This is a genomic window from Actibacterium ureilyticum (genome assembly GCF_002285435.1).
GTDB classification, from domain to species: domain Bacteria; phylum Pseudomonadota; class Alphaproteobacteria; order Rhodobacterales; family Rhodobacteraceae; genus Actibacterium_C; species Actibacterium_C ureilyticum.
Window position 1 is genome coordinate 1 of sequence record NZ_NSBT01000036.1, and the last position, 55,807, is coordinate 55,807.

The window sequence follows — 55,807 nt, forward strand, 5'->3', positions numbered from 1 at the left end:
CGCCCGTCAGTCCAGAAACGCCTTTTCGACCACGTATTCGGCGGGCTTGGAATTGGCGCCCTCGGTCAGGCCATAGCCTTCGAGCAGCTCCTTGATCTCCAGGTTGAAGGCCAGGTTGCCGCAGACCATCGCGCGGTCGGTTTCCGGGCTCAGTGGCGCGACACCCAGGTCGGCGAACACCTCGCCCGCGCGCATCAGGTCGGTGATGCGGCCCATCTTGGGGCTCTGCTCGCGGGTCGTGGTGGGATAGTACCGCAGCTTGTCGGCGAAGCCCTCGCCGATCAGCTCGGCCAGCATCTCATCGCCGCGGATTTCGTCGATCAGCGCCGCGCCATAGGCCAGCTCGCCGACCTCGCGGCAGGTGTGGGTGATGATCACCTCGTCATAATCGGTAAAGGTCTGCGGGTCGCGCAGCAGGCTCGCGAAGGGCGCAAACCCGGTGCCAGTGGCAAAGAGCCACAGCCGCTTGCCCGGCAGCAGCGCGTCATGGACCAGCGTCCCCACGGGCTTGGGCCGCAGGATGATCTGATCGCCCGGCTGGATATGCTGCAACCGGCTGGTCAGCGGGCCGTCTTGCACCTTGATCGAGTAGAATTCCAGCTCCTCATCCCAGGAAGGCGAGGCGATGGAATAGGCCCTGAGCAGCGGTTTCTGCTTGCCGGTCTTGGGGTCGGGATCGCCCATCAGACCGATCATCACGAACTCGCCCGACCGGAACCGCAAGGAAGCGGGCCGCGTCACGCGGAAGGAAAACAGCCGGTCGGTCCAGTGTGTCACCGCCGTCACGGTTTGCGCATCGGGCAGGGTGGGCAGGGCGCGGGCGGCACCCGCGACGGGTCTTTGATCGGTCATGGTCTCTCTCGGATTTATTTTGCTCAGGCGCTGCCGCGCAGGCGGTTCTGATAGCTGTGGCTTTGCCAGTTGGCGCGGGATTCCCACAAGGGCCAGGGCTGGCGCGCGGCCAGATCGTCCGAGATCTCGACCTCGTCAAAGCCCGACCGGCGCGCCATCGCGTATTGCTCGCACAGCACATGGCCGCGCGCGCGCAGCCGCCCCTGATAGCCCAGCAGCCGCAGCCGCTGCGCCAGGGTGAAACCGCGCCCATCGGCCGAGGACGGGAAATCGATCCGGATCATGTCGATCCCGTCGGTCAGCGCGCCCAGCAGCGCCGGATCGGTGTCGGACGGCAGGTCGAGCCCCACCACCGAACGGTCCTTCACTTCGGCCAGCGCATCCAGCGTGGCAAATGCGCCCGGCCATTCGTCGGGCGCGAACCCGGTATCGGTCACGATGATGCTCATGCCGCGTCTCCTTTCGGCAGCGGGCCGCGCACGACCTTGCCGTTGATGAAATGAATCCCGCATTCTTCCTTGTCTTCGTCGCGCCAGCGGCCCGCGCGCGGGTCCTCGCCCGGGGCGACCTTGCTGGTGCAGGGGGCGCAGCCGATCGACGGATAGCCCTGCGCCACCAGCGGATGCCGGGGAAGGCGGTTGTTGATCATGTAATCCTGCACGTCCTGCGGCGCCCAGTGGGCCAGCGGGTTGATCTTGATCCGCCGGTCGCCCTCGTTCTCGAAGAAATCGAGCGCGGCACGGGTCGAGCCCTGAAACCGTTTGCGTCCGGTGATCCAGGCGTCGAACCCCTCCAGCGCGCGCTCCATCGGTTCGACCTTGCGCAGGTTGCAGCAGGCATCGGTGCTTTGGCGGTGCAGCAGCCCGTCGGGGTCATGGGCGGCCAGCGCGGCGGGGCGCGCGCGGATCACCCGCACATCGGTCAGGCCCAGCTTTTCCGACACCTCGGTCTGGTATTGCAGCGTTTCGGGAAACAGCATCTGGGTGTCGATGAACATCACCGGAGCCGACCGGTCCAGCACCGACAGCATGTGCAGCAGCACCACCGATTCCGCGCCAAAGGACGACACCAGCGCGATGCGCCCGACCTGGGGGTCGGTCAGCGCACGTTCCAGCACCGCCTTCGCCGCGTGGTTGCGATAGCGCTCGTTCAGATGCGCGACGCGTTCCGCGACAGGGGCAAGGGGGGCTTCAAGCGGCATCTTGTTCGGCCACCCTGTCGTAAAGCGCCGATTTGAAGGGCGCCATGCCCAGCCGGCGATAGGTTTCCAGGAAGGTTTCGCCCGCATCCGCGCGGTGTTCCAGATAGGCGTCGACCAGCCGTTCGATAGCGGGCACGATTTCATCGGCTGGGAAACCCGGGCCGGTGCGCGTGCCGATCTCGGCAGTTTCGGTGCCGTCGCCACCCAGGGTGATCTGGTAGTTCTCGACGCCCGCGCGATCCAGACCCAGAATGCCGATATGGCCCACATGGTGGTGGCCGCAGGCATTGATGCAGCCCGAGATCTTGATTTTCAATTCGCCAATCTCGTGTTCCAGCTTCAGCTCGTCGAACCGCGTGGCGATCTGCTGCGCGATCGGGATCGACCGGGCGGTCGCCAGCGCGCAATAATCCATGCCGGGGCAGGCGATGATATCCGACACCAGCCCGACATTCGCCGCGCCCAGCCCGGCGGCCTTGAGCCGGGCAAAGACCTGCGGCAGGTGGGATTTGTGCACATGCGGCAGCACGACATTCTGTTCGTGGCTGATGCGCAACTCGTCATGGCCGAATGCCTCGGCCAGATCGGCCAGCACGCGCATCTGCTCGGCGCTGGCATCGCCCGGCGTGGCGCCATGGGCCTTTATCGACACGGTCACGATGGCATAGCCCGGCTGGGCATGCGCGGACAGGTTGGTATCGGCCCAGGACCGGAACACCGGATCGGCGTCATAGGCGGCCTGATAGGCATCGACGGGCGCGTCGATGAAATCGGGACGGCGGAAGCGGCTGTTGATTTCGGCGAACAGCTGCTGGTCGATCCCGTCGAAGGCCGCGCGGCGCTTGACGAATTCGGCCTCGACCAGATCGCGATAGGTGTCCAGCCCGTTTTCATGCACGGTGATCTTGATCCGCGCCTTGTACTTGTTGTCGCGCCGACCCAACAGGTTATAGACGCTGACGATCGATTCCAGATAGGGCAGCAGATCTTCGGGCGGCAGGTGCTCGCGGATGACCTTGCCGATCATCGGGGTGCGGCCCAGGCCACCGCCCACGATCACCTCGAACCCCGGCGCACCGGCATCGTCGCGCACCATGCGCAGCCCGATGTCGTGCGCCTTGGTCACGGCGCGGTCATTCGGCGCGCCGGTGATGGCGATCTTGAACTTGCGCGGCAGGAACTGGAATTCCGGGTGGTCGGTCGACCATTGCCGGATCAGCTCGGCCCAGGGGCGCGGGTCCTCGATTTCGTCCGCGGCGGCACCGGCGAAATGGTCGCTGGTCACGTTGCGGATCGTGTTGCCGCTGGTCTGGATGGCGTGCATTTCCACATCGGCCAGCGCGGCCAGCATGTCGGGCACATCCTTAAGCTTGGGCCAGTTGTACTGGATGTTCTGGCGCGTGGTGAAATGGCCATAACCCTTGTCCCAGCGTTCGGCGATATAGGCCAGCTGGCGCATCTTGGCCGCGTCGAGCGAGCCATAGGGGATCGCCACCCGCAGCATATAGGCGTGCAGCTGCAGATAGAGCCCGTTCATCAGCCGAAGCGGCTTGAATTCATCCTCGGTCAGGGCGCCGTCGATGCGGCGGTCGACCTGATCGCGGAACTGCGCCACACGTTCGCGCAGAAACGCGTCGTCGAATTCGGTATAGTTATACATTGCCTGCCTCCGCCTGCTTGCCATGGGCATAGTTCGAGGGGCCGCGCGTGCGGAACGCCTCGCGGAAATGGGTGGGTTCGGGGCCGTTATCGCCCGCGCGGGCATCGGCCAGATAGGCGCCCACGACGATATCGGGTTGCTGTTCGGCATGCAGAAGGCGCAGTTGCGCGTGGGCCTCGTCCTCGATCAGCTCGGCCTTGTGCATGTGCGGGGTCCACTGGTCGTCGGCGGTCAGCCAGACGGCGTCGCCCTCCAGCAGGTGGTTGGCGGTCACGACCTTGGGGGTGAACTTGCGGCTCATAGCGCCAGCTCCTTCGATGCGAATGTGTTGGTGATGCTGGCCGCCGCGCGCGGGGCCAGCCCGAAAAGGATCACGGCGGGGCCGTTGATGTCGTCCAGCGCGGCGGGCAGTTCCGCCAGGGTGGTGCCCACCACGCGCGTGTCGGGGCGCGAAACGTTTTCCACCACACTGACCGGGGTTGCCGGGTCGGCGCCATGCATCAGCAGCCGCCCCTGGGCGAAGCGCGCGCTGCGTTTGCCCATATAGATCGCGGCAACCTCGCCCGGACGCGCCAGCGCGCGCCAGTCGTGATCGGCGAACCCCTTCATGTCGTGGCCGGTCATGAACCGGACGGCGGTGTTGCGCCCACGGGCCGTCAGCGGCTGGCCAATCTGGGCGGCCCCGGCGGCCGCAGCCGTGATCCCGGGATGGATGGCCCAGGCGATGCCGACCTCTTCCAGCGCGCCGATCTCCTCGTCCAGGCGCGCGAAAACGCCCGGATCGCCCGCTTTCAGGCGCACGACATGGGCACCATTGCCCGCGTGTTCGGCCATCAGCTGGTGAATACGCTCCTGCGGGGTGGACGGGCCGAAGCCTTCCTTGCCGACATCGACCAGCAGCGCCTCACGCCGGGCCAGTTCCAGGATCTGCGGACTGACCAGACGGTCATGCAGCACCACGTCGGCCTTATCCAGCAGCTTGCGCGCCTTCAGCGTCAGCAGTTCCGGGTCGCCCGGCCCCGCGCCCACGAAATCGACACGGCCCGGGCGAGCGGCGGCGGCGTGGTGGTCGAACAACAGCTCGGCCAGGGTGGCGTTCAACGCGGCCTCGCCCTGCTGTTCCAGCGCGCGCGGACCCGCGTCGAAGTAATAGTCGGCCCAGAAATCCCGCCGCTTGCGCCCCATCGGCAGACGGTCGGCCAGCGGGCGGAACAGCTTGCCGATCCGCGCCAGCACACCCAGCTGCTGCGGCAAGCGCGCTTCCAGATCGGCCTTGATCGCGCGGGCCAGCACCGGCGCCGCGCCCTCGGTCCCGATGGCCACGGTCACCGGATCGCGGTCAACGATGGCGGGGGTGATGAAATCGCTGTCGGCCAGGTTATCGACGATATTGGTCAGCACCCCGGCCTCAGCGCCGATGGCCGCGATGCGGGCGTCCTCGACGGTATCCTCGGCCGCGGCATAGATCAGCCGCGCGCCCGCAGCGTCCGACACCTGCAGCCCGCGCGGCAGCCATTCCAGCCGGCCCTGCGCCGCCCAGTCGCGGATCTGCGCGTCGGCGCTGTCGGCAAAGACCCGCAGCCGCGCCGTCGTCTTCAACAACAGGCGCAGCTTCGCGACGGCGGCATCGCCACCGCCAGCCACAAGGATCGTGTGGCCGTCCATCGACAGGTAGATCGGGAAATGCTTCACGTTGGGCTACTCCGGGCTTCAGACCCAGATATAGAACATTCGTCCGTAATTTTGCTATATGGCGGTTTTCATAAGTCCATATGCGCAGATACCACGCAGATATCGGAATAAATTCCCAATCCATCCCAAAACACGGAAACACAGACCCCGGGCAGCGTCCCCTGATGAAACACGGCCTTCGCCCGCGAAATCCCGCATCCGCTGGAACACAGTCACGTTTATGAGAGAATCCCGCCTTAACAACAGGGAAATGCTGGGGCATTCTGCACCGCAGAGAGGCCCCGACACCCAAAAGAGGCGGCTATGCAATATATCGAGAATCGCACCTTCGACGAGCTGCAACCCGGCGACAGCGCCCAGATCGAGCGGGTGCTGACCGCCCGCGACATCGACCTGTTTGCCATCGTTTCGGGCGATGTGAACCCCGCCCATGTCGATCCCGACTATGCCAAGGACGACATGTTCCACAAGGTCATCGCGCATGGCATGTGGGGCGGCGCGCTGATTTCGGCGGTGCTGGGCACCGAATTGCCGGGGCCGGGGACGATCTATCTCGATCAGTCGCTGAAATTCCACCGCCCCGTCGGGATCGGCGACCGCGTGATCACCCGCGTGACCGTGCGCGAGAAACAGGACAAGAACCACGTCATCCTGGATTGCGAATGCACCAATGGCGGCGGGGCGACCGTGATCAGCGGCGAGGCGACGGTGATCGCCCCCACCGAAAAGGTCCGCCGCCCCCGCGCCGAGATGCCCGAGCTGCACATGCACCGCGCGGGCGAAGGCTATGACCGGCTGATCGCCATGACCCGCGCGCTGGACCCGATCCGCACCGCCATCGTGCATCCTTGTGACGAAACATCGCTGGACGGGGCCTGTGCGGCGATGAAAGAGGATCTGATCGTGCCGATCCTGGTCGGCCCCGAAGCCCGCATCCGCGCTGTGGCACAGGAACACGGGATCGACATCTCGGGGCTCGAGATCGTCGATGCCGCCCACAGCCACGATTCCGCGATCAAGGCGGTCGAACTTGTGCGCGCCGCCAAGGCCGAGGCGCTGATGAAGGGTGCGCTGCACACCGACGAGATCATGTCGGCGGTGGTCGACAAGGCGACCGGCCTGCGCACCGAACGCCGGATGAGCCATGTCTTCGCGCTGGACGTGCCGACCTATCCCAAGACGCTGCTGATCACCGACGCGGCGATCAATATCTTCCCCGATCTCGAAACCAAGGCCGACATCGTGCAGAACGCGATCGAGCTGGCCCATGCCCTGGGCACGCCCGACCCCAAGGTGGCGATCCTGTCGGCGGTCGAGACGATCTATCCCAAGATCCCCTCGACGCTCGAGGCCGCGGCGCTGTGCAAGATGGCCGATCGCGGCCAGATCACCGGCGGGACGCTGGACGGGCCGCTGGCCTTTGACAATGCGATTTCCAAGGCCGCGGCCGAAACGAAGGGAATCGTCTCGCCCGTGGCCGGGGACGCCGATATCCTGATCGCACCGGATCTGGAGGCCGGCAACATGATCGCCAAACAGCTGATGTATCTGGCCGGTGCGGAATCCGCCGGCATCGTGATGGGCGCGCGGGTGCCGATCATGCTGACCAGCCGCGCCGACGGGCGGCTGTCGCGCATCGCCTCGGCGGCGCTGGCGCAACTGGTGGTCCGCCACAAGACGGCCGCCGAATGAGCGACGCGATCCTTGTCCTGAACGCCGGGTCGTCGTCGGTCAAATACGCAATCTTCGGCGCCGCGCCCGGCGCCGATGCCCTCACCCACGGCCAGATCGACCGGATCGGCCAGGGCGCCGTCTGGCACCCCGAGGACCACCCGGCCGAGCCGCTGCCGCTGCCCCATGACGCCGGGCACAAGCCGGTGCTGACCTGGCTGACCGACCGGCTGCGCGCCGATGCCAGCGACCTGAACGTGGTGGCCGCGGGCCACCGCGTGGTGCATGGCGGGCGGGATTTCGGCGAACCCTGTGTCGTGACGCCCGCCGTGCTGGACGGCATCCGCGCATTGTCGCCCCTGGCCCCCGGCCACCAGCCTCACAACATCGCGGGGATCGAGGCGTTGCAGACGGTCTGGCCCGACATCCCGCAAGTGGCCTGTTTCGACACCGCCTTTCACCGCACCCAGCCGCGTCTGGCGCAGCTTTTCGCCCTGCCCCGCGCCCTGACGGACGAGGGCGTGCTGCGATACGGGTTCCACGGGCTCAGCTATGACTATATCGCCAGCCAACTGCCCTCGGTGCTGGGCGCACGGGCCGAGGGCCGCGTGATCGTCATGCATCTGGGCAATGGCGCCAGCGCCTGCGCCATGGTGAACCGTCACAGCGTGGCGACGACCATGGGCTTCACCGCGCTGGACGGGCTGATGATGGGCACGCGCTGCGGCGATATCGACCCCGGCGTGCTGATCCACCTGCAACGCACCCACGGCTATGATGCGGACGGGCTCGAGACACTATTGGGCAAACACTCCGGCCTGAAGGGGGTTTCCGAGCTGAGCAGCGACATGCGCGACCTGCTGGCCAGCAAAACGCCCGAAGCCGCCGAGGCGGTGGCACTTTTTGCCTATCGCGCCAGCCTGTCGGTCGGATCGCTGGCCGCTGCGATGGGGGGCCTCGACGCGCTTGTCTTCACCGCCGGGATCGGCGAGCATTCCGCCGAGGTCCGCGCGCTGGTGGCTGACCGCTGCGGCTGGCTGGGCCTGTCGATCGACGCGGACGCCAACGACCGGCATCAAACACTGTTTCACACCGCCGAAAGCGCCGTTGCCGCCGCCGTCATCCCCACGAACGAGGAACTGGTCATCGCCAATCGCACGCGCACGCTGGTCGCGGCTGGTTGAGCACGCGCGCCGCCCGGTCTAAAACACCCCATGCCGATTGCCCTGCCCGACCTGGCCGCCCTGACGGCGCTGGAATTCGACGAGATCATCGATGCCCGATCCCCGGCGGAATACGCCGAGGATCACATCCCCGGCGCTTTGAGCCTGCCGGTCCTCAGCGACGATGAACGCGCGCGGGTTGGCACGATCTATAAACAGCAAAACCCGTTTGCCGCGCGCAAGCTGGGCGCGGCGCTGGTCGCCCGCAACGTGGCGCATCACCTGGACACCGTGCTGGCCGACCGGCCCAAGGGGTATCGCCCTCTGGTCTATTGCTGGCGCGGCGGGCAGCGGTCGGGGTCGTTTGCGCTGATCCTGCGCCAGATCGGCTGGCAGGCCGAAACCATCGACGGCGGCTATCGCAGCTATCGGCGGCTGGTCAATCAGGCGCTCTATGACACACCGTGGCCCAGCCCGGTGATCGTGCTGGACGGCAATACCGGCACCGCCAAGACCGACCTGCTGGCGCTGTTGGCCGCGCGCGGTCAACAGGTGATCGACCTGGAGGGGATGGCGAACCACCGCGGTTCGCTCTTCGGGGCGATGGCGGGCGGCCAGCCCGCGCAAAAGGCGTTCGAAACCCGGCTGGCCATGGCCGCCACCGCGCTCGATCCCACCCGCCCCGTGTTGGTCGAAGCGGAATCGAGCCGCGTGGGCGAACGCAGCCTGCCACCCAGCCTGTGGCAGGCGATGTGCGCCGCCCCCCGGATTATGGTCGACGCGCCCCTGCCCGCCCGCGCAGCGTATCTGGCGCGGCGCTATACGGATGTCACCAATGACCCCGCGCGGCTGGCCGCGACCCTGCAGGCGCTGGCGCCACGGCATTCGGCCGACCGTATCGACCACTGGCGCGCGCTGGCCGAACAGGGCGCCTTTGCGGATCTGGCGGGCGCGTTGATGGGCCACCACTACGACCCCCTCTATGCCAAGCAGCGCGGACGTTATGCCGACCGGGTAAAGGCCACGGTGACATGCGACGGGCTGGCCCCCGACGATCTGGATCGGCTGGCCGACCGGATCGCCGAACAGGTGGCGCGGCTTAGCGGATCGTGATCGTGCCGGTGCCGGGCTGGCACGCCCCGATCTGCACCGCATCGACACCGGCGGCCTGAAGATCCCGAAGCGTTTGCGCCGCCTGATCCGCCGGCACGGCGGCCAGCAACCCGCCCGCCGTCTGCGGATCGCAAATCAGCGCGGCATCCCCCGCGCCTATCTCGCCGATCACATGTTGCAGCGCCTTTTCGTTTTCCGGGGCAAGCGATGAGCGCACGCCATCTTCGGCCAGCGCCCGCGCGCCCGGCAGGACCGGCAGATCAGCCAAAGACAGCTCTGCCGACAGGTGCGAGGCCCGCAGGATCCCCAGCAGATGCCCGGCCAGACCATAGCCCGTGATATCCGTCATCGCATGGGCCACAGGCGCCAGCACCGCCGCCGCCGGGGATTGCGACTGCCCCAGCCGGTCCAGCGTTTCGGCCACGACGCCACCCGTGGCGCGGCCCTGCATCTCGGCCGCGAAAACGATGCCGCTGCCCACGGGCCGGGTCAGGATCAGCGCATCGCCCGCACGCGCGCCGTTCTGGCCGATGGGGGCCGCATCGCGATGGCCGGTAATGGTGAAGCCCACCATCAGCTCGGCCCCCTGTGCGGTGTGGCCACCGATGATATCCACGCCCTCACCCGTGAAGATCTCCGACGCACCCTGCAACAATTCGCGCAGCATGTGCTGTTGCAGGCGCGGGTGCATCCGGGGCAAGGTGACCTGTGCCAGCGCGACCTGCGCCGTGGCCCCCATCGCCCAGATGTCGCCCAGCGCATGCACCGCCGCGATCCGACCCAGCACAAATGGATCGTCCCAGAAGGCGCGGAAATGATCGGTTGTCATCACCTGAAACCCTTCGCCCGTGCGCAGGATCGCCGCATCGTCGCCGGGGCCGGTCAGAACCTCGGCCCGTTTCGGCGCGGGCAGGCTGGCCAGTGCCCCGCGCAGCGCATCGGCGCCGGGCTTGGCCGCGCAGCCACCGCAGACGGGCTGGCCATCGCCCATCGCCTGTGCCACGCCCAGCGCGGCACCCTCCGGCGCAGGCGGCGGCGCCATCGGGCGCATATCGCGGAACTGGTCCATGAACCGCCGGTCGATCCGGTCCTTCCACTTCCACAGCCAGCGCCCTTCGAGCCTGAGGCCGAACTTGTCGGCCACAGCGCGCTGCCGCCCGGTCGAGATCAGCTTCAGGTAATCGCGCTGCGGGTGATAGTCGCGCCGCGTGCCGCCGGTCAGATCGGCGCGCAGGTTGTGCAGCAGAACGGGCGCCTGCCGCACCGCATAGACCCCTGCCTTGGGGCGCGGGGCATGGGCCATATGCGCGCAATCGCCCACCGCATAGATCGCTGGATCGGTGATGCTGGACAGGTCCGCGCCCACGGTGATGAACCCGTCGGTCAGATCCAGCCCGGTTTCGGCCAGCCAGCCCTGCGGCCGCGCACCGGCGGCACCGATGACCAGATCGGCGCGCAATTCGCGCCCATCCTGCAACCGCACGCCATCGGCCAGCACCGCAGCGATGCGCGCATCGGTGTGCAGCGTCACCGCGTGATGGTCGAGCTGCGCCAGCAGCGCCCGGCGCGCCCCCGCCCCGATATCGCGCAGGGCGGTCGGCCCAGCCTCGACCAGATCCACCTGGCCTTTGACGCCCGCCTTGGCCAGCCGATGGGCGGCGGCCAGCGACAGTTCGACCCCCGCAACACCCGCCCCGATCACCAGAACGCGGGGCGATGCGCCGGCGGTCGCCACGAACCCCTCCCACCGGTCGGCAAAGGCGCCCAGCGGCTTGGCGGGCACGGCGAATTCGGTGAACCCCGGCAGATCGGGCAGGTCCGATGTGATGCCGATATCGACCGCAGCGATGTCATAATGGATATCGGCATGGCCCGGCACGGTGATCAGCCGCGCTTCCCGGTCGATCCCCGTCGCCCGCCCCAGCACCAGCCGCGCGCCCGCAATCCGCGCCAGCCGCACCAGATCGATCTGCAGATCCGGCTGGTCGTAATGCCCCGCGACCATCCCCGGCAACATCCCCGAATAGGGCGCGGTCGGCCCGGGGTTGATCAGCGTCAGCCGCACCCCCGGCACCGGCTTCATCGCCCAGGACCGCAGCACCAAAGCGTGTGTGTGCCCGCCACCGATCAGGACCAGTTCGCGCGTCAGGGGGATGTCGGGTGTCCTCATGCCGTCTGCCTGTCACTCATATCCGGTCATTTCAAGATAGCCGCGCCCGCTATGGCTGCCGCCGATGCGCACCGGCCCCTCCCAATACGGGAAAAGCGTGTCCATCCAGGCGTTTTCGTTGACCGCCCGCAGGGTCAGGTCCAGATCCCGCTCGGGCAGTTCCACCCGCCAGCCCACCGGCATATCCCGCCCCGCAACCTGCGCGCGGTCCAGCGGCGTCATGCGCAGCGCCCCGTCGCCAAACGGCGCCACCGTCCCATCCGCCCCGATCCACGTGCCCGAGGTATAGGCCCCGCCGCCGGTATCGCGCAGCTGAAACCCCATCAGCTTCGCCCCATCGTCCAGGTGGAGCGAGATCCAGTCCCACCCCGCCTGATCCGCCGACAGGGGCTGCGAAGACCACTCGCGATCCAGCCACGCGGTGCCGGTCACGGTCACATCGCCATCGGGCAGGGTCAGGGTGCCCGTCACGGTGTAGTGCGGCTGAGAGTAATAGTACGACGCCTGCCCCTCGGGCGATTTCTGTGAATAGCCGTCGCGGCCCTGCAAAACCAGCGGCGCATCGGCTTTCAGGCGCAGCGCATAGGCGAAATCCTCGCCGGTCGCTTTCAGCGTCAGGTCCTGTAGCCCCTGCCCCGGCGCGCCGCGCATTTCCCAATCGTCGATCCAGGCGGCAAAGGGCGCGGCGCGCACGCCCGCCTGCCCCACCCCGCCCCGGCCCATACGCTCGGCCACATGATGGGTGTCCGGCGTGGTCACGGCTGCATGGGCCAGCCACAGCTGCGGGTCCTGCCAGCCGGGCCGTGTTTCGGGCGCGATGGCGGACCGGAACAGCGTCCATTGCACGCCCAGATCGCGGCCCGAAGCATCGGTCAGATTGGCGGTCAGGTACCACCATTCGATACGGAATGCGGGGTGTGCGCCGTGGTCTTCGGGGAATTGCAGCGCTGTGCCTTCGACCGGCAGGGCAAAGCCCTCCTGCCCCGTGCCCAACCCGGCGAAGCCCTGCGTGTGGCCCCAGGCGGGCCAGAGCGTCAGCAGCAGGATCAGGATGCCCCTAACGCTCATGCGCGAAGACCCCCAGCAATCGGGCCGGTTGCAGCCGTGCCAGCCGCCACGCGGGCCAGGCCGCCGCCGCGCCACCGGCCAGCAACGCGATCCCGCCCAGCAGCAGCCAGTCGCGCGGGAACAGCCCCATCGGCAATTCCCACCCAAAGGCCGCGACATTCACGATCTTCAGCAGCACCCAGGCCAGCAGCAACCCCACGGGCAGGGCAAAGATCATCGTCAGCGCCGTCAGCAACACCGCGCGCAACAGCTCCAGCCCCGCCAGATGCCGCCGCGTGACCCCCACGCCCCAGACCGGCGCGAGCTGCGGCAGGCGCATCGCCGCCAGCGTCAGCTGCGCGGTCAGGATCGCAAAACCCGCAACGCCCAGCGTCAGTACGCCCAGCGCGCCGGTCACGGCAAAGGTCTGTTCGAACACCCCCAGCGAGAACGCCTTGATCGCCGCCTGATCGGTGATCTGATCGGGCGACAGGCCCAGTTCGTCCTGCATCGCGCGGCGCAGATCATCCGCGCGATCGGGCGCAATGCGGATGCCGTGGCGCAACTTCGGCACATCGGGGAAATGGGTGACCAGCGTATCGACCGACACGATCACCTGCCCCAGCGGATTGCCGTAGTCAGAGTAAACCCCCGCGATGGTCAGCGGCGCGGGCAGGCCTGCAACCGACAGCGGATCGCCCACCGACAGCCCCGCCCGCCGGGCCAGCTGCTCGTTGACCAACAGCGCATCGCCCATGGCCAACCGGTCCCACACATCGGACGTGGCATCCAGCAAGGGCCAGTGATCGCGATAGGTCGCGTGATCGGCCACGCCATAGACCGCCACCGGCCGCCCAGCGGCCTGCGCGGTCACGTCCCAGATGGGCAGGACGGCATCAGCGCGGGGCGCCAGCCAATCGCGCAGCGCGGCGCCCTGTGCCTCGTCGGCCGCGGTCACATACAGCTCGGACGCCAGGCGCTGGTCCAGCCAACCGGTAAAGGTCTGGCGAAAGCTGGACACCATCGTGGTCACGCCGACATTCGCCGCCAGCGCCAGCAAAAGCGCCATCAGCGCCAGCGACAGCCCCGGCAATTGTTGCCGCGTATCGGCCCAGAACCAGCGCAGCATCGCGCGGTCGCCCAGACGCTCGGCCAGCGCCAGCAGCGCGGCCAGCAACACCGGCAACAACAGCGCCGCCGCCAGCAGAAGCGCCGCCAGCATCGCAAACCCCGCGATCAGCCCCTCTGCGCGCCATGCCAGCCCGATCCCCGCCAGCGCCAGCAGAATTGCCACCAGCCCCTGCCACCGCAGCGAGCGGACCGAGGCGCGCAGCCAAGCCCGTGGTTGCGCCGGGGCCAGCACCGGCAGCCGCGCCAGCCGCCACAGGCTTTGCCCCGATGCCAGCGCCACCCCGGCAAAGGCCATCGCGAAGCCCGCGCCCCACCATTGCGGACGCAGCGCCAGTTCCCCCGACACCGCCGCGCCATAAAGCCCCGACAGGGTCGCGGCCACATCCGGTAACAGCCAAGCCGCGATCAGGTATCCCAAAACCATGCCCGCGCCCGCCGCGACCAGGGTCAGCAGCACAATCTCGGCCAGCAGCATCGTGATCAGGTCGCGCAGCGGCACGCCCAGCGCGCGCAGTGTGCGAAACAGCGGGCGGCGCTGTTCGAACGCCAATCCGATGGCCCCGTGCACGATGAACAGACCCACGGCAAAGGACAGGAAGCCGAAAGCCGTCAGGTTCAGGTGGAAACTGTCGGTCAGGCGGGCCAGATCGTTGCCCGCATCGGGGGCCTGACGGGTCAGATCGGGGGCAAGATCGCCCAGCGGGGCCTGCACCAGCGGCTGCACCGGATCGACCAGCAGATAGGATATCTGCCCTTCCCGCCCCAACAGGCCCTGCGCGATGCCGATATCGACCATCACCAGCCCCGGCGCCAGATCCGGGACGGGGGTCAACGGCGGCAGGCCCGGTGTGTCTTTCAGCAGGGCAATCGTTTCCGGCGCGGCATAGCCCAGCCCCGGCGGCGTGATGAAATCCTGGATCGGCAGGCCCTGCCCGATCTGCGCCGGGGCGCTGCCCATGGGCAGGGTGGACGGGTCGATCCCCAGCACCCGCACATCGCCCTGCCACATGCCCGACAGAACCGGCGACACGCGCCACCCGCCCCGCCGCAGCACGACATATGTCTGTTCGGAAATCACCGCATCGGGGGGCGGCACCAGACGCTCCAACCGGTTCTGGCCCAGCACCCGCGCGGCATCGTCATAGCTCGCCCGTGCCTGGGCGTTGATCGCCTGCACGCCCGACCACAGCGCGGTCGCAATGGCCAGACCCAGGAACAGGCTCAGCCCCTGCAACTTGTGGCGCCGCCAATGCGACAACAGCGCCTGCAACACCGCCCGGCGCATCAGGCGACCCTGCCGCTGGACAGGTGCAACCGCCGATCCATGCGCGCGGCCAGCTTTTCGGAATGCGTCACCATCAACAGCCCGGCGCCCGCATCGGCCACCAGATCCAGCATCAGGTCCATGACCGCCGCGCCGGTCGCCTCGTCCAGGTTGCCGGTGGGCTCATCCGCCAGGATCAGCGCCGGTGCCCCCGCCAGCGCGCGGCCGATGGCCACCCGCTGCTGCTGCCCGCCCGAAAGCTGGTCGGGATACCGGTGCAACAGGTCCGCCAGCCCCAGCCGGTCTGCCAGAGTGGCGATCCGGGCCGCATCCAGCCGCCCCGCCATCCGCGCCTGAAACGCCAGGTTGGCCGCCACATCCAGCGACGGGATCAGGTTGAATTGCTGGAACACGATGCCGATGGCATTGCGCCGCATCCCGGCACGGCCGCTGTCGGATTGCGCGCCGATATCGGCGCCATCGATCCGGATCTGGCCCTGATCGGGCCGGTCCAGCCCGGCGCAAAGATGTAGAAGCGTGCTTTTGCCGCTGCCGCTTTCCCCGGTCAGCGCGACGGTTTCGCCCGCGGCCAACCTCAGGCTGACACCTTGCAGGACCTGTACCTTGGCCGGATCGGTCCCGAAACTCTTGGCGACCTGATCGACTTCCAGCAACATGCGCACCGCTTCCTTCGGGGGGTTTCGGCCCAATCTAGCGCCTGCGCCGGGCGTGGCAACGGTCAGGGCGCCGCAGCCTATTCGCGACCGCGCAACACCTGTGCCGGGCGCCCCGCCAGCGCGGGCCAGGCAAAGGCCAATCCGGCCAGCAGCGTGGCCGCGATCCCGCCGCCAACGATCAGCGCGGCAGAAAGCGGCTCAAAATGAAAATCGGCCTCCATCACAAAGCGCATCACCGCCCATCCGGCCAGCCCACCGGCCAGAACCGCGACCAGCCCCGCCGCCGCGCCCAGGATCACCGCGCGCAGGGCAAAGGACCGCAGGATCAGCAGCCGCTCGGCGCCCAGCACCTTGAGGACCGAGGCCTCGAACACCCGCGCCTTCAGCCCCGCCGCCGCAGCGCCGATCAGCACGAAGAACCCGGCGACCAGCGACGCCAGCGCGCCATAGGTGATGGCGCTGGCCATGCCGCCCAGGATGCCCGCCACGCGGTCGACGGCATCGCGCACCCGGATCGCGGTCAGGTTGGGATAGGCCCGCGCCAGATCGCGCAGCAACGGCGCCTCGGCCGCCGCATCGGCATAGACGGTGGCGATATGGGTGTGCGGCGCGCCCTGCAACGCGGCGGGGTCCAGCACCATCACGAAACCGATCCCGGCGGTGGAAAAATCGACCTCGCGAAAGGACGTGATCCGCGCGGTGATGTCCCGGCCCAGGATGTTGACGGTGACCCGATCGCCCAGCTTCAGGCCCATTTCCAGCGCCTCTTCCTCGGCAAAGCTCATCAGCGGCTCGCCGGTATAGTCCGCGGGCCACCAATCGCCCTGCGTCACCCGCGTGTTGGGCGGCGGCGCGGCGGCATAGGTCACGCCGCGATCCCCGCGCAGGACCCAGTGATTGCCCGCAACCTCGCGCGCGGGTTTGCCGTTGATGCGGGTGATCACGCCGCGCAGCATCGGCGCGGTATCCACGCGGGAAATGCCCGGGTCCGACCCGGTGCGGTCCAGGAAACCCGCCAACTGGTCGGGCTGGATATCCACCATGAAATAGGATGGCGCGACCTCGGGCAGCTCCCCCGAAATCGCCGCCCGAAGGTTGGTGTCGATCTGGCCCACAGCCGCCAGCACCGACAGGCCCAGCCCCAGCGACAAGACGACCGACGCGGCCTCACCCCCCGGCCCCGCCACCGCGCCCAGCGCAAGGCGCAGCGCAGGGTGGCCGCGCACCGCAGCGGACCGCGCGGCGCGCCGCGCCAGCCGCCGCACCAGAAACGACGCAATCCACAGGATCACCAACGCGCCGACAATCCCCGCCGCCGCCCAATAGGTCAGATAGGCGACACCGGAAAGCTGCGCGGCAATGACGACCAGCGCCAGCGCGGACAGGGCAATCGCGGCCAACGCGCCCAGCCCGGGCCGGCCCCGCACCCCGCCCGCCGCGTCACGATACAGCGCCGCCGCGCGCACCCCTTGCGCTCGCGACAGCGGCCAGAGCGTGAAGATCAGCGCCGTCAACAGGCCGTAAAGCGCGGCCTCGGCCAACGCGCCAGGTTGCAGGGCAAAGTCCACCGGCAGCGGCAGCTTCGCCGCGATCAGCGGCGCCAGCAGCAGCGGCAGCGTCCCGCCCAGCACCACGCCCGCCGCGATGCCCAGCACCGCCAGCGCCCCGATCTGCAGGAAATAGGTCAGGAAGATCACCCGCCGCGTCGCGCCCAGGGTCTTCAACGTGGCGATCACCGCCGTCTTGCCATCCAGATAGCTGCGCACGGCGGCGGACACACCCACACCACCGACGGCCAGCCCCGCCAGCCCGACCAGCACCAGGAACGCGCCCATCCGCTCGACAAACCGCGACAGGCCCGGCGCGGCATTGCGGCTATCGCGCCAACGCAGCCCGGTGTCGCGGAAAAGCGCCTCTGCCTGCGCCTCCAACGCCGCAAGATCGCTGCCTTCGGGCAGTTTCAGGCGATAGCGGCTTTCGTAAAGCGTGCCCGGCGCCAAGAGGCCCGAGCCATCCAGCGCCGCAGTCCGCACGATGGTGCGCGGGCCCAGCGAAAAGCCGCTGCCCGCGCTGTCAGGCTCGACCGCCAGAATGGCGCGCAGCTCATACTCGGCGGTGCCCAGCCGGAACGTGTCACCGGGGCGCAGGCCCAGACGGTCGACCAGCACCCGATCCATCACCGCGCCATTGCCGGCCAGCGCGTCGGCCAGCGACATCGGGGGGTCCAGCACCGGCTGGCCATAAAGCGGCCATGCATCGTCGACGCCCTTCACCTGTGTCAGCGCGCGTTCCTCATCCGGCTGCGCGCCGACAACGGCCATCGACCGAAAATCCACGATCTCGGACACCGCATCTGCGTTGCGGCGCATCCAGTCGCGTTCCTCGTCCGAGGCAAAGCGATAGGTGAAGCGCAGTTCGGCATCGCCGCCCAGCAGCACCGCACCCTGCCCGCGCATCCCCTGTTCGACGCTTTCGCGCACGGTGCCCACGGCGGCAATCGCCGCCACGCCCAATGCCAGACACACCAGAAAGACATAAAACCCGCGCAGCCCGCCGCGCAGCTCGCGCCCGGCCAGGCGCGCGGATTGCCGCAGGCTCATTCCGCGGCGTCCCGTTCGGCGGCATCCGCGTCAATGCGCCCGTCGCGCAGCCGCACCACCCGGTCGCACCGTGCCGCCAGTTCCGGGGCATGGGTCACCATGACCAGCGTCGCTCCATACCGGTCGCGCAAATCGAACAGCAAATCCATAATCGCCGCGCCATTGGCGCCATCGAGGTTGCCGGTGGGTTCATCCGCCAGCAAAAGCTGCGGCTCTGGTGCGGTGGCTCGGGCCAGCGCGACACGCTGCTGCTCGCCACCCGACATCTGCGCCGGGTAATGATCCACCCGCGCGCCCAGGCCAACCGCCTGCAAGGCCGCGCGCGCCTTGTCAAAAGCATCGCGATCCCCCGAAAGCTCCAGCGGGGTTGCCACGTTTTCCAGCGCCGTCATGGTCGGGATCAGATGGAATGACTGGAACACCACGCCCACATGGCCGTTGCGGAACCGCGCCAGCGCATCCTCGTTCATCGCCGACAGGTCGTGCCCCATCGCCTGAACCTGACCGCCGGTCGCGCGCTCCAACCCCCCCATCACCATCAGAAGCGAGGATTTGCCCGACCCCGACGGTCCCACCAGCCCCATGCTTTCGCCCGGCTGCACATCCAGCGATATTCCGTGCAGGATATCGACCGCACCGGCATTGCCCGACAGGGTCAAGTGGACATCGCGCAAGGAAAGCATAGGTGTGGTCATGTCAAATCCGGTAATCAAAGCCGTCTAAAGCGATATGGGGCCATCCTGATGATCCGCAAGTTTCTGATAACACTGTGCCTGTGCATATCCGGTGCAGGCGTTGCGCAAGCAGGGGCGATCACCATCGCCGCGTTGGGCGACAGCCTGACCCAGGGTTACGGCCTGCCGCCCGAGGACGGGTTCGTGCCACAGCTGCAATCCTGGTTGGACGATCAGGGGCGCGACGTGACGCTGATCAACGCGGGCGTGTCGGGCGACACCACGGCGGGTGGGCTGTCCCGCGTGGCCTGGACCCTGACGCCCGAGGTCGACGCGCTGATCGTGGCACTTGGCGGCAATGACCTGCTGCGCGGGATCGCGCCGGAAACCGCGCGCGCCAATCTGGACGGGATATTGTCGGCCGCCGAAGCCCAGGGGGTGCCGGTCCTGCTGGTGGGGGTCGCCGCGCCCACGAATTACGGCCCCGACTACAAACAGGCGTTCGACGCGATCTATCCCGATCTGGCGCAGAAACACGATGCGCTGCTGTTTCCCGCGTTCCTCGACCCGCTGCTGGCCGCTGCCCCCGACCGCGCGACCGCGATCCGCGATTTCATCCAGGGCGACGGCATCCACCCCAACGCGCAGGGCTTTGCGGTGATCGTCGCCGCCATTGGCCCCACGGTGCTGGACCTGATCGAGCGGGCGGAATAGCCCTCAGGCGCCGATAAAGTCGAAGAACCCTTCGCCCGCCTGCGCCCGCAGCGCGGCACCCATTTCCCGGCCCAGTTCCGCGCCATCCTCGATGGGGGCGGTGCGCGCATCGCTCAGCGCCTCGGACCCGTCGGGGCGCAGGATCTCGCCCCGCAGGCGGATCTGCCCGCCCTCGATCTCGGCCAGACCGGCAATCGGGGTCTCGCACGAGCCATCCAGCGCGCCCAGGAACGCGCGTTCCGCCGCCAGCCGCTGCGCGGTCTCAGCATGGTGAATCGCCTCGAGCAGCCCAGCGGTATTGGTGTCGTCGATCCGCCGTTCGATCCCGATGGCCCCCTGCGCCACGGCGGGCAGCATATCCTCGGGCGCAATCGGGGTCTTGGGCACATCGGCCATGTCCAGCCGGTTCAGCCCCGCCATCGCCAGAAAGGTCGCCTTGGCCACGCCCTCTTCCAGCTTGCGCAGGCGGGTCTGCACGTTGCCACGGAACTCCACCACCCGCAGCCCGGGCCGCCGGTGCAGCAACTGCGCCTTGCGCCGCAGGCTGGATGTGCCCACCACATCGCCATCGGCCAGCGCGGTCAGCCCGTCGCCCTGATGCGACACGAACGCATCGCGCACATCCTCGCGCGGCAGGAAACAGCTCAGGCACAATCCATCGGGCTGTACCACCGGCATGTCCTTCATCGAATGCACGCCGATATCGATCTGCCCCTGCAACATCGCTTCTTCGATTTCCTTGGTGAACAGGCCCTTGTTCCCGATCTCTTTCAGCGGGCGGTCGGCCTCGATCATCCGACGATTGTCGCCGGTGGTCTGGATCACGACGATCTCGAACGCCTCTTCAGGCAGGTCGAACGCCCGCGACAGGCGCGCGCGCGTCTCATGGGCCTGCGCCAGCGCCAGCGGCGAGCCGCGCGTGCCGATCCGAAGGGGTGAGGCGGGGGTGGGCAAATTCAGCGTCATGCGCCACCTCTAGCGCCGCTGCGGCGTCCTGACAACTCGGTCAGGGTTGACACCGCGTCGCAACCCGGCGACCAAACCCCGACCAAAGCGAAGCGGGGACAGGACATGGCCGACACGAAAAAGCTGATGCTGCGGGCGCTGGCGGGGGAAACGCTGCCCGTGCCGCCGATCTGGATGATGCGCCAGGCCGGGCGTTACCTGCCCGAATACCGCGCCACACGGGCGCAGGCGGGCGATTTCCTGTCGCTGTGCTATAACCCCGAGCTTGCGGCCGAGGTCACGCTGCAACCGATCCGCCGCTATGGGTTCGACGCGGCGATCCTGTTTGCCGATATCCTGCTGCTGCCGCAGGCCTTGGGGGCCGATCTGTGGTTCGTCACCGGCGAAGGCCCGCGCCTGTCCACGATCACCACGCCGGACGAGTTGGCGAAGCTGAAACCGGTCGAGGCGATCCACGACACGCTGAACCCGATCTATGAAACCGTGCGCATCCTGTCGCGCGAACTGCCCAAGGAAACCACGCTGATCGGCTTTGCCGGCGCGCCCTGGACCGTCGCCACCTATATGATTGCCGGTCGCGGCACCCCAGATCAGGGCCCCGCGCACCAGCTGATCGCCGAGGATCGCGCAACGTTCGAAGGGCTGCTGGACCGCCTGACCGAAGGCACGATCGACTACCTGTCGAAACAGATCGAGGCCGGGGCCGAGGTCGTGAAGCTGTTCGACAGCTGGGCCGGATCGCTGAAGGGCGCCGATTTCGACCGCTATGCCCTGGAACCCGCCAAGCGCATCATCGCCGCGCTGAAATCCCGCCACCCCGACACACCCGTCATCGCCTTCCCGCGCGAGGCTGGCGAGCGCTATGTCGGCTTCGCCAAGGCCACCGGCGCCGATTGCGTTGCGCTGGACAATTCCGTCAGCCCGGAATGGGCCGCCGAACATGTTCAGGTCGATGGCTGCGTGCAGGGCAACCTGGCCTCAAGCCACATGGTCACGGGCGGCCAGGCGCTGGTGGATGAAACCCGCCACATCGTGCAGGCCTTCTCCAAAGGCCCTCATATCTTCAACCTGGGCCACGGGATCACCCCGGATGCCGATCCTGCGAATGTCCAGCTGATGATCGATACGGTGCGGGGCGGGTGACGACCCTACACACCGAATTTCGAAACGTTAAAAAGGGCTCAGTATTGGACCGCGTCGAAGCTTACAAGTTACTGGTCGAGAAAATGCATGCCTTGGCGGAACAGATTGACCGAGAACCCGAAACCCTAAACGAGGACCTCGTCGAACACGTTGCCGAAGGACGCAACCATCAGAGCTATACGATTGAAATCAGAATCGAACGTTCACGTGAAGGCGCGCTTGCCTTGCTTGGAAGCATCCACGACAACAACACGAACAAATTTTCATTGCTGGAAGAACGGTTGGAACTGGACTCTCGCACCTGACGAAACCGGCCGAAAACAGCCTGATCCCGCGCCCCTTCATTGTTCCTGAAAATACTCCGGGGTGAATGCCCCGGACCCGTCCGGGGCAGAGGGGCAGCGCCCCTTCCCCACCGTTTTCACACCCACTTAGCCAGCGGCGGCAGGCTCATCAGAACCGCATTCGCGTCGTGGCCGGTTTCCAGCCCGAACTTGGTCCCTCGGTCATAGACCAGGTTATATTCCGCATAAAGCCCGCGATGGATCAGCTGGGTGTCCTTGTCGCCCTCGGTCCAGGGGGTGTCCCGCCGCTTCTCGGTCACGGGCACGAAGGCGGGCAGGAACGCACGGCCGACATCCTGGATAAAGGCGAAATCGGCTTCCCAGTCACCGCTGTTGTGATCGTCCAGGAAGATGCCACCAACCCCGCGCGCGCGGCCGCGATGCGGGACAAAGAAATACTCGTCCGCCCACTCCTTGAACCGGGGATAGAAGCCCGCATCATGCCGGTCGCAATGCGCTTTCTGCACCGCATGGAAATGCGCGGTATCCTCGTCATATTCGATGCAGGGGTTCAGGTCCGATCCGCCGCCGAACCACCAGGCGCCCGGGGTCCAGAACATGCGCGTGTTCATATGGACCGCCGGTGTATGCGGGTTTTGCATATGCGCCACCAGGCTGATACCGCTGGCCCAGAAGCGCGGATCGCTGTCCATTCCCGGCTTGCCGCGCGCCGCCATTGCCTTTTGCGCCCGCTCGCCCAGCGCGCCATAGACGGTCGAGACATTGACGCCCACCTTTTCGAACACCCGGCCGCCGCGCATCACGCTCATCAAGCCGCCACCGGCGTCGGACCCATCGGGTGATTTGCGTTTGGTTTCCGTCACCTCGAACCGGCCCGCGGGCCGGTCGGCAAAGGGCCCTGCGGCCTGGCTGTCTTCCAGCCCCTCGAACGCGGCGACGATCTGGTCGCGCAGCTCGCGGAACCAGGCGGAGGCGCGGGCCTTGCGGTCTTCAAACGGGTCGGACATCATCGAAACTCCCTGATCTTGCGCCGGGGCTAGCAGCTTTGGCGCGCGCCCACCAGTGGCGGCTTGCCACAGCGTCGGACTTTTCCCCGGGCGCGCAATGCCTATATGATGGGCGTGATCCAGTGAAAGGTAAGCCGATGCGTCATCTCATCCTGCTTGCGCTGCTTCCGCTTGCAGCCTGCGCCACACCGGGGCAACGCTGCGAACGCGCCGCGACCGAGGATCTGCGCGTCATCGACCTGTTGATCGCCGAGACCGAGGCGAATATCGCCCGCGGCTATGCCATCACCCGCGAGGTCGACACCAGCCCGCGCCTGCGGGTCTGCTATGGCCAGGGCTGGGGCCATCACAGCCGCACCGGCGTCGTGTTCTGCAACCGCAACGAAACCGTGGTGCGCGACCGGCCCGTGGCCATCGACCTGAAGGTGGAAGAGGCGAAGCTGAAATCGCTGCGCGCGAAACGCAACGAAACCGCCAGCCGCGCCGCCCGCCGGATCGCCGCCTGCCGCCAGCAATACCCGGTGGAGGGCTGAGCGCCCGGGGATCAGTGCGCGGGCGCGCCCACCGCATCCAGCAGGGTCCGCCCGCCATCGACGGTCACGATCTGACCGGTCATGAACCCTGCGCTGTCGGATGCCAGGAACTGCACCGCCTCGGCCACCTCGTCGGGGGCTGCGATGCGTGACAGCGGCGTGCATTTCTGGATCTCTTCGCGGAATTCGGTGTGTTCCTTCAGCGCGCCCTTCAGGCTGGCGCTCATGACCGAACCGAAGGCCACCGCATTGACCCGGATGCGGTGCGGGGCCAGCGCCACGGCCATGGACCGGGTCATCTGGTCCAGCGCCGCGCTGGCGATGGAATAGCCCAGAAGCTCGGGCTGGGTGCGCCGCGCGGCAATTGACGACAGGTTGACGATGGCCCCCAGGCTGCCATCGCCTTCGGGATCGTCGGCGCCCTGTTTGATCATCCGCTTGGCGATCACCTGGGTCAGCCGCAGGCTGGTCATCAGGTTCTGATCCAGCAGCGGCATGACCTCGTCCGCATCGGGGTCCAGCGGATCGGAGACCATCATCTGCCGGCTGGCATTGATCAGGATATCCACCCGGTCGAACGCATCGATCGTCGCCGACAGCAGGTTGGCGACGGTCAGACGCTCGCGCAGATCACCGGCATAGTAACGGATATTCCCCTCGCCCTCGGCCAGATCGCCGAACTCGGCCTCCAGCCGGGTCTCGTCGATATCGGCGCACATGACATTCGCGTTATGATTGGCAAAATGGCGCGCAATCGCCAGACCGATGCCATTGGCCGCCCCGGTGACGATCGCGGTCTTTCCGGCAATCGAAAAACTCATGCACGACTCCCCTGTTCCAGTTGGCGCAGCCTAGCCCGTTTCATCGGCCCCGGCGAGGGGCGGTTTGCGGCCCGGTCGCGCAGAGCAGCTTGAACCGGTTGTCGCCGCCGATCTCTTCGGTCTTCGCAAAGAATTCGCCCAACGCCCGCTCATAGGGCAATTGCCGGTTGGCCACCAGCCACAGCGCCCCGCCCGGCCGCAGGATCCGCGCCGCATTGCGCAGAAACGCCACGCCCAGCCCCGGATCGGCGGCGCGCCCGGTGTGGAAGGGCGGGTTGGTGATCACCGCGTCATAGCCGCGATCGGCCCCGAACGCGGTGGCATCGGCCCAGTGAAACCGGGCGCGCGGGTCGGTGACGTTCCGGCGCGCGCAGTCCAGCGCGGTGTGATCGGCCTCGACCAGGTCGATCTGCGTGATGCCGGGCCGTTCCAGCGCGCGGGCCGACAGATATCCCCACCCCGCGCCCAGATCGGCCACGCAGCCTTTCAGCGTCGCGGGCAGCGCATCGGCCAACAGGGCCGAGGCCGGATCGACCCCATCGGCGGAAAACACCCCCGGCGCGGTCACGAAGCCGCCCGGCACGGTCACCGCGCCCGCCCGCCAGTCGCCGAAGCCGTCACCGGGCGCGTGAATCGCAAAAATCTTGCCGTGGGACTTCGACACCGCCGCCGAACACTCCGCCCGCGCCCGGCTGGCCTTGAACAGGCTGTCGATCCCGTCGGTCTTTTGCCCGTCGATCAGCAGCACACCGTCCGGCACCAGCTCAGCCGCCTGTGCCACCATCATGCGCGCCAGATCCTTGGCCCGGGGCACGAACACCACCGCCGCGGCATAGTCCCCCACGGGCGCCACGGCACAGTCATAGCCACGCGCGGCCCAGGCATCGTGATCGGGCTTGAACCCCTGGATCACATGCACCCGGTCCTGCGGCAGCGCCGACAGATCGGCGGCGGCGGTGGGCGCGAAAACGGCAATCCGGCCCGCAGGCGGCAACAGCCCGGGATCCGCATCCAGCATCAGGGTCAGTCGAGTGTCGGCCATGGGATCAGGCGCGCGCGCCTATTCCTTTTCCATCGTGCATTGCAGCGGATGCTGGTGCCGGCGGGCGAAATCCATCACCTGCGACACCTTGGTTTCGGCCACCTCATAGGAAAACACGCCCACAACGGCGACACCCTTCTTGTGCACCGTCAGCATCAGCTCGAACGACTGCGCGTGGTTCAGGCCGAAGAACCGTTCCAGGATATGCACCACAAATTCCATCGGCGTATAGTCGTCGTTCAGCAGCAGGACCTTGTAAAGCGGCGGGCGCTTGGTCTTCTGCCGGGTTTCGGTCAGAATACCGGTATCCGACCCGTCATCGTGGTCGGAATCGTCGCTCATCAGGATCACGGCATGTTTGCTCATGCGCGGCTCCACTGGTTGCAATCGTCATGGCTTGAGCACGTTTATATAAGCGCGATAGGGTCGCTGAAAAGGCCCATCCTTGGGCGCATTGTCACGAAGACGGCAAAACATGACCTCTGGACTGACGACAATCGGGTTCGATGCCGATGACACGCTGTGGCATAACGAGCGTTTCTTTCAGCTGACCCAGGCGCGATTTGCCGAATTGCTGGCCGATTTCGCCGCGCCAGAGCACCTGCACGACCGGCTTCTGGCGGCCGAACGGCGCAATCTGGGGCATTACGGTTTCGGGGTGAAGGGCTTTGTGCTGTCGATGATCGAAACCGCGATCGAGGTTACCGAGGATCGCGTGCCCGCCCCGGTGATCCGGCAATTGCTGGAGGCCGGGCAGGACATGCTGCGCCACCCGATCGAGCTTTTGCCCCATGTGCAGGACACCATCGCCGCGCTTGCCGATGACTTCACCCTGCTTCTGATCACCAAGGGCGACCTGCTGGACCAGGAACGCAAGCTGGCGCAATCGGGACTGGGCGATCTGTTCGACGGGGTCGAAATCGTGTCCGACAAGACGGCGCAGACCTATACCACCGTTTTCGCCCGTCATGGCAGCGGTGCTGCCCGCGCGATGATGGTCGGCAACTCGCTGCGATCCGACGTGATCCCGGCGATACGGGCCGGGGCCTGGGGCGTGCATGTGCCCCATGACCTGACCTGGGCGCTGGAACATGCGCAGCCGCCGCAGGACAGTCCGCGGTTCCGCGAAATGTCGCATCTGGGAAAATTACCCGCCCTGATCGCCGAGATCGGCTAACATCTAGTGGCTGGCCACAGCCCACCCACACCATCTTGGTCGCATCTGCGCATCAGCCCGAAACCCGTTGAAAATAAGATGTTTTCGGATTGCCGATGCTGTGTTACGTTTTGCGTAATGAAAAATGTCGACCGGGAAAACCCGGCGGCTTGAGGCAGAAAAAGGCAATCGTCGTGTTTGACACGGGGCAGTGGGTCCGCAACGGGCTGACGTTTCTATTCCTATTGACGCTCGCCATCTGGGTGCCGCGCGACGCTATGTCGGCGCCCTATGCGGCGATGGTGGTCGATGCCCGCTCGGGCGAGGTTCTGCATTCGCGCAATGCCGATACCCGCCTGCATCCGGCATCCCTGACCAAGATGATGACGCTTTACATTGCGTTCGAAGCGGTCGAGCGGGGCGAGATCTCGCTCGACACGATGGTGCGGATTTCCAAGACGGCGGCGGCGGAACCCCCGTCCAAGCTGGGGCTGCGGGCCGGGCAACAGATCAAGCTGCGCTATCTGATCCGGGCGGCGGCGGTGAAATCGGCCAATGACGCGGCCACCGCCATCGGCGAGGCGATCGAGGGCAGCGAGGCCGCCTTTGCCCGCCGCATGAACCGCACCGCCAAGGCCCTGGGGATGAGCCGCACCAGCTTCAAGAACGCGCATGGCCTGACCGAAAACGGCCACCTGTCGACGGCGCGGGACATGACCACGCTGGGCCGGCACCTGTTTTACGACTATCCCGAATATTACAACCTGTTCTCGCGCAAATCGACCAATGCGGGCATCCGCGAGGTCGCCAATACCAACCGCCGCCTTCTGGGCAGCTATCGCGGCGCGGACGGGATCAAAACCGGCTATACCCGCGCGGCAGGCTTCAACCTGGTCGCATCGGCACAGCGCGGGCGGGAACGTATCATCGCCACCGTTTTCGGCGGGCGGTCGTCGGCCTCGCGCAATGCCAAGGTCGCCGAATTGCTGGATCTGGGCTTCAGCCGCGCGCCCAGCCGGGTTGCCGTGCGCAAGCCCGCGCGGCCCAACTATGCCTCGGTCAAGGTGGCGCAAAGCTCTGGCAATGCGGGCAAGACGATCCGGCTGGTCACGGCGATCACCAAATCGCACCGGCCCGCCGCGCGTCCGGGCCAACAGCCGCAGCAGGCCACGCCGATGCCGTCGCCGGAATTGCTGGCCAGCATGCAGGATGACATCCTGGACGCGGTGAAAGAGGCGACCGAGGCCCCCGCGCCCGCCGCCAAGCCAGAGCCGAAACCCGAACCCGAAGCGGAAATCCTGGTGGCCAAGGTCACGACCGTACCGGAACCCGCCGCGATCGCCATCGCCCCCGCCGCCCGTCCGCGGGCGCGCAAGATCGTTCTGGCCTCGCTGGAGCCGACCCGCGCCGCCGATCCGGACAAACCCGAGGTGGTGACCCGGATCTCGACCTCGGGCGGACGGCATTGGGGGATCAATGTCGGACGCTATGGCTCGCGTCATCAGGCAGAAAGCACCCTGCTGCGCACCGCGCTCGAGGAGCTGGGCACGCTGGACAACGCCCTGCGCAAGGTGGTGCAGAACCCACGCGGGTTCGAGGCGAATTTCGTCGGCATGACCCAGGATCAGGCCGCGCTGGCCTGTCGCCGGCTACAGGCGCGCGGCAGCGAATGTTCGACCTTCGGGCCTGGCTGAACGCGGCCACATCCCCAAAACCGAAACGCCCGCCTTGCAGCGGGCGTTTTTCTTTTGCGGCCCGGTCAGGGGCGCGGGTGATCGTCCCAGTCGTCGCTCAGGATGCGGCGGCTGTCGCCTTCGGGATCGTCGAACTGGCGGCTGCGCAGCGCCCAGAAGAACGCGGCCAGCCCCAGCCCGCCCAGAAACAGCGAGATCGGGATCAGATATACCAGCATTTCCATCGGGTCACCTCAGCCGCAGCGCGTTCAGCGAAACGGTAATCGAACTGGCCGACATCGCCAAGGCCGCCGCCAGCGGCGTGGCAAAGCCCAGCAGCGCCACGGGCACGGCAATCGCGTTGTAAAGCGCGGCGATGGAGAAGTTTTCCTTGATCCGGCGCGTGGCCTTTTGCGCCGTCGTGATCGCCGCCGGAAGCGGCGACAGGTCCTTGCCCAGCAGCACGATATCCGATGCCACCCGCGCGGCATCCAGCGCCGAGGCGGGCGAGATCGACACATGCGCCGCTGCCAGCGCGGCGGTGTCGTTCAGACCGTCGCCCACCATCAGCACCCGCGCGCCATCCGCGCTCAGCCCGGTGACATGCGCGGCCTTGTCGACGGGCAACACACCCGCCTGCCAATGGGTGATGCCCAGCCGGTCGGCCAGATCGCGCACCGGTCCTTCGGCATCGCCGGACAACAGGTGGACGGCCATGCCCTGTGCCTGCAACGCGGCGACCGCCGCTGCCGCGCCGGGACGCAGCGCGTCGGCAAAGGTGAACTCCACCGGCGCGCCCTGCCCGATCTGCAACCAGGCCGCTGTTGTGGTGCCAGAGGACGCGCCGACCCATTCGGCCCGGCCCAGACGCACGGTTTCGCCGCCCAACCGCCCCTCGACCCCATAGCCGGGCTTTTCGCGGATATCGGACAGGCGGGCGGGTTTAATCCCGGCTTGATCCGCCGCCCTGGCCAGCGCGCGCGCCAGCGGATGGGCCGATGCCCCCGCCAGCGCCAGCGCGATTTCCAGCACCCGGCGCGGATGATCGCCCAGATTGGTGGGTTCCGGCGCGCCTTCGGTCAAGGTGCCGGTCTTGTCGAAAACCACGGTATCGACCTCGGCCAGGCGTTCCAGCGCGGTGCCGTGCTTGATCAGCAGCCCCCGCCGGAACAGCCGGCCCGAGGCCGCCGTCGTCACCGCAGGCACCGCCAGCCCCAGCGCACAGGGGCAAGTGATAATCAGCACCGCCACCGCGATGTTCAGCGCCAGACGCAGGTCACCGCCCGATACCCAGAGCCAGCCCAAAAAGGCGAAAAGCGCCAGCAGATGCACGCCCGGCGCATAGATCGACGCCGCCCGGTCCGCGAGCGAGGTATAGCGGTTTTTCGAGCTTTCGGCGACCGACACCAGATCGGCCATGCGGTGCAGCGAGCTGTCCTCGCCCGCCGCCGTCACCCGCACCAGAAGCGGGCCGGTCAGGTTGACCTCGCCCGCGCTGAGCACACTGTCGGGCCCGGCGAAAACCGGCAGGCTTTCCCCGGTCAAAAGCGAGCGGTCGGTTTCGCTTTGGCCTTCGACCACCACCCCATCCACGGGCAGCCGCCCGCCGGGCCGCACCCGCACCAGATCGCCCACCGCCAGATCGGCGATGGCCACGACCTCCTCGACCCCGTCCACCACACGGGTGGCGCGCGGCACCTCCAGCGCGGCCAGTTCCTCGGCCGCCGACCGCGCCACGGCGCGGGTCCGGTGATCCAGATACCGCCCTGCAAGCAGGAAGAAGGTCAGCGAAAGCGCCGCATCGAAATAGGCGTGTTGCCCCGACAGGATGGTTTCATAAAGCGACATGCCCGCCGCCAGCAGGATCGCCAGCGAGATCGGTACATCCATGTTCAGCCGCCGCGCCGACAGTGCCGCCCAGGCATTGCGGAAGAACGGCTGGGCGGAAAACGCGATGGTGGGCAGGCTGATCGCGGCGGAGATCCAGTGGAACAGGTCGCGCGTGGCATCCGCCGCCCCCGACCAGACCGCCACCGACAAAAGCATCACGTTCATCATCGCGAACCCGGCGACGGCCAGCCGCATCAGGATCTCGCGCCCCGCCTTGTCCGTCGCGGTCACCGACAACAGGCCCGCATCCAGCTCATGCGCCTCGTATCCCAGACCGTCGAGTTCGGTGATCAGCTGATCGGCTGTGATCTCGGGCGCGGCATCGACGCTGACACGCTTCAGCGTCAGGTTCACCCGCGCCGAATGCACACCCGGCACTCGCGCCAGCCCCTTTTCGACGGTCGAGATACAGCCCGCGCAGTGAATCGTCGGCAAGGACAGCAACAGTCGCGCATCGGGCTGCGCGGCGGCGGCCAGATCCTCGGCGGCGGGGGCCGCGGCACAGGCCGGACAGGCGGAAGGGCGGGCTTGGATTGCGCTGCTCATGGCTTACCCGCGCACGAACAGCTCCAGCCGCTGGCGGAAGGGCGTCCCGTCCTCGGCCCGGGCCTCGACCCGCATCATCCACTTGCCATGGTCCAGATCGATCGGCGTGGAATAGGTGCCGTTATACCCGCTGAAGACCGGCCGGATATCGTCCTGAGCCTCGGTCGTGCGGCCGATCAGAACCTCGATCGTTTCGGGGATGACCGGCTGGCCCTGGCTGTCGGTGAAATAAAGATGCAGCAGCCCCCCCTCGTACCGTGTCGCAATCGACCAGCCCAGCGCCTCTTGCGCGGCGCGGCGCTGGTCGAATTCCTGGCTGGCGACATAGCTGTTCTTGACCTCCAGCCCCGGAAAGGTGCTGACAGCCTTGACCGCCATGAAGATATTCACGCCGATGATCACCGCGAAGGCCGACACGGTGATCAGCAGAACCTTGCGTCCGGTCAGTTCCTTGGCTTCGGTCATTGGGCTCTCCCGTTGAAGACGGTGTCACTGAAGGCACGCTCGTCCGCGATGGTGTCGGTGACCCAGAACCGGAACCCGGTCCGTTCGGTCGTCGCCGGGCCGCTGCCTGCGGGGGCCACCACATAGACGCGCTGCAACTTGGTGGCATCCGCCGGGACCAGCACCGTGTCGCCATCGATCCCCTCCAGCCGGACCTGCAGGTCCTCGGCATCCGTCGCGGTGATCTGGAACGGCCGGTCATCGCCATGCTTGTTGCGCAGCCTGACATCATATGTATTGCGGATTGCGCCGTCGGACAATGTCACGAATGTGGGGTTGCGCACCGGCGACACGGTCAGGTCGATATCGGACCGCATGAACAGCGCCACGACCAGCCCGATCCCAACCGCCGACCAAAGCGCGGTATAGATCATCGTGCGCAGGCGGAAGATGTGCGTCCAGATCGAGCGCGGCTTCTCGCCCGCGCGTTCACGCGGCTCGTCGGTCAGTGCCATATAGTCGATCAGCCCGCGCGGCTTGCCGATCTTGGCCATCACGTCGTCACAGGCGTCGATGCACAGCGCACAGGTGATACATGCCAGTTGCTGGCCATCGCGGATGTCGATCCCCATGGGGCAGACATTCACGCAGGCATTGCAGTCGATGCAATCGCCCAGCTGATCGGCATCGGCGGCCTTGCGATGCTTGCCGCGCGGCTCGCCCCGCCATTCGCGATAGGCCACGGTCAGCGTATCTTCGTCCATCATCGCGGCCTGGATGCGCGGCCAGGGGCACATATAGATACAGACCTGTTCGCGCGCGAACCCGCCGAAAACGAAGGTCGTCGCGGTCAGCACGGCGATCGTGATATAGGCCACCGGATGCGCGTTCAGCGTCAGCAGATCCTTCAACAGGCTGGGCGCGTCGGTGAAATAGAACACCCAGGCTCCGCCGGTCGCCAGCGCGATCAGCAGCCACAGCACCCATTTGGTCATCCGCAGCCGCAGCTTGCGCGCGTCCCATTTGGCGTTCCACAGGCGCACGCGCTTGTTCCGGTCGCCCTCGACCCAGCGTTCCACCAGGATGAACAGGTCGGTCCAGACCGTCTGCGGGCAGGTATAGCCGCACCAGACCCGCCCCAGGGCCGAGGTGAACAGGAACAGCCCCAACCCCGCCATGATCAGCAGCCCCGCGACGAAATAGAACTCGTGCGGCCAGATCTCGATCATGAACATGAAAAACCGGCGGTTCGCCAGATCCACCAGAACCGCCTGATCGGGCAGGTTCGGCCCCCGGTCCCAGCGGATCCACGGGGTGATATAGTAGATCCCCAGCGTCACGGCCATGATCCACCATTTCAGGTTCCGAAATGTCCCGCTGACCCGCCGGGGAAAGATTGGCTCGCGCGCAGCATAGAGTTTTTCGGGGGTGTCGTCGGCTGTACTCACGGAATCGCTCCGATATCCTGGTTCGCTGAGGACGTTTATTGACAGGACAGCGGCCCGGGCACTTTGACCTAGGTCAAAACATGAATTCCCCATTCAGCAATTCCCGGCAGACGCGCGTTTTGCGTCGCGCGCGCTGGCGTGCCAAACTTGGGCACCCGGACCGTCACGGCCCGGACAGGGGAGGACATCGATGGACGAGGAATGCGACCCCGGCGTGCGCCGGTTTTCAGCCGCCGAGATCGGCGCATTGGCACATCTTTACCGCGGCGAGGTCTATCGCAGCACGATCTGGCGCACGCGGCTGGACACCACCACCAACTGGTCGGTGGTGACGCTGGGCGTCGCGCTGTCGATCTCTTTTGCCTCGCCCGGGGCGTCGGCGGTGCCGCTTTTGCTGGTCGGCATCCTGATCTGGCTGTTCGCGGTGCTCGAGGCGCGGCGCTATCGCTATTTCAATGTCTGGCGGGCACGGGCGCGGTGGATGGAAACCCATTTCTATGCGCCGATGCTGGAAGATGGCGATCTGCATGCGGAACGCAACTGGCAGAAAACCCTGGCACAGGATTACATGCGGCCCGATTACCATGTCAGCTTCGTGACCGCGCTGGGGCGGCGCATCCGGCGCAATTATCTCTGGATCCTGACGATCCAGACGCTGGCCTATATCGGCAAGCTGGTGGTGCACCCCACCGCCGTCGGCAGCTTTCAGGAACTGATACGCCGCGCCGATATCGGCCCGGTCCCGGGCGAAGCGGTGATGGGTATGGGGGTTCTTTACCTGGGCACCTGGGCCACGATCGCCTTTCTGACGCAGAAACGCGATGCGATGAAAGCCGCCCGTCGGGGACCGGGGCGGTCGCTGGGCTAGGGATTCTGGACAGAAAGCCGCAGATTGGATAAAAAAGCACCGGCCCCCCGGAAACGCGCGAACAGGATGGGGACCGGTGCCATCAACCGGGGGCCTGAGCCCCCGGAAGCCTTTTCAACTCATTCTCCGCCGCCCAGCTGGTGGACATAGCTGGCAACGGCCCGGATCTCGGCCTCGGACAGGCGTTCGTTCCAGTTCGGCATCACGCCGAAACGGGCGTTTTCGACCGTGTATTTGATCGCATCCGCGCTGCCGCCATAAAGCCAGATCGCATCCGTCAGGTTCGGTGCGCCCTGCGCACGGTCGCCGGTGCCGTCTTCCATGTGGCACGAAATGCAGTTTTCCTCGAACACGACCGCACCTTCGGTGGCCAGCGCCGCGTCGTGGTCTTGCCCCGACAGGCTTTGGACAAAGGCCACGACCTGGTCGATCTGTTCCGGCTCCAGCAGCTCGTCGCGGCCAAAGGCGGGCATTTCCGAATAGCGCGCATCGTCGCTTTCGTTCCGGATGCCGTTGGTGACGGTATAGTGGATCTCGTCGATCGTGCCGCCCCACAGCCAGTCATCGTCCAGCAGGTTGGGATAGCCCGAGGCCTGAACCCCGGCCGCACCCGACCCGTGACATTGCGCACACCAGGTCTTGAACACGGCCGCGCCACCCTGAACCGCATAGTTATGCAGATCGGGATCCTCGGTGATCGCGGCCAGTTCGACCGCCTCCAGCTCCTGCACCAGGCCGGCATTGGCCTCGTCGAACCGCGCGATCTCTTTCTCGACCTCGGCCCGGGTGGAATAGCCCAGGATGCCCGGCGTCGCCTGTTTCACCAGCGGCCAGGCGGGATACAGGACCGAATAGCCCAGCGCCCAGACGATGCAGGCATAGAAGGTATAGAGCCACCAGCGCGGCAGGGGATTGTTGTATTCCTCGATCCCGTCCCAGGAATGGCCCGTTGTTTCGACCTCGTCCGGGGCCTTGTTCTTGTTGTCCGTGCTCATGGCCGCGCCTCCTTGTCCGTGGCGGGTTTGTCTTCATGCCGGAAGGGGATGTTCGCGCTGTCCCGGTGCCCCTTGGTGCTGCCCGGGCGGAACACCCAGACGATCACACCTACGAAGAACAGGGTCAGGAACAGCAGCGCCCAACTGTCGGCGAATGCGCGCGTCAGCGAATAGGTATCCATCACTCCCTCCTCAGCGGCTCGCCACCGGCTCGAAGGTCGAGAAGTCGACCATCGTGCCCAGCACTTGCAGATAGGCGATCAGCGCGTCGGCCTCGGAAATGCCCGGCTGACCGTCGAAATTGCGCACCTGTGCCCCCGGATAACGCTCCAGCAGCCCGTCGGTATCGCCCCAGGGGTCGATCTGAACGGTGAAGTCGGCCTGCGCGTTTTCCAGCATCTCGTCGGTATAGGGCACGCCGACGAAACGATGCGTCTTCATGCTGTCTTCGATGTACTGGCCATCGATCATCCGACGCTCCAGGAACGCGTATTTCGGCATCACCGATTCCGGCACGACCGACTGCGGATCGCGCAGGTGGTCGATATGCCATTCATCCGAATAGCGGCCACCGACGCGGGCCAGGTCCGGCCCGGTACGCTTCGACCCCCATTGGAACGGATGGTCATACATCGATTCCGCCGCCAGGCTGTAATGGCCATAGCGTTCGACCTCGTCCCGCATGGGGCGGATCATCTGGCTGTGGCAGACATAGCAGCCCTCGCGGACATAGACATCGCGCCCCGCCAGTTCGAGCGGCGAGTAGGGACGCACCCCCTCGACCTCTTCGATGGTGTTCTCAAGATAGAACAGCGGGGCGATTTCCACGATGCCGCCAACGGTCACGACCAGAAAGCTGAAGACCAGAAGCAGCGTCGCGTTCTTCTCGAGGATTTTGTGTTTATCGAGGATGGACATCGTTGCCTCCGTTATTCAGCCGGAGCCGCAACCGGTGCCCGGGCTTCGGCCGGGGCAGAGGTGACGGTTTTCCAAAGGTTGTAGCACATGATCAGCGCGCCGGTGATATAGAGCAGGCCGCCTGTGCCACGCACCACATACATCGGGAACTTCGCGGCCACGGTGTCGGCGAACGAGTTCACCAAGAAGCCCTGCGCATCGACCTCGCGCCACATCAGGCCCTCCATGATGCCGGTGACCCACATGGCCGACGCGTAAAGAACGATGCCGATGGTGGCGAGCCAGAAGTGCCAGCTGACCATGCTCAGGCTATAGAGCCGCTCGCGATGCCACAGCTTGGGCACCAGGAAATAGAGCGCACCGAAGGTGATCATGCCGTTCCAGCCCAGCGCGCCGGAATGCACGTGACCGATCGTCCAGTCGGTATAGTGGCTGAGCGAGTTCACCGCCTTGATCGACATCATCGGACCTTCGAAGGTGGACATGCCATAGAAGCCCACGGACACGACCATCATCCGGATCACGGGGTCGGTACGCAGCTTGTCCCAGGCGCCCGACAGCGTCATCAGGCCGTTGATCATGCCACCCCAGCTGGGCATCCACAGCATGATCGAGAACACCATGCCTAGGGTCGACGCCCAATCCGGCAGCGCGGTGTAATGCAAATGGTGCGGACCGGCCCAGATATACAGGAAGATCAGCGCCCAGAAGTGGATGATCGACAGCTTGTAGCTGAAGACCGGGCGTTCGGCCTGTTTCGGCACGAAGTAATACATCATCCCCAGGAAGCCCGCGGTCAGGAAGAAGCCCACCGCGTTGTGGCCGTACCACCATTGCGTCATGGCGTCCTGCACACCGGCAAAGACCTGAACCGATTTGGAACCGAAGATGCTGACCGGGATCGACAGGTTGTTGACCACATGCAGCATCGCGACGGTCACGATGAAGGACAGATAGAACCAGTTGGCCACATAGATATGCGGCTCTTTACGCTTGATGATCGTGCCCAGGAACACCGCCAGATAGACGACCCACACGATGGTCAGCCACCAGTCGACATACCATTCGGGCTCGGCGTATTCCTTGGATTGCGTGGCCCCCAGCAGATAGCCGGTCGCCGCCAGCACGATCATCAGCTGGAAACCCCAGAACACGAACCAGGCGGCGTTGCCGCCCCAAAGCCGTGCCGCGGATGTCCGCTGAACCACGTAGAAGGATGTGGCGATCAGGGCGTTGCCGCCAAAGGCGAAAATCACCGCCGAGGTGTGCAGCGGCCGCAGCCGCCCGAAATTGGCATACCCCTGCGCCCAGTCGAAATTCAGTTCCGGAAAGGCCAGCTGGAACGCGATGAACGTCCCCGCGGCAAAGCCGACGACCCCCCAGAAACAGGTGGCGATCACACCGGCGCGCACAACGCCGTCCATGTATTCGCCCTCTTCGACCGGTTTCGCTTCCCCCGTGCTGCGCACCGTCCAGAAAAACATGCCCGCAGCTACGGCCATGATCGTCAGCGCGTTCACAAGATAGGCTGCGTCCCGGGCATAGTTCGCGGCGATTGCGGCCAATACCGCGATCACCCCGAACAACGCCATCTTAACGTAATCCCACATCATGTGTCCCTTCGTCTTATCCGCCACGAATCGAGGTCCGGCGGTTCGTCTCCGACGTTGGGGGTATCGCTTGGGGCGCGGTCAGGCGCATTGATCCATGTCAAAACCAAACCCCGTCTGGGTTGATCCTGGTCAAAGCGTCGCAGCCGCGATCGGCGTTAGGGTTCGGGCAAGCATCCGTTCCGCCAAGGAGTATTTCGATGGCTTACAAGACGATTCTGACAACCCTGACCAGTCCCGACCTGTCCAAATCCGCTTTGGAACAGGCCATTGCCGTCGCCGCCCGGTGGCAGGCCCATCTGGAGGTGCTGTGCATCGGCGTCGACCAGACCCAGCCCAGCTTCTATTATGCGGGCGCCAACGCCATCATCCAGCAGGAAACCCTGACCCGCGCGCGCGAGGATTCCGAGGCGATCGAGGCCGCGGTACAGGCCCGGCTGCGCCCCGAAAGCATCGCCTGGAGCACCGAGCCCGGCGTCGCCCAGATCGTCGGCCTGTCGCAGATGGTGGCCCAGCACGCCCGGTTCGCGGATCTTGTGGTGTTGCCGCCGCCCTATGGCGAGGGCGCGGATCTGGCCGATGAGACCGTGGTCGAGGCCGCGATGTTCGGCGGCAAGGCCCCGATGATGATGATCCCGGCCGATTTCGCCGTCGACCAGATGGGCCGCAAGATCGTGATCGCCTGGAACCAGAGCGAGGAGTCCCTGACCGCGATCCGGCTGTCCCTGCCGCTGCTGCAACAGGCCGATCTGGTGAATATCTGCATCATCGACCCGCCGCAGCACGGCCCCGACCGGTCGGACCCGGGCGGCGCGCTGTCGCAGATGCTGGCACGGCACGGGGTGCGGGCCGAAATCTCGGTCCTGGCGAAGACCATGCCGCGTGTGTCAGATGTATTGATGCGGCACATTCAGGACATCGATGCCGACATGATCGTGATGGGCGCCTATGGCCATTCGCGCTTCCGCGAAGCGATCCTGGGTGGCGCCACCCGCAGCATGCTGGAAAACTGTCCCTATCCGGTTCTGATGGCCCACTGAACCGGCCCTGGCCGATTAGCCGAAGAACCCGCCATCGGCATCGTCGCCTGTTTCGTTCAGCAGGCGGTCGATGTCGGGCACGACCACGTGGCGCTTGCCTTCAAGCTGGATCACCCCGGACTTTCTGAGCGCCGAGATCTGGCGGCTGACGGTTTCCAGCGTCAGGCCCAGGTAATCGGCCATCGCCTCGCGCGTCAGCGGCAGGTCGAACACCACCTGCCCGGCGGCACCCTGCGGCTTCAGCGACGCATCGCGGCGGGCCATGATCGCCAGCAGGCTGGCGATCTTCTCGCGCGCGGTCTTGCGGCCCAGAAGCAGCATCCATTCCCGTGCCGCATCCAGTTCGTCCAGCGTCATTTCCAACAGGCGCTGGCCGATATGCGGCGTGCGCAGCATCATTTCTTCGAACGCCTTCTTGCGGAAACAGCACATCGTGACCTGCGTGGTGGCGGTCACGTCATAAGGGGCGTGATCGCGCCCCGGGCGTCCGACGAAATCCGACGGCAGCAACAGCCCGACCATCTGGGTCCGGCCATCCTCCATCGTCTGGCTCAGGGTGGCGATCCCCTCGACCACCGAGGCGACGAAATCCATGTGATCGCCCGACCAGATGATGGTCTGCCCCACATCATAGGTGCGGTAATACTTGATCGCGTTCAGTGCATCCAGCTCATCGGACTCGCAGCGCGCACAAACAGCGCGATGCCGGATCGGACAGTTGTCGCAATCCATATGTGCCGTGGAATGTTCGTGAACCGCCATCAGAGGTCGCCCAATTTGATTTCGATCAAGGTCAATCGTAACCGAGAACCTCAACCTAGGCGAATGAAAACGGAATCGCAACTTCAGCGGCTCGGGCTTTTTGACGCGCGTGTGCCGCGCTATACCAGCTATCCCACGGCGCCGCATTTCAACGGCGCCGTCGGCGCGGAACAGATGCGCAGCTGGATCGGGGCGATCCGGCCGGGCGACACGATCTCGCTTTATCTGCATGTGCCCTTCTGCCGCCGGTTGTGCTGGTTCTGCGCCTGCCGCACCCAGGGCACCCGCACCGACAAGCCGCTGCGCGCCTATGTCGACACGCTCAAGGCCGAACTTGCGCTTCTGGCGCGCGACCTGCCCGACGGGGTCCGCCTGTCGCGGCTGCATTGGGGTGGCGGCACGCCGACGCTGCTGCACCCCGAGATGATTTCAGAGCTTTGCGCGGCGGTATTCGACACCGTTCCGCTGGACAAGGATGCCGAATTCTCGGTCGAGATCGACCCGAACGAGGTCGACGCCCCGCGGGTCGAGGCGCTGGCGCAGGCGGGGATGAACCGCGCGTCGATCGGGGTGCAGGATTTCAACGAAGACATCCAGTCGACCATCGGCCGGATCCAGTCCTATGAAACCACCCGCGACGCGGTGGAGCTGGTCCGCGCCCATGGCGTGGGCAGCGTCAATGCCGACATCCTGTTCGGCCTGCCCGGCCAGACCACGGCCCGCATCGCGGATTCGGTTCAAAAGCTGCTGTCGCTGTCGCCCGACCGCGTGGCGCTTTACGGCTATGCCCACGTGCCCTGGATGGCCAAGCGCCAGCAGATGATCCCGTCCGATGCCCTGCCCACACCGCAGGAGCGGCTGAAGCTTTTCGAAACCGCGCGGCGGCTGTTCCTGTGGGATCAGTACAGCGAGATCGGGATCGACCATTTCGCACGCATCGGCGACGGGCTGGAGATTGCCCAGCGGACCGGGCGGCTGCGGCGCAATTTTCAGGGCTATACCGACGACACCTCGCAGGTGCTGATCGGGCTTGGGGCATCGTCGATTTCGAAATTCCCCCAAGGATACGCCCAGAACGCGCCCAGCACGTCGGATTACACCCGCGCGGTCCAGGCCGGCGGATATGCCACCGCGCGCGGCCATGTGTTCAGCGCCGATGACACCCTGCGCGCCCGCCTGATCGAGGCGCTGATGTGCGATTTCCGCATCGACCGGGCCGAGATCCTGTCCCAGCACGATATCGCGCCCGACGCGCTGAACGCGCTGTTCCAATCGGTGGCCGAACCCTTTGGCGACATGGTGAAGGTGACCGATACCGGGTTCCGCATCACGCCCGAGGGGCGCCCGCTGACCCGCATCATCGCCCGTGGCTTCGATGCTTATGACCTGTCCAAGGCCGGGCACAGCTCGGCGATCTAGGGGCTAGCGGCCTTCGGCGAAATCGACCATCTGCGGCAGACAGACGCGGCGCAGGTCATAGGTCTGGCAGATATGCGCGCGGGCGGCCTGGCGCAGGTTTTGATAGCGCGCCGGGTCCTCCAGCGCCGCGATCAGGGCGCGTGACCAGGCCTCGATATCGAAGAAATCGACCAGTTGCCCATTCACCCCGTCGGTGATCACCTCTTCGACCGGCGGCGTGCGCGAGCCGATGACATGGGCGCCCAGGCTCATCGCCTCGAGCATCGACCAGGACAGCACGAAGGGATAGGTCAGATAGGCATGGACGCGGCCCACCCGCACCAGATCGCACAGCTGGCCATAGGGCAGCTTGCCCACGAAATGCACCCGCCCCAGGTCCAGCCGCCCGTCCAGTTCGGCCAGCATCCGGTCCTTCCAGGTCTGCCCCTTCGCGGGCAGCCCGCCATAGCCCGCCTCGGTCCCGCCGACGATGACCACGCGCGCATCGGGGCGCGCGTTCAGCACCTGCGGCAAGGCCCGCATGAAGATGTGAAAGCCGCGATAGGGTTCCAGGTTGCGATTGACGAAGGTGATGACCTCGTCCCCCGCACGTAACAGCGGCCCGCCACCCGGAACCTGAAACGCAGCACTCGGATCGGGCTGCAAAAGGTCGGTGTCGATCCCGTCGTGAATGACCCGCATCTTGGGGGCGTATTCGGCGGGCATCAGACCGGCCTGCCATGCGGTGGGCGCCACGGCGGCATCGCAGGTTCCCATCGCCTGCCGGATCAGCGGCTGCTGCATCAGCGTGCGCATCCGCGCGGACAGGTCATGGGGCCGGAATTCGGTGTCGAACCCCACATCCGCGCCGCTGGGCCGATAGAAATATTCGGCATAGGCCAGATGCCGGGCGTCGGGCCAGATCTCGGGCAGGAACAGGGTTTCGCCCCAGCCGAAATGGCCAAACACCACGTCGGGCGTGAAACCGTGCTGCGTCTGCAGGGTCTGGGCCGCGCGCGCGGCCGCCAGCCCGCGATCCACGTTGCGCACGATATGCCGGGCAGCGCCGCGCGGCTCGGGCGGCTCGAACGCGTATTGCATGGTGACAAACGGGGTGCGTTGCCGGTTGTTCTTCCAGGTCAGCGCCCGAACCTCGTGGCCGCGACGGCGCAGCGCCTCGGCCAGGTGTACGAACTGGCCGGGGAAATTCTGATGCACAAAAAGAAACCGCAATTCGCCCCTCCGTCCGCCTGTTAGAACGCAACAGGCGGGGGCAGGTCAATCCGCAACCACCGGATCGTCGGCGGCTTTCATTTCGAACGCGGCCTCCATCAGGATGCGGGTATAGGGCGTTTCGGGATCCGAGAAGATCCGCGCGGCGGGACCGGCCTCGACGATGTCTCCCTGTTTCATCACGATGACCTTGTGGCTCAGCGCGCGCACCACCTTCAGGTCGTGGCTGATGAACAGATAGGCCAGCCCGTATTTGCGTTGCAGGTTGCGCAGCAGATCGACGATCTGGACCTGCACCGTCATGTCCAGCGCCGATGTGGGCTCGTCCAGCACCACCAGTTTCGGGCGCAGGATCATCGCCCGCGCAATCGCGATGCGCTGCCGCTGGCCGCCGGAAAACTCGTGCGGGTAGCGATCCATCATCTCGGGCTGCAAGCCGACCTCGGTCAGGATCTCGGCCACCATGTCGCGCTTGTTGCGGCCCGGTTCGACCCCGTGCACGCCCAGCCCTTCGGCGATGATCTGTTCCACCGTCATCCGGGGCGAGAGCGACCCATAGGGGTCCTGGAACACGATCTGCATATCCCGCCGAAGCGGGCGCAGCGCGCGGGATTTCCAGCCCTGAATGTCGGTCCCGTCATACAGGATCGGCCCCTGGGACAAGATCAGCCGCATGATCGCCAGCGCCAGCGTGGTCTTGCCCGAGCCGCTTTCGCCGACGATGCCCAGCGTTTCGCCCGGGCGCACGGCGATGGTGGCCGCGTTCACCGCCTTGACGTGGCCGACCGTCTTGCGCATCAGCCCGCGCTGGATCGGGAACCACACCCGCAGATCGCGGGTTTCGACCAGCGGCGCGCCGCCTTCGGGCACGATGTCGGGGCCGCCCTTGGGCTCGGCCGCCAGCAGCTTCTGGGTATAGGGGTGCTGCGGGTTGGCAAAGATCTCGGCCGTGCGGCCGGTCTCGACAATCTCGCCATCCTTCATCACGCAGACCCGGTCGGCAATCTTGCGCACGATGCCCAGGTCATGAGTAATGAACAGCAGGCTCATGCCGGTTTCGCGCTTCAGATCCGCCAGCAGATCCAGGATCTGCGCCTGAATCGTCACGTCCAGCGCGGTGGTCGGCTCGTCCGCGATCAGCAGTTCGGGGTTGTTGGCCAGCGCCATGGCGATCATCACCCGCTGCCGCTGTCCGCCCGACAGCTGATGCGGATAGGCGCCCAGCCGGCTTTCGGGGTCGTGAATGCCGACCTTGTCCAACAGCTCGATCACCCGCGCGCGGGCCGCCGCCCCGGTGACGCCCTGATGCAGGGTCAGGCTTTCGGCCAACTGCTTTTCCAGCGTGTGCAGCGGGTTCAGCGAGGTCATCGGCTCCTGAAAGATGAAGCTGATATCGTTGCCGCGAACCTTCATCAGGTCCTTTTCCGGCGCGCCGACCATCTGGCGGCCCTTGTATGTGATCGACCCCTTCACGCCCGCGCTTTCGGGCAGCAGCGACACGGTCGACAGCGCCGTCACCGACTTGCCCGAGCCGCTTTCGCCCACCAGGGCGACGGTCTCGCCCTTTTCAACGGCAAAGGATACGGCCCTGACGGCCAGCTTGTCCTGACCGTCCTGCCGGAAACCGACCGACAGGTTCTGAACCTCCAGCAGCGTGCTCATTGGAACGTCTTTCTGGGGTCGAACGCGTCGCGGACCCCTTCGAAGATGAACACCAGCAGCGACAGCATGATCGCAAAGGTGAAAAACGCGGTGAAGCCCAGCCAGGGCGCTTGCAGGTTCTGTTTGGCCTGCAGTGTCATCTCGCCCAGGGACGGGGCCGAGGATGGCAGGCCGAAGCCCAGGAAATCCAGCGACGCCAGCGACCCGATCGTGCCGGTGATGATGAAGGGCAGCAGCGTGACCGTCGCCACCATCGCATTGGGCAGCATGTGGCGGAACATGATCTTCCAGTTGCTGACGCCCAGCGCCCGCGCCGCGCGGACATATTCCAGGTTCCGCGCCCGCAGGAACTCGGCCCGGACCACACCCACCAGCGCGGGCCAGCCGAAGAGCGTCATCAGGAACACCAACAGCCAGAAGCTGCGCCCCAGGATCGCGAACAGGATGATGATGATGTAAAGCTGCGGGGTCGAGGTCCAGATCTCGATCACCCGCTGAAAGATCAGGTCGACCCAACCGCCAAAGAACCCCTGCACCGCGCCCGCGATCACCCCGATGATCGACGCGAAGAAGGTCACGATCAGGGTAAAGAAGATCGACAGCCGGAAGCCATAGATCACCCGCGCCAGCACGTCGCGCGCGGTGTCGTCGGTGCCCAGCAGATGTTCGCCATCGGGGGCCGACGGTGCGGGCCCGTCCAGATCGGCGATGGTGTTGAAGCTGTAGCGGATCGGCGGCCAGATGATGCGCCCCTTTTCGATCGCCTCGCCTGCGACCACCCCGTCCTGGGCATCGTCCAGCACCCCCTCGGGGTCGTCCCAGCAATCCTCAAGCCCGCCCGACACGATCAGGCACTGAACCTCGACATCGCGATAGATCGCTTCGGTCCGGAAATCGCCGCCGAAGGCGGTTTCGGGATAGAACTTGTAGACCGGGAAATGGTGTTCGCCGTGATACTGCACATAGATCGGCTTGTCGTTCGCCAGAAGCTCAGCAAAAAGCGACAGGCCGAAAAGCACCGAAAAGACGATCAGCGACCAAAAGGCACGGCGGTTGCGCTTGAAATTGCGCCAACGGCGCTGGTTGAGGGTCGACAGCCGGATCATGCGCTCAGCTCTCCCGGCTTTCGAAGTCGATCCGCGGATCGACCAGCACATACATCAGATCCGACAGGATGCCGATCAGCAGCCCCATCAGGCCAAAGACGAAGAGCGTCCCGAAGATGATCGGATAATCGCGCGCCACCGCAGCCTCGAACCCCAGCCGCCCCAGCCCGTCCAGCGAGAACAGCGTTTCGATCACGATGGACGCGCCGAAGAACACGCTGATGAACAGTCCTGGGAAACCGGCGATCACGATCAGCATCGCGTTGCGGAAGATATGGCCGTAAAGCACGCGCCGCTCGCTCAGCCCCTTGGCCTTGGCGGTCATCACATATTGCTTCTTGATCTCGTCCAGGAAGCTGTTCTTGGTCAGCAGCGTCAGCGTCGCAAAGCTGGAAATCGTCGTGGCGAGAACCGGCAGGGTGATGTGCCAGAAATAGTCGATGACCTTGCCGATCGCCGTCAGATCGTCCCAGTTGTCCGAGGTCAGCCCGCGCAGCGGAAACCATTTGAGATAGGATCCGCCCGCAAACAGCACCAGCAGGAGAACCGCAAACAGAAACCCCGGGATCGCATAGCCCACGATGATCGCGCCGCTGGTCCAGGTGTCAAAAGGCGAGCCATCCTTGACCGCCTTGCGGATGCCCAGCGGGATCGACACGAGATAAGCGATCAGCGTGGACCACAGGCCCAGCGTGATCGACACGGGCAGCTTTTCCTTGACCAGATCGACAACGCTGACGGATCGGAAATAGCTCTCGCCGAAGTCGAACCGCAGGTATTCGCCCATCATGATCAGGAACCGTTGCAGCGGCGGCTTGTCGAAGCCGAATTCCTTTTCCAGCTCGGCGATGAAATCGGCCGGCAATCCGCGCCCGCCGACATAACCGTTTTCAGCCCCGCCCGCAGCGTCCACGCTGATCCCCGCATCGCCGCTTCCGGCGATCCCGGAGAACACGTCGCCCTCGCCCTCGATCCGGGCGATGATCTGTTCGACCGGGCCGCCCGGCACGAACTGGGTCAGGGTGAAATTCACGATCATGATCCCGACCAGGGTCGGAATGATCAGCAGCAACCGCCGCAGGATATAGCTGCCCATGGGCCGTTACCTCAGGACGCCGGCCTGTTTCAGGCGTTCGGCCGCCTCGGCATCGTACCACCAGAAATCGTAATGCCCGATGGCCAGCATCGGCAGTTCATCGGGATGGTCATAGATGTCGTAATAGGCGACGAAGGACTTGTCGTTGTACCAAAGCGGAATGTCGAAGCGCAGGAACCGCAGCGTGCGGTCCAGCGCGTGAACCGATGTGCGCAGCTCGTCCAGCGTCTCGGCCTCCAGGACGGTGCCCAGGATCCGGTCCACCGCCGGTTCGCGCAGACGCATCAGGTTGCGCGAGCTGTTGTCGGCCGTGGACGAGCCATACCACTGGAACAGGCCCAGCGACGGTTCGAAATCCATCTGGATGCCATGATTGGCCAGGTCGAAATCGCCCGACCGGCGACGTTCCACGTATTGCGCCGTGTCGACCTTGTCCATCCGGGCGCGGATGCCAAGGGCTTCCAGATTGCGCAGGAACGGGCTGACGACGCGGAAATATTTCGGAAAGGTCTGCAGGATCACAAGCTCCAACACCTGACCGTCCTTGCGGCGGACGCCATCGTCCCCCGCCACCCAGCCCGCCTCGTCCAGCAGCTGTGCCGCCTGGCGCAGCATCCGGCGCGAGGGCTGGTTGCGGGCGGGATCATGGGCGACCGGCGACACGACCTCTTCGGTCAGGATCGCGGGATCCAGCAGCCCCTCGTCCACCAGCGGCTGCAGGATCGCAACCTCATCCGCGCCGGGAACCCCGGAGGCCGCCAGATCCGTGCCCTGCCAATAGGACACGGGCTGCTTATAAAGGTCATAGTAAAGCGTGCGGTTGGTCCATTCGAAGTTGAACGCCATCGAAACCGCCTGGCGCACGCGCTTGTCCTGCCACTTGTCCTTGTCCAGGTTGAACACCCAAGCCAGCCGCTGGCCGACCGTCTGATCGGGGATTTCCTCTTGCACGACATGGCCGTTGCGGATGTTCGGGAAATTGTACCCCTCGGCCCAGTTCTGCGCCTCGTTCTCGATCCGGAAGGTGTATTCGCCGGATTTGAACCCTTCGAACGCAGCGGCGGTATCGGCAAAATATTCCACGCGGATGGTGTCGAAATTGTCCCGCCCCACATTGAACGGCAGGTCCTTGGCCCAATGGTCGGGATTGCGGCGATAGACAACACGGCGATTGAAATCGAAACTGTCCAGCACATAGGCGCCGGTCGACATGAAGGGCTGCTTGGTGCTTTTGTCCAGCCGCGCGCCGGTTTCCTCGAACCACTTCTTGGAAAAGGCCGGGGTGCCGCCCGCGATGCCGATCCGGTCGCGGACCGAACTGTCGGGCTGGAAGCTGAACTTGATGCGATGGGGGCCCAGAACCTCGACATCGGTAAAGAAATTCTCGACGATGCGGCGGTATTCGATGATGCCCTGTTCCAGGAACAGCTTGTGCGAAAATTCGATATCCTCGGCCGTCATCGGGGTGCCGTCCTGGAATGTCACGTCTTCGCGCAGGTTGAAGATCACCCAGGACAGATCCTCGGGGTATTCCAGCGTGGTGCACAGATAGCAGTACATCCCATAGGGATCGTCGGCGGTCGACGACAGGACGCTTTCGGTGCCGATCGTGTTCAGCGCCGCCGGAACCCCGTCACGCGCATATTGGTTGAAACTGTCGAAATTGCCCTGCGACCAAAGCGAGATCTCGCCCCCCTTGGGCGCGTCGGGGTTCACATAGTCGAGATGCTTGAAATCCGCCGGGTATTTCAATTCGCCGAAATTCGAAAAGCCATGCGCGGTGGTCACGTTTTCCTGGGCGCGGGTGGTGGTGGCCCACAGGGCCGCCAGCGCCAGAACGATCAGGGAAACCGCAAAGCGCGGCGCAAGACCGCGGTGCTGGCTTCGGGGAATTGCAATCGCGTGTGCCTTGGGGCGTTTTCGCATTCGGCGCCTCTCATTCGGTCGGTCTGTCCTGACTCAAGCTAAAGACACCGCACCAACATTCAAGTTGAGATTACGTGAGCAGGGCTTGAGCGCATATAAAAAAGCCGCCCCGGCAGAGCGGAGCGGCCTTTGACATCGTTGCGCGCGACGGCTCAGCCGCCGACGGTCGTCAGATACGCGATCAGGTTTGCGCGGTCTTCGACCTTTTTCAGGCCCGAGAACGACATGGTCGTGCCCGGCGCGGCACCGCGCGGATTTTCCAGGAAGGTGTTCAGATGCTCGGGCGTCCAGGCATCGCCAACCGCTTGCAGCGCGCCGGAATAGCCGAACCCGTCGACCGCGCCGATCGGACGGCCGACCACGCCATACAGATACGGGCCGGTGCCGTTGGCGCCGTCTTCCAGCTTGTGGCAGGCCTTGCACTTGCCGAAGACCTTTTCGCCCTTGCCCGCATCGGCCGCGGCCAGCACATCGGCAAAGGCCACCTCGACTTCGGCCTCGCCGCCGCCGTCACCCTCTTCGACCTCGATCATGTAACCCTGGGCTGCATGATCTTCGCCGTGGCCACCACCGGTGTGATACAGCGCCTCGGCCGCCCAGCCCCCCAGCAGGAAAACGAGCAGTGCGCCGCAGAAGCCACCGATGATCTTCGTGAAAGTCATTGTGTCGAACATGTCGCGGTTCCATCCAGTCGGTATTTGGCGCGTATCTACGCGCTTCCATCCCCAACATGCAAGGTGTAGTTACCGCGACCAAAAGCCATAGTGGCCCATAAGTGACTGGGGAAGGTCCATGACAGCAAGAATTGCCTTTCAGGGAGAGCCGGGCGCCTATTCGCACCAGGCCTGCCACGAAGCCCGCCCGGAATTCGAGGCCCTGCCCTGCCGCACATTCGAGGACGCGATCGAGGCGGTGCGCAGCGGCAAGGCCGAACTGGCGATGCTGCCGGTGGAAAATTCGACCTATGGCCGCGTGGCCGATATCCACCGCCTGCTGCCCGAATCGGGCCTGCATATCATCGACGAGGCCTTCGTCCGGGTGCATATCAACCTGTTGGGCGTGCCGGGCGCCAAGTTGGACGATATCAAGACCGCGCAAAGCCACACCGTCCTTCTGGGGCAGTGCCGGGCATTCTTGCGCGAACACGATATCGATGCCATCGCCGGGGCCGACACCGCGGGTTCGGCCCTGCATATCGCCGAGCTGGGCGATCCGGCGCAGGGCGCGCTGGCATCGGAACTGGCGGGCGAGATCTATGGCCTGAACGTCCTGGCCCGCCATATCGAGGATCACGATCGCAACACCACGCGGTTCCTGATCATGGCGCGCGAGCCGGATCTGAAACGCCGCGGCACGGGCCCGATGATGACCAGCTTCGTCTTTCGGGTGCGCAACATTCCTGCCGCGCTTTACAAGGCGATGGGCGGGTTCGCGACCAATGGCGTCAACATGACCAAGCTGGAAAGCTATATGGTCGACGGATCCTTTACCGCGACGCAATTCTTCGCCGATATCGAAGGCCATCCCGACGACCGCAATGTCCAGCTGGCCATGGAAGAGCTGGAATATTTCACCACGCACCTGAACCTGCTTGGGGTCTATCCGTCGGATTCGCGGCGCCGCTAGGACGGCGCGCGCGCGGCCTGGCTTTCCAGATCGCGCGCGAATTCGGCCACCGCGCGCTTGAACCGCTTGTTCAGCGACGATTTCGCCAGCCGCAGCGATTGCAGGAACACCCGCACCCCCAGCGTCCGGGGGCGCAGTTCCAGCTGTACCATCAGCCGGGTGCGGCGCGGGGACAGCGGGATCAGCTGTACCAGGAAATCGCCGCGCAAACCCCGGCTGCGGATGTCGATGACCATGCGTTCGGGCGCGTCGAACGCGGTCAGTTCGGATGTGATGTCGCGATGCCGCCCGCGATAGGTCAACTGGCTGAGCCATGTGGCCCCGACGCCCGGCTGGTCCAGATTGTCGGTACGGGCCACCTCGGCCCCGCGCCGCAACGCCGCGCGTTCGAACTTGTGAAAATCCGAGACAGCCGAAAACACCGCGTCAGCGGGCAGGTTGATATCTTCGCGGGTCGAAAACTTCATCGGATAGCGTCGTTTCTGGCTGGTTTTGCCTGTTTGAAACTAATCCAGACGATCCGCAAGCCAATGCTGCATCAGGAATTGCGCGATCGCCCCCTGCCGGGCGGGCTTGATCCGGGTATGCTCGCCCGCGAAGATCGACAGCATCTCTTCGCGGCTGACCCACAGCGCGTCTTCCAGCTCGACCGGGTCCAGCGTAATCTCGCGCCCCAAGGCCACGCCCCAGGCCCCGAACATCAGCGACGCCGGAAAGGGCCAGGGCTGGCTGGCCAGATAGCCCACCTGGCCGACGCGGATACCGGCCTCTTCGTGGACCTCGCGCCGCACCGCCGCTTCCAGTGTCTCGCCCGGCTCGACAAACCCCGCCAGCAGGGAATACATCCCCTCGGGCCAGCCGGGCGAGCGCCCCAGCAGGACCGAATTGCCATGGGTGATCAACATGATGACCACCGGATCGGTGCGCGGAAAATGCTGGCCCTGGCATTGCGGACAGCCGCGCTGCCAGCCCGCCATCACCGGCTGGGTCGCGGCACCGCACCGGGCGCAGAACCCATGGGTCTGGTGCCAGCCGATCACCGCCTTGGCCGTCGCGGCCAGCTCGGCATCGGCGGGCGACAGCCGGGCCATCACACGGCGCAGTTCGGCAAAGACGCCGCCCGGCGCCAGATCGGGGTGAACCTGTTCGCTGGCATCCAGGAAACTGTCGGGCTGTTCGGGCGGGGCTTCGGGCACCCAGTCGGACAGGTCACAGGCAAACCGCGGCGCCCCATCGACCAGCCCCAGAAAGATCGCCGCCGCCTGACGATGGTGGATCAGCGTGTGGCTGGCGGGCAACCAATCCAGCCGGTCCAGATCGGGCGCCCGCAACAGCGGCTTGCCGCGCCACAGCAGCAGAACCCGCGCCGACGGGTCGCCCCACATCCGCGCCAGCGCGTCGGAATCCGACCGCAAATGCGCCGCGCGTTCCAGGCCCGCGCCGCCGAATGTGACCGTTTCCGCCAGCTTCATCGTCGTCCGTCCACCTTGCCCTTCGGCCCTTTTCGCCGCTTCTGTGCCAGTTGCGCAAGACGTGAGCAATGCAATTTATTTCGCCTTTAGAGCGATTTTGGCCTCGCCTATTTGTGAACGGGGAATTAGTTTTCTCAACCGGAAGGGTTCTAACCTGCGACCGAAAGCCTGTTGAGCAGCGGGCAGACGGTTCGTGCGTACACTGAAAAGCCAAGCATCATCTGGCGTGGACGGGTCGGGGGATCAATTGTCCGAATTGCTGAGGCCGTTTTCCCGGCTCGATAACAACCAGGCGCATCTCAGGATTCTGGAAACCACAGACCTTCATATGTACCTTTTGCCATATGATTATTTCGCCGATCAGGCGCGCATGGATCTGGGTCTGTCGCTGATTGCCGAACAGGTGGAAAGGGCACGGGCCGAGGCCGACGCGGCGCTGCTTTTCGACAATGGCGATCTGTTGCAGGGCAATCCGATGGGCGATTACCTGGCCAATCGCCATGCGGGGCATCCCGAAATCGAAAACCCGATGATCGATGCGATGAACCTGCTGGGCTATGACGCGGCGACGGTGGGCAATCACGATTTCAACTATGGGTTGAGCTATCTGCAACAGGCGACAGAGCGGGCGGAATTTCCATTCGTGCTGTCCAATGTCATCACCCGGCGCGGGGCGGCGCCCGAACGCGATACGCTGCTTTACGATCCCTTCGTGATCCTGAAGCGCACCCTGCGGACGGGCGATGGCCGCGCGGTGCCAATCAAGATCGGCGTGATCGGCTTCGTGCCCCCGCAGATCACGGTGTGGGACTTCCGCCACCTTGTGGGCCGGATCATCACCCGTGACATTCTGGACAGCGCCCGCACCTGGGTTCCGGTGATGCGACAGGCGGGGGCTGACCTGATCGTGGCGCTCTGCCACAGCGGCATCGGCCCGGCACAGGAAACGACAGGGATGGAAAACGCCGCGGCCGCGCTGGCGGCGGTGCCGGGGATCGACGTGATCCTGGCGGGGCATGCCCATCAGCATTTCCCCGGTCCCGACATTCCCGCAACCGCGCATACCGATCCGGTCGCGGGGCGGCTGGGCGGCAAGCCCGCTGTCATGGCCGGGTTCTGGGGCACGCATCTGGGGGTGATCGACCTGTTGCTGGAACAATCCGACACCAGCTGGTCGGTGCGCGACAGCCGCAGCCGGCTGCAAGCGGCCTCTGAACCCGCCGGCGCAACACCCCGGGGCCGCAAGATCCGCACCCGGATCGAGGCTGCGGCCGACGACATCCACCGCCAGACCCTGGACTATATCCGCCGCCCGGTCGGCCAAACGACGATCGGGCTGGATACCTATTTCGCGCGGGTAGCCGGGTCGGGCGCGGTCGCCTTGGTGGCCGAAGCACAGCGCTGGTACATGGAGGCCCGGCTGTCGGGCACGCGCCACGCCGGTCTGCCGCTGCTGTCGGCCGCTGCACCGTTCAAGGCCGGGGGACGCTCTGGCCCCGCCTTTTACACCGATGTGCCCAAGGGGCAGCTGACCATCCGCGATATCTCGGATCTCTATTTCTATCCCAACACCATCCATGCGCTGCGAGTGACGGGGCGCGAATTGCGCGACTGGCTGGAACGCGCGGCGGCACAGTTCCTGCAGATCATCCCGCAGCAGAGCGACCAGCCGCTGCTGAACAAGACCTTTCCCAGCTATAATTTCGAGATGATGCAGGGCATCGGCTATGTGATCGATCCGACGCAACCCGCCCGCTATGACGCGTCGGGCACCCTGATCAACCCCGAGGCCCGGCGCATTCGCGACATCCACCACTATGGCGCGCCCGTCTCAGACAGCGATGTGTTCGTCGTGGCCACCAACAGCTATCGCGCGACCGGCGGGGGCGGCTTTCCCGGCGCCCGGATCGAGAACATCATCTACGAGGCCCCCGACATGGTGCGCGACGTGATCCTGCAATACATCACCGATACCGGCGGCGTGCGCGACATCACCCCGTTCAACTGGCAGTTTCCGGATCTGCCGGGCACCAGCGCGTTGTTCGAAAGCGCCCCGCAAGCCGCCACGAAAATCCCGGCGCTGCGCCATGGCCGGATCGACCATGTCGGCCCCGGGCAGGACGGGTTCGACCGGTTCCGCCTGTCTTTCTGAACTCGACAAACCGGCCCGCGCGTGGTTGATCGCAGCTCAGACACGGCCATTCGGGAAGGGGTTCAAGATGCGGCGTTTCATTGTTCTGGTGGGGCTTCTGGCGCTGGTTGCCCTGGCGGCGCTGGTCACGAAACCCGGCGCCGATGACGCCGAGGCGCATCTGAGCGCAATCCTGCGCGCCCAGGTCGACCGTCAGGATATCGCCCAGCAGGATGACGTGATCGGCACGGCGGCGCTGATCGGGTGCAAGCTGCGGCCCGGCGATTGCGTCGACCTTTTGCGCCGCGGGATTGACATGACCGTCACCGACCACACGCTTTACACCCGCGTCGACATTGACGGCTTTGACCGCCAGGCGCGATGCTATGGCGCCTTTGGCCGGTTCTGGTGCCCCGGCAGCGGCGACATGACCGGCGCCGAAGGCTAAGCTTGCAAATCCCGCGCGCCGGGATTATCTAACCGGTCGAGAGGTTGGCGCGGGCAGGCACCTCGCCAACCCGGTCAGGTCCGGAAGGAAGCAGCCGTAACGAGCCCCGCTTGGGTCGTTGTCCAGCCTCTCACCCTAATCCCCCGACGCATCCCCGATCGACGTGACCTGCGACAGCAGGGTTTCGGTCGCCGAAAGCCCGCGCGCCGTGGCCATGCAGATCTGCGGCAGCACCAGCCATTCCAGCGTCCAGGCGCTGCCGGAGCGGTCCTGTTCGTGGATCATCGCCTGATGCAGCAGCCCGATCTGCCCCGCGTTGAACCGCGCCAGCGTCACCAGAAGCTCTGCCAGGATCGGGTTCTGCTTGTGCGGCATGGCCGACGAGCCGCCGCCGCCCGCAACCGTCATCGCGTCGATGCCTTGCTGGGTCATCAGCGCGATATCCTGACCGATCTTGCCCAGGCTCCCGCTGATCGCGGCCATCAGCCCGCCATAGGCGACGATGGGCGCGCGGTTCACATGCCAGGCCCGCGCCGGGTCGCCCAGACCCAGTTGCCGCGCCATGTCGGCGGCAATCGCGTCGCCCGCATCGCCGAACCCCGCGCGGTTGCCCACCGCGCCGCCCAGTTGCAGCAACTCGACCCCGGGGCGCAGATCGCGCAGCGCGGCGATGTGGTCTTCGACCGCGATCCGCCAGGGCGCAAGCCGGTCGGCCACCTGCATCGGCAGCGCCGCCTGCATCCGCGTGCGGCCCATCAGCGGGTTCGCGCCAAAGGCCTGCTCCAACGCCTCGACCTGATGGGCGATGGCGGCCAGACGCCCGGCAACCAGATCCGACATGTCGCGCAGGATCAGCACCGTGGCGGTGTCGATCACATCTTGCGAGGTCGCGCCGGTATGCACCAGCTTGGCATCCTGCCCCACGGCACCGCGCAGCTGCCGGATCAGCTCCGGCACCGGCAGGCCATCGCCCCCGGTCGCGGCGCTTAGCGCGCCCATGTCGGGCGAAAAACCGTCGATCTGCCAGGCGACAGCTTCACAGGCGTCGGGCGCAGCCTGCCCCACCGCCCCCATGGCGCGGGTCAGGGCGGCTTCGAACCGCAGCATCGCCTGTATCTGGCGGTCCGGAGACCAGATCGCCGCCGCGTCGTCATCGCCGATCAGGCCCCAGAGCCAGCTTTGTTCCAATGCCGGGATCACATCATGCCCTCGTAAAGCGCCATCAGGATTTCGGCCACTTTCTCAGGTGCTTCAATGGATGGCAAATGCCCCACCCCGGCGATCTCGGAAAATTGTGCGCCGTCGATCAGATCGGCCAGCCCGCCCACCACGTCGGTTGGGGTCGCCTGATCGGCGCTTCCTGCGATACAGGCCACCGGAAGCTGAAGCGCACGGGTGCTTTCGGTCAGGTCCGCGTCGCGTACCGCACGACACGCGGCGACATACCCACCCAGCGGCGTGCGGACCAGCATGTTGCGATAGCCCGCCACCGCCGCTGGCTGTCCCGACAGGAAGCCGGGCGAGAACCAACGCTCCAGCACCGCGTCCGCCATCGGGGCGATGCCGCCCTGCTCCAGCGCCGCGATGCGGGTGTCCCACATCTCGGGCGTGCCGATCCGCGCGGCGGTGTTCGACAGGATCAGACCGGCAATCAGGTCGGGCCGGTGCGCGGCCATGTGCTGGCCGATCTGCCCGCCCATCGACACCCCGCAGAACAGCGCGCCCGAAAGCCCGCAGTGATCCATCACCCCGGCCATGTCGGCGGCGTGATCGGCGATGCTGCTGGCGCCGGTGTCGGACAACCCGTGACCGGATTTGTCCATGCACAGCACCGGCAGCTCGGCAGGCAGACGCGCGATTACCCCGTCCCAGATCCGCAGATCGGTGCCCAGCGAATTGGCAAACACCACCGGACGCGCGCCGGCCCGCCCGGGCCGGAACGCCACATGCAGCACCCGCTGGCCGATCCTTACGAATTCCATGGTTTGCGCTCCTGTCCGGGCGATTTCAGATGTCGAAGAATACCGTCTCGCCCTCGCCCTGAAGCCGGATGTCGAAACGATAGACCTGCACGCCATCGCGCATCCCGGCCTGTTTCGCGATCAGCGTCGGGCGGCGGCTTTCCCATTCGATCAGGTTCAGCACCGGATCGGTGGCGTTCGCCGCGCCCTCGTCTTCGAAATACATCCTTGTGTTCAGCCCGATATTGATGCCACGCGCGACAATCCACAGGTTGATATGCGGGGCCATGTCGTGATGCGCCTCGTCCGCGCGGCCCTGCCAGTCGTCATTGGCATGCGCGGGCGGGTGCAGCGGCCCCGACCCCAGCTTGCGCCGCGCGCGCACGGGCCCGGGCTTCACGGTGTCGAAGCCCCATTCGCCGGTCTCGAAATCGGTGATGACCCGGCCCCAGCCGCGAAAGCCGTCCTCGACTTCGCCGCCGCCTTCGGGATGGGCATAGATGCCGGCGGCATTGGCCTGCCAGGCCTCGATCAGCACGTCCTTGACCGGGTTGCCGGTGCCGTCGATCACCACGCCCTCGACCCGGATGCGTTCGCCCTTGGCATTCGGCCCGGCAATGTCCCAGCCCAGTTCCTGGCGATAGATGTCGAAACCCGCCGCGCCGGGGGCCAGCCCGATATGCACATAAGGACCGGCGGTCTGCGATGGGGTTTCCTTCAGATAATCCAGACGCTGCACCATGATCAGTTCCCCTCCAACCGGTTTTCGAACAGGGTCGACCGGCGCCCGCGCAGCACGATGTCGAACTTATAGGCGATGGAATCCAGCGGCACGGTCGCGTTCATGTCCAGCGCCGCAATCAGGCTGTCGATGGCGTCCTGGCTGGGAATGGTTTTCACAATCGGGCACTGCGCGATCAGCGGGTCGCCCTCGAAATAGCACTGGGTGATC

53 protein-coding genes and 1 other RNA gene (1 of these 54 cut by a window edge) are annotated in these 55,807 nt (G+C 65.8%); 16 read left to right on the forward strand and 38 right to left on the reverse strand.

The genetic code is table 11. The features are described 5' to 3' along the window. Positions 1-6 precede the first annotated feature (6 nt). The 6 genes from CLM60_RS12280 to cysG are packed head-to-tail and all read right to left on the reverse strand — an operon-like array spanning position 7 to position 5,405. A complete protein-coding gene (locus CLM60_RS12280) occupies positions 7-852 on the reverse strand; it encodes a ferredoxin--NADP reductase (RefSeq protein WP_095589437.1) in 846 nt (281 codons plus the stop codon). A gap of 23 nt (positions 853-875) precedes the next feature. Then, a complete protein-coding gene (locus CLM60_RS12285) occupies positions 876-1,301 on the reverse strand; it encodes a DUF934 domain-containing protein (protein ID WP_095589438.1) in 426 nt (141 codons plus the stop codon). Further along, positions 1,298-2,053 carry a phosphoadenylyl-sulfate reductase gene (locus CLM60_RS12290; RefSeq protein WP_095589439.1) on the reverse strand — a complete coding sequence of 252 codons (756 nt, stop codon included), beginning with the start codon at positions 2,051-2,053 and terminating at the stop codon, positions 1,298-1,300. The genes CLM60_RS12285 and CLM60_RS12290 overlap by 4 nt, the downstream gene beginning before the upstream one ends. Next, positions 2,043-3,713 (reverse strand): nitrite/sulfite reductase, encoded by a 1,671-nt coding sequence (locus CLM60_RS12295; RefSeq protein WP_095589440.1) that lies wholly within the window; start codon positions 3,711-3,713, stop codon positions 2,043-2,045. Before CLM60_RS12295 ends, CLM60_RS12290 begins: the two co-directional genes overlap by 11 nt. Beyond that, positions 3,706-4,014, reverse strand: coding sequence for a DUF2849 domain-containing protein (locus CLM60_RS12300; RefSeq protein ID WP_095589441.1), 309 nt, complete (start codon positions 4,012-4,014; stop codon positions 3,706-3,708). The genes CLM60_RS12295 and CLM60_RS12300 overlap by 8 nt, the downstream gene beginning before the upstream one ends. Continuing rightward, entirely contained in the window at positions 4,011-5,405 is a 1,395-nt protein-coding gene (cysG, locus tag CLM60_RS12305) for a siroheme synthase CysG (protein WP_095589442.1), read from the reverse strand. The genes CLM60_RS12300 and cysG overlap by 4 nt, the downstream gene beginning before the upstream one ends. 303 nt (positions 5,406-5,708) lie before the next feature. On the opposite strand from cysG, the gene CLM60_RS12310 reads away from it, so the two are divergent. From CLM60_RS12310 to mnmH, 3 genes are read left to right on the forward strand one after another with little or no spacing between them, the layout of a single operon-like run. Beyond that, positions 5,709-7,097 carry a bifunctional enoyl-CoA hydratase/phosphate acetyltransferase gene (locus CLM60_RS12310; RefSeq protein WP_095589443.1) on the forward strand — a complete coding sequence of 463 codons (1,389 nt, stop codon included), beginning with the start codon at positions 5,709-5,711 and terminating at the stop codon, positions 7,095-7,097. Further along, on the forward strand, positions 7,094-8,260 hold the full coding sequence (locus CLM60_RS12315) for an acetate/propionate family kinase (RefSeq protein WP_095589444.1): 1,167 nt from the start codon (positions 7,094-7,096) through the stop codon (positions 8,258-8,260). The genes CLM60_RS12310 and CLM60_RS12315 overlap by 4 nt, the downstream gene beginning before the upstream one ends. Positions 8,261-8,290: 30 nt before the next feature. Continuing rightward, on the forward strand, positions 8,291-9,352 hold the full coding sequence (gene mnmH, locus CLM60_RS12320) for a tRNA 2-selenouridine(34) synthase MnmH (RefSeq protein ID WP_095589445.1): 1,062 nt from the start codon (positions 8,291-8,293) through the stop codon (positions 9,350-9,352). On the opposite strand, the gene selD is transcribed toward mnmH, so the two are convergent. From selD to CLM60_RS12350, 6 genes are all read right to left on the reverse strand, one after another. Beyond that, the gene (selD, locus tag CLM60_RS12325; protein ID WP_095589446.1) at positions 9,339-11,522 is read right to left on the reverse strand and encodes a selenide, water dikinase SelD; all 2,184 of its coding nucleotides are present in this window, start codon (positions 11,520-11,522) and stop codon (positions 9,339-9,341) included. The two genes, mnmH and selD, sit on opposite strands and share 14 nt — an antisense overlap. Before the next feature lie 12 nt (positions 11,523-11,534). Then, on the reverse strand, positions 11,535-12,590 hold the full coding sequence (locus CLM60_RS12330) for a lipocalin-like domain-containing protein (protein ID WP_095589447.1): 1,056 nt from the start codon (positions 12,588-12,590) through the stop codon (positions 11,535-11,537). Next, entirely contained in the window at positions 12,580-14,985 is a 2,406-nt protein-coding gene (locus tag CLM60_RS12335; protein ID WP_095589448.1) for an ABC transporter permease, read from the reverse strand. The genes CLM60_RS12330 and CLM60_RS12335 overlap by 11 nt, the downstream gene beginning before the upstream one ends. Beyond that, positions 14,985-15,641 carry an ABC transporter ATP-binding protein gene (locus CLM60_RS12340; protein ID WP_095589449.1) on the reverse strand — a complete coding sequence of 219 codons (657 nt, stop codon included), beginning with the start codon at positions 15,639-15,641 and terminating at the stop codon, positions 14,985-14,987. The genes CLM60_RS12335 and CLM60_RS12340 overlap by 1 nt, the downstream gene beginning before the upstream one ends. 77 nt (positions 15,642-15,718) lie before the next feature. Continuing rightward, positions 15,719-18,241 carry an ABC transporter permease gene (locus tag CLM60_RS12345; protein ID WP_095589450.1) on the reverse strand — a complete coding sequence of 841 codons (2,523 nt, stop codon included), beginning with the start codon at positions 18,239-18,241 and terminating at the stop codon, positions 15,719-15,721. After that, complete coding sequence (locus CLM60_RS12350; protein WP_095589451.1) at positions 18,238-18,936, reverse strand: ABC transporter ATP-binding protein; 699 nt, start codon at positions 18,934-18,936, stop codon at positions 18,238-18,240. The genes CLM60_RS12345 and CLM60_RS12350 overlap by 4 nt, the downstream gene beginning before the upstream one ends. Before the next feature lie 48 nt (positions 18,937-18,984). On the opposite strand from CLM60_RS12350, the gene CLM60_RS12355 reads away from it, so the two are divergent. Then, positions 18,985-19,629, forward strand: coding sequence for an arylesterase (locus CLM60_RS12355; protein ID WP_095589452.1), 645 nt, complete (start codon positions 18,985-18,987; stop codon positions 19,627-19,629). A gap of 3 nt (positions 19,630-19,632) precedes the next feature. Here CLM60_RS12355 and hemC read toward each other — a convergent pair whose 3' ends face one another. After that, on the reverse strand, positions 19,633-20,595 hold the full coding sequence (hemC, locus tag CLM60_RS12360; RefSeq protein ID WP_095589453.1) for a hydroxymethylbilane synthase: 963 nt from the start codon (positions 20,593-20,595) through the stop codon (positions 19,633-19,635). A gap of 105 nt (positions 20,596-20,700) precedes the next feature. Between hemC and hemE the strand changes: the two genes are divergently transcribed. Beyond that, entirely contained in the window at positions 20,701-21,738 is a 1,038-nt protein-coding gene (hemE, locus tag CLM60_RS12365; protein WP_095589454.1) for a uroporphyrinogen decarboxylase, read from the forward strand. A gap of 44 nt (positions 21,739-21,782) precedes the next feature. Then, positions 21,783-22,043, forward strand: a complete 261-nt coding sequence (locus CLM60_RS12370) for a hypothetical protein (protein WP_095589455.1) — start codon at positions 21,783-21,785, stop codon at positions 22,041-22,043. A 116-nt stretch (positions 22,044-22,159) separates the two neighbouring features. Here the strand turns inward: CLM60_RS12370 and hemF are convergent, their stop codons facing one another. Further along, positions 22,160-23,050, reverse strand: a complete 891-nt coding sequence (gene hemF, locus CLM60_RS12375) for an oxygen-dependent coproporphyrinogen oxidase (RefSeq protein ID WP_095589540.1) — start codon at positions 23,048-23,050, stop codon at positions 22,160-22,162. Positions 23,051-23,187: 137 nt separating this feature from the next. On the opposite strand from hemF, the gene CLM60_RS12380 reads away from it, so the two are divergent. Next, complete coding sequence (locus tag CLM60_RS12380; protein WP_176473866.1) at positions 23,188-23,583, forward strand: hypothetical protein; 396 nt, start codon at positions 23,188-23,190, stop codon at positions 23,581-23,583. Between the two features lie 11 nt (positions 23,584-23,594). Here CLM60_RS12380 and CLM60_RS12385 read toward each other — a convergent pair whose 3' ends face one another. From CLM60_RS12385 to clpS, 3 genes are read right to left on the reverse strand one after another with little or no spacing between them, the layout of a single operon-like run. Further along, positions 23,595-24,404 carry an SDR family NAD(P)-dependent oxidoreductase gene (locus CLM60_RS12385; RefSeq protein ID WP_095589456.1) on the reverse strand — a complete coding sequence of 270 codons (810 nt, stop codon included), beginning with the start codon at positions 24,402-24,404 and terminating at the stop codon, positions 23,595-23,597. A gap of 40 nt (positions 24,405-24,444) precedes the next feature. Beyond that, on the reverse strand, positions 24,445-25,446 hold the full coding sequence (locus tag CLM60_RS12390) for a class I SAM-dependent methyltransferase (RefSeq protein WP_095589457.1): 1,002 nt from the start codon (positions 25,444-25,446) through the stop codon (positions 24,445-24,447). Positions 25,447-25,464: 18 nt separating this feature from the next. After that, positions 25,465-25,812, reverse strand: coding sequence for an ATP-dependent Clp protease adapter ClpS (gene clpS / locus CLM60_RS12395; protein WP_176473867.1), 348 nt, complete (start codon positions 25,810-25,812; stop codon positions 25,465-25,467). A 109-nt stretch (positions 25,813-25,921) separates the two neighbouring features. On the opposite strand from clpS, the gene CLM60_RS12400 reads away from it, so the two are divergent. Next, positions 25,922-26,623, forward strand: coding sequence for an HAD family hydrolase (locus CLM60_RS12400; protein WP_095589458.1), 702 nt, complete (start codon positions 25,922-25,924; stop codon positions 26,621-26,623). A gap of 257 nt (positions 26,624-26,880) precedes the next feature. Beyond that, positions 26,881-28,296 (forward strand): D-alanyl-D-alanine carboxypeptidase family protein, encoded by a 1,416-nt coding sequence (locus CLM60_RS12405; protein ID WP_095589542.1) that lies wholly within the window; start codon positions 26,881-26,883, stop codon positions 28,294-28,296. 65 nt (positions 28,297-28,361) lie between these two features. Here the strand turns inward: CLM60_RS12405 and ccoS are convergent, their stop codons facing one another. The 4 genes from ccoS to ccoG are packed head-to-tail and all read right to left on the reverse strand — an operon-like array spanning position 28,362 to position 32,696. After that, on the reverse strand, positions 28,362-28,520 hold the full coding sequence (ccoS, locus tag CLM60_RS12410; protein ID WP_095589459.1) for a cbb3-type cytochrome oxidase assembly protein CcoS: 159 nt from the start codon (positions 28,518-28,520) through the stop codon (positions 28,362-28,364). Between the two features lie 4 nt (positions 28,521-28,524). Continuing rightward, positions 28,525-30,711 (reverse strand): heavy metal translocating P-type ATPase, encoded by a 2,187-nt coding sequence (locus CLM60_RS12415; RefSeq protein WP_095589460.1) that lies wholly within the window; start codon positions 30,709-30,711, stop codon positions 28,525-28,527. Between the two features lie 3 nt (positions 30,712-30,714). After that, positions 30,715-31,176, reverse strand: a complete 462-nt coding sequence (locus CLM60_RS12420) for a FixH family protein (protein WP_095589461.1) — start codon at positions 31,174-31,176, stop codon at positions 30,715-30,717. Continuing rightward, positions 31,173-32,696, reverse strand: a complete 1,524-nt coding sequence (gene ccoG, locus CLM60_RS12425; protein WP_095589462.1) for a cytochrome c oxidase accessory protein CcoG — start codon at positions 32,694-32,696, stop codon at positions 31,173-31,175. The genes CLM60_RS12420 and ccoG overlap by 4 nt, the downstream gene beginning before the upstream one ends. A 97-nt stretch (positions 32,697-32,793) precedes the next feature. Here ccoG and CLM60_RS12430 point away from each other — a divergent pair, with 97 nt between their 5' ends. Next, positions 32,794-33,471 carry a DUF2270 domain-containing protein gene (locus CLM60_RS12430; protein ID WP_095589463.1) on the forward strand — a complete coding sequence of 226 codons (678 nt, stop codon included), beginning with the start codon at positions 32,794-32,796 and terminating at the stop codon, positions 33,469-33,471. A gap of 119 nt (positions 33,472-33,590) precedes the next feature. Here the strand turns inward: CLM60_RS12430 and ccoP are convergent, their stop codons facing one another. From ccoP to ccoN, 4 genes are read right to left on the reverse strand one after another with little or no spacing between them, the layout of a single operon-like run. Beyond that, entirely contained in the window at positions 33,591-34,466 is an 876-nt protein-coding gene (gene ccoP / locus CLM60_RS12435; RefSeq protein ID WP_095589464.1) for a cytochrome-c oxidase, cbb3-type subunit III, read from the reverse strand. Beyond that, entirely contained in the window at positions 34,463-34,648 is a 186-nt protein-coding gene (locus CLM60_RS12440) for a cbb3-type cytochrome c oxidase subunit 3 (protein ID WP_095589465.1), read from the reverse strand. Before CLM60_RS12440 ends, ccoP begins: the two co-directional genes overlap by 4 nt. A 10-nt stretch (positions 34,649-34,658) precedes the next feature. Further along, entirely contained in the window at positions 34,659-35,384 is a 726-nt protein-coding gene (ccoO, locus tag CLM60_RS12445; protein ID WP_095589466.1) for a cytochrome-c oxidase, cbb3-type subunit II, read from the reverse strand. Positions 35,385-35,395: 11 nt separating this feature from the next. Further along, positions 35,396-36,994: a cytochrome-c oxidase, cbb3-type subunit I gene (gene ccoN, locus CLM60_RS12450; protein ID WP_095589543.1), complete on the reverse strand. Its 1,599-nt coding sequence runs from the start codon at positions 36,992-36,994 to the stop codon at positions 35,396-35,398. A 200-nt stretch (positions 36,995-37,194) separates the two neighbouring features. On the opposite strand from ccoN, the gene CLM60_RS12455 reads away from it, so the two are divergent. Continuing rightward, positions 37,195-38,034 carry a universal stress protein gene (locus CLM60_RS12455; protein WP_095589467.1) on the forward strand — a complete coding sequence of 280 codons (840 nt, stop codon included), beginning with the start codon at positions 37,195-37,197 and terminating at the stop codon, positions 38,032-38,034. A gap of 15 nt (positions 38,035-38,049) precedes the next feature. On the opposite strand, the gene fnrL is transcribed toward CLM60_RS12455, so the two are convergent. Further along, positions 38,050-38,796, reverse strand: a complete 747-nt coding sequence (fnrL, locus tag CLM60_RS12460) for a transcriptional regulator FnrL (protein ID WP_095589468.1) — start codon at positions 38,794-38,796, stop codon at positions 38,050-38,052. A gap of 63 nt (positions 38,797-38,859) precedes the next feature. Here fnrL and hemN point away from each other — a divergent pair, with 63 nt between their 5' ends. After that, on the forward strand, positions 38,860-40,215 hold the full coding sequence (gene hemN / locus CLM60_RS12465; protein WP_095589469.1) for an oxygen-independent coproporphyrinogen III oxidase: 1,356 nt from the start codon (positions 38,860-38,862) through the stop codon (positions 40,213-40,215). A 3-nt stretch (positions 40,216-40,218) separates the two neighbouring features. On the opposite strand, the gene CLM60_RS12470 is transcribed toward hemN, so the two are convergent. The 6 genes from CLM60_RS12470 to CLM60_RS12495 all read right to left on the reverse strand — a co-directional run bounded on the left by CLM60_RS12470 (position 40,219) and on the right by CLM60_RS12495 (position 47,891). Beyond that, a complete protein-coding gene (locus CLM60_RS12470) occupies positions 40,219-41,427 on the reverse strand; it encodes a glycosyltransferase (RefSeq protein WP_095589470.1) in 1,209 nt (402 codons plus the stop codon). A 45-nt stretch (positions 41,428-41,472) separates the two neighbouring features. After that, positions 41,473-43,089, reverse strand: a complete 1,617-nt coding sequence (locus tag CLM60_RS12475) for an ABC transporter ATP-binding protein (protein ID WP_095589471.1) — start codon at positions 43,087-43,089, stop codon at positions 41,473-41,475. Further along, positions 43,086-44,192 carry an ABC transporter permease gene (locus tag CLM60_RS12480; protein WP_425427231.1) on the reverse strand — a complete coding sequence of 369 codons (1,107 nt, stop codon included), beginning with the start codon at positions 44,190-44,192 and terminating at the stop codon, positions 43,086-43,088. Before CLM60_RS12480 ends, CLM60_RS12475 begins: the two co-directional genes overlap by 4 nt. Positions 44,193-44,199: 7 nt before the next feature. Further along, complete coding sequence (locus CLM60_RS12485) at positions 44,200-45,291, reverse strand: microcin C ABC transporter permease YejB (RefSeq protein WP_095589473.1); 1,092 nt, start codon at positions 45,289-45,291, stop codon at positions 44,200-44,202. A 6-nt stretch (positions 45,292-45,297) separates the two neighbouring features. Next, positions 45,298-47,217: an extracellular solute-binding protein gene (locus CLM60_RS12490; protein WP_095589474.1), complete on the reverse strand. Its 1,920-nt coding sequence runs from the start codon at positions 47,215-47,217 to the stop codon at positions 45,298-45,300. 152 nt (positions 47,218-47,369) lie between these two features. Next, entirely contained in the window at positions 47,370-47,891 is a 522-nt protein-coding gene (locus CLM60_RS12495; protein ID WP_095589475.1) for a c-type cytochrome, read from the reverse strand. 118 nt (positions 47,892-48,009) lie between these two features. Here CLM60_RS12495 and CLM60_RS12500 point away from each other — a divergent pair, with 118 nt between their 5' ends. Then, positions 48,010-48,843, forward strand: coding sequence for a prephenate dehydratase (locus tag CLM60_RS12500; protein WP_095589476.1), 834 nt, complete (start codon positions 48,010-48,012; stop codon positions 48,841-48,843). Here the strand turns inward: CLM60_RS12500 and CLM60_RS12505 are convergent. Then, positions 48,840-49,310, reverse strand: a complete 471-nt coding sequence (locus tag CLM60_RS12505) for an SRPBCC family protein (RefSeq protein WP_095589477.1) — start codon at positions 49,308-49,310, stop codon at positions 48,840-48,842. The genes CLM60_RS12500 and CLM60_RS12505 overlap by 4 nt on opposite strands. Before the next feature lie 39 nt (positions 49,311-49,349). Beyond that, positions 49,350-50,315 carry an NAD(+) diphosphatase gene (gene nudC / locus CLM60_RS12510; protein WP_095589478.1) on the reverse strand — a complete coding sequence of 322 codons (966 nt, stop codon included), beginning with the start codon at positions 50,313-50,315 and terminating at the stop codon, positions 49,350-49,352. Between the two features lie 226 nt (positions 50,316-50,541). Between nudC and CLM60_RS12515 the strand changes: the two genes are divergently transcribed. The 3 genes from CLM60_RS12515 (at position 50,542) to ffs (ending at position 53,029) form a co-directional block, all read left to right on the forward strand. Then, a complete protein-coding gene (locus tag CLM60_RS12515; RefSeq protein WP_281256696.1) occupies positions 50,542-52,467 on the forward strand; it encodes a bifunctional 2',3'-cyclic-nucleotide 2'-phosphodiesterase/3'-nucleotidase in 1,926 nt (641 codons plus the stop codon). A 67-nt stretch (positions 52,468-52,534) separates the two neighbouring features. After that, positions 52,535-52,894, forward strand: coding sequence for a hypothetical protein (locus CLM60_RS12520; protein WP_095589479.1), 360 nt, complete (start codon positions 52,535-52,537; stop codon positions 52,892-52,894). A gap of 38 nt (positions 52,895-52,932) precedes the next feature. After that, positions 52,933-53,029, forward strand: an RNA gene (ffs, locus tag CLM60_RS12525) — signal recognition particle sRNA small type. Here ffs and CLM60_RS12530 read toward each other — a convergent pair. The 4 genes in view from CLM60_RS12530 to pcaH are tightly spaced (at most 25 nt apart) and all read right to left on the reverse strand, a layout consistent with a single transcriptional unit that may run on beyond the window. Next, complete coding sequence (locus CLM60_RS12530) at positions 53,030-54,094, reverse strand: 3-carboxy-cis,cis-muconate cycloisomerase (RefSeq protein ID WP_095589480.1); 1,065 nt, start codon at positions 54,092-54,094, stop codon at positions 53,030-53,032. Further along, on the reverse strand, positions 54,091-54,876 hold the full coding sequence (pcaD, locus tag CLM60_RS12535; RefSeq protein ID WP_095589481.1) for a 3-oxoadipate enol-lactonase: 786 nt from the start codon (positions 54,874-54,876) through the stop codon (positions 54,091-54,093). Before pcaD ends, CLM60_RS12530 begins: the two co-directional genes overlap by 4 nt. A 25-nt stretch (positions 54,877-54,901) precedes the next feature. Continuing rightward, positions 54,902-55,597, reverse strand: coding sequence for a protocatechuate 3,4-dioxygenase subunit alpha (locus tag CLM60_RS12540; protein ID WP_095589482.1), 696 nt, complete (start codon positions 55,595-55,597; stop codon positions 54,902-54,904). Between the two features lie 2 nt (positions 55,598-55,599). After that, positions 55,600-55,807, reverse strand: the final stretch of a protein-coding gene (gene pcaH / locus CLM60_RS12545) for a protocatechuate 3,4-dioxygenase subunit beta (protein WP_095589483.1). Its footprint extends 521 nt past the window's final position; only the last 208 of its 729 coding nucleotides appear in the window; its start codon lies beyond the right edge, outside the window; its stop codon occupies positions 55,600-55,602.

Excerpts from the sequence above, each read along its gene's own strand:
- hemN (WP_095589469.1), top strand. The coding sequence starts at position 38,860 with ATGAAAACGGAATCGCAACTTCAGCGGCTCGGGCTTTTTGACGCGCGT.
- CLM60_RS12490 (WP_095589474.1), bottom strand. The coding sequence starts at position 47,217 with ATGCGAAAACGCCCCAAGGCACACGCGATTGCAATTCCCCGAAGCCAG.
- CLM60_RS12295 (WP_095589440.1), bottom strand. The coding sequence starts at position 3,713 with ATGTATAACTATACCGAATTCGACGACGCGTTTCTGCGCGAACGTGTG.
- CLM60_RS12380 (WP_176473866.1), top strand. The coding sequence starts at position 23,188 with ATGCGTCATCTCATCCTGCTTGCGCTGCTTCCGCTTGCAGCCTGCGCC.
- CLM60_RS12290 (WP_095589439.1), bottom strand. The coding sequence starts at position 2,053 with ATGCCGCTTGAAGCCCCCCTTGCCCCTGTCGCGGAACGCGTCGCGCAT.
- CLM60_RS12340 (WP_095589449.1), bottom strand. The coding sequence starts at position 15,641 with ATGTTGCTGGAAGTCGATCAGGTCGCCAAGAGTTTCGGGACCGATCCG.
- CLM60_RS12505 (WP_095589477.1), bottom strand. The coding sequence starts at position 49,310 with ATGAAGTTTTCGACCCGCGAAGATATCAACCTGCCCGCTGACGCGGTG.
- CLM60_RS12280 (WP_095589437.1), bottom strand. The coding sequence starts at position 852 with ATGACCGATCAAAGACCCGTCGCGGGTGCCGCCCGCGCCCTGCCCACC.
- hemE (WP_095589454.1), top strand. The coding sequence starts at position 20,701 with ATGGCCGACACGAAAAAGCTGATGCTGCGGGCGCTGGCGGGGGAAACG.
- pcaD (WP_095589481.1), bottom strand. The coding sequence starts at position 54,876 with ATGGAATTCGTAAGGATCGGCCAGCGGGTGCTGCATGTGGCGTTCCGG.
- CLM60_RS12415 (WP_095589460.1), bottom strand. The coding sequence starts at position 30,711 with ATGAGCAGCGCAATCCAAGCCCGCCCTTCCGCCTGTCCGGCCTGTGCC.
- CLM60_RS12355 (WP_095589452.1), top strand. The coding sequence starts at position 18,985 with ATGATCCGCAAGTTTCTGATAACACTGTGCCTGTGCATATCCGGTGCA.
- hemF (WP_095589540.1), bottom strand. The coding sequence starts at position 23,050 with ATGTCCGACCCGTTTGAAGACCGCAAGGCCCGCGCCTCCGCCTGGTTC.
- hemC (WP_095589453.1), bottom strand. The coding sequence starts at position 20,595 with ATGACGCTGAATTTGCCCACCCCCGCCTCACCCCTTCGGATCGGCACG.
- CLM60_RS12520 (WP_095589479.1), top strand. The coding sequence starts at position 52,535 with ATGCGGCGTTTCATTGTTCTGGTGGGGCTTCTGGCGCTGGTTGCCCTG.
- ccoP (WP_095589464.1), bottom strand. The coding sequence starts at position 34,466 with ATGAGCACGGACAACAAGAACAAGGCCCCGGACGAGGTCGAAACAACG.
- CLM60_RS12475 (WP_095589471.1), bottom strand. The coding sequence starts at position 43,089 with ATGAGCACGCTGCTGGAGGTTCAGAACCTGTCGGTCGGTTTCCGGCAG.
- CLM60_RS12455 (WP_095589467.1), top strand. The coding sequence starts at position 37,195 with ATGGCTTACAAGACGATTCTGACAACCCTGACCAGTCCCGACCTGTCC.
- CLM60_RS12285 (WP_095589438.1), bottom strand. The coding sequence starts at position 1,301 with ATGAGCATCATCGTGACCGATACCGGGTTCGCGCCCGACGAATGGCCG.
- CLM60_RS12430 (WP_095589463.1), top strand. The coding sequence starts at position 32,794 with ATGGACGAGGAATGCGACCCCGGCGTGCGCCGGTTTTCAGCCGCCGAG.
- ccoS (WP_095589459.1), bottom strand. The coding sequence starts at position 28,520 with ATGGAAATGCTGGTATATCTGATCCCGATCTCGCTGTTTCTGGGCGGG.
- CLM60_RS12310 (WP_095589443.1), top strand. The coding sequence starts at position 5,709 with ATGCAATATATCGAGAATCGCACCTTCGACGAGCTGCAACCCGGCGAC.
- CLM60_RS12350 (WP_095589451.1), bottom strand. The coding sequence starts at position 18,936 with ATGACCACACCTATGCTTTCCTTGCGCGATGTCCACTTGACCCTGTCG.
- fnrL (WP_095589468.1), bottom strand. The coding sequence starts at position 38,796 with ATGGCGGTTCACGAACATTCCACGGCACATATGGATTGCGACAACTGT.
- CLM60_RS12300 (WP_095589441.1), bottom strand. The coding sequence starts at position 4,014 with ATGAGCCGCAAGTTCACCCCCAAGGTCGTGACCGCCAACCACCTGCTG.
- nudC (WP_095589478.1), bottom strand. The coding sequence starts at position 50,315 with ATGAAGCTGGCGGAAACGGTCACATTCGGCGGCGCGGGCCTGGAACGC.
- CLM60_RS12495 (WP_095589475.1), bottom strand. The coding sequence starts at position 47,891 with ATGTTCGACACAATGACTTTCACGAAGATCATCGGTGGCTTCTGCGGC.
- mnmH (WP_095589445.1), top strand. The coding sequence starts at position 8,291 with ATGCCGATTGCCCTGCCCGACCTGGCCGCCCTGACGGCGCTGGAATTC.
- CLM60_RS12345 (WP_095589450.1), bottom strand. The coding sequence starts at position 18,241 with ATGAGCCTGCGGCAATCCGCGCGCCTGGCCGGGCGCGAGCTGCGCGGC.
- ccoO (WP_095589466.1), bottom strand. The coding sequence starts at position 35,384 with ATGTCCATCCTCGATAAACACAAAATCCTCGAGAAGAACGCGACGCTG.
- CLM60_RS12315 (WP_095589444.1), top strand. The coding sequence starts at position 7,094 with ATGAGCGACGCGATCCTTGTCCTGAACGCCGGGTCGTCGTCGGTCAAA.
- CLM60_RS12405 (WP_095589542.1), top strand. The coding sequence starts at position 26,881 with ATGTCGGCGCCCTATGCGGCGATGGTGGTCGATGCCCGCTCGGGCGAG.
- CLM60_RS12485 (WP_095589473.1), bottom strand. The coding sequence starts at position 45,291 with ATGGGCAGCTATATCCTGCGGCGGTTGCTGCTGATCATTCCGACCCTG.
- CLM60_RS12335 (WP_095589448.1), bottom strand. The coding sequence starts at position 14,985 with ATGCGCCGGGCGGTGTTGCAGGCGCTGTTGTCGCATTGGCGGCGCCAC.
- CLM60_RS12400 (WP_095589458.1), top strand. The coding sequence starts at position 25,922 with ATGACCTCTGGACTGACGACAATCGGGTTCGATGCCGATGACACGCTG.
- CLM60_RS12540 (WP_095589482.1), bottom strand. The coding sequence starts at position 55,597 with ATGGTGCAGCGTCTGGATTATCTGAAGGAAACCCCATCGCAGACCGCC.
- CLM60_RS12385 (WP_095589456.1), bottom strand. The coding sequence starts at position 24,404 with ATGAGTTTTTCGATTGCCGGAAAGACCGCGATCGTCACCGGGGCGGCC.
- ccoG (WP_095589462.1), bottom strand. The coding sequence starts at position 32,696 with ATGGGGAATTCATGTTTTGACCTAGGTCAAAGTGCCCGGGCCGCTGTC.
- CLM60_RS12390 (WP_095589457.1), bottom strand. The coding sequence starts at position 25,446 with ATGGCCGACACTCGACTGACCCTGATGCTGGATGCGGATCCCGGGCTG.
- ccoN (WP_095589543.1), bottom strand. The coding sequence starts at position 36,994 with ATGTGGGATTACGTTAAGATGGCGTTGTTCGGGGTGATCGCGGTATTG.
- CLM60_RS12330 (WP_095589447.1), bottom strand. The coding sequence starts at position 12,590 with ATGAGCGTTAGGGGCATCCTGATCCTGCTGCTGACGCTCTGGCCCGCC.
- CLM60_RS12420 (WP_095589461.1), bottom strand. The coding sequence starts at position 31,176 with ATGACCGAAGCCAAGGAACTGACCGGACGCAAGGTTCTGCTGATCACC.
- clpS (WP_176473867.1), bottom strand. The coding sequence starts at position 25,812 with ATGAGCAAACATGCCGTGATCCTGATGAGCGACGATTCCGACCACGAT.
- CLM60_RS12500 (WP_095589476.1), top strand. The coding sequence starts at position 48,010 with ATGACAGCAAGAATTGCCTTTCAGGGAGAGCCGGGCGCCTATTCGCAC.
- selD (WP_095589446.1), bottom strand. The coding sequence starts at position 11,522 with ATGAGGACACCCGACATCCCCCTGACGCGCGAACTGGTCCTGATCGGT.
- CLM60_RS12440 (WP_095589465.1), bottom strand. The coding sequence starts at position 34,648 with ATGGATACCTATTCGCTGACGCGCGCATTCGCCGACAGTTGGGCGCTG.